The following is a 56,110-nucleotide window of genomic DNA, read 5'->3' on the forward strand; positions in this document are numbered from 1 at the left end:
AGCGAACTCGACCTCGTACGCCCCGACGGCACCCACAAGGCCGTCCTGACCGCCAAGGACGGGCTGGACAACCCGACCTCGGTGGCGGTGCGCGGCAAGACCGTCTACGTCAACAGCGCCGCCTACTTCACGACGCCCGACCCGGACCCGAACCTGCTCCTGGCCCGGATCTCCAAGGACAAGTAGCCGCTCAGGCCAGGACGCTCGCCCCGGCCGCCGGGGAGGTCGCCACCCGGGCCGTCCGACAGGTGCCGGAGGCGATCAGGGCCGCGGCGACCGACGCGGCGGCCTCCGCGTCCTTCACCAGGAACGCCGTCGTCGGCCCCGAGCCGGAGACCAGGCCGGCGAGCGCGCCCGCCTGCGTGCCCGCCGTCAGGGTCGCGGCGAGCGAGGGCCGCAGGGACAGCGCGGCGGGCTGGAGGTCGTTGGCGAGGGCGCCGGCCAGCGCGACCGCGTCCCCCGTCCGCAGGGCGTCGAGCAGCGCGGGCGCGGCGGCCGGCTCCGGCACGGCCACGCCCTCGGTCAGCCGGTCGAACTCGCCGTACACCGCCGGCGTCGACAGCCCGCCGTCGGCGACCGCGAACACCCAGTGGAAGGTCCCGCCGACCGGCAGCCCGGTCAGCTTCTCGCCGCGCCCGACACCGAGCGCCGCACCGCCGACCAGGCTGAACGGCACGTCGGAGCCCAGCTCGGCGCAGATGTCGAGGAGTTCGGCGCGCGGGGTGTCCAGGCCCCACAGCGCGTCGCAGGCCAGCAGCGCGCCCGCGCCGTCGGCGCTGCCGCCGGCCATGCCGCCGGCGACCGGGATGTCCTTGGCGATGTGCAGGTGCACGTCGGGCGAGATGCCGTGCCGGGCCGCGAGCAGCTCGGCGGCGCGCGCGGCCAGGTTGGTGCGGTCGAGCGGCACCTGGTCGGCGTCGGGGCCCTCGCAGGTGATCGTGAGCGTCTCGGCGGGGGTCGCCGTGACCTCGTCGTACAGCGACACGGCGAGGAAGACGTTGGCCAGGTCGTGGAAGCCGTCGGCCCGGGCGCCGCCGACCGCGAGCTGGACGTTGACCTTCGCCGGAACCCGTACGGTCACGCTCATCCCCTGGCCTCCGGCTTGTTCTCGGCGATCCGGGCGAACTCCTCCACCGTCAGCGCCTCGCCCCGCGCCTGCGGCGAGATGCCGGCCGCCACCAGCGCCTCCTCGGCCGCCGCCGGCGAGCCCGCCCAGGTCGCGAGCGCGGCCCGCAGGGTCTTGCGGCGCTGCGCGAAGGCCGCGTCGACGACCGCGAAGACGTCCTTCTTGGCCGCGGTCGTGGCGACCGGCTCGGTGCGCCGGACGAGCGAGACGAGACCGGAGTCGACGTTGGGCGCGGGCCAGAAGACGTTGCGGCCGATGGAACCGGCCCGCTTGACCTCCGCGTACCAGTTCGCCTTCACCGACGGCACGCCGTACACCTTGTTGCCCGGCCGGGCCGCGAGCCGGTCCGCGACCTCCGCCTGCACCATGACGAGGGTGCGCTCGATGGTCGGGAAGCGGTCCAGCATGTGCAGCAGGACCGGGACGGCGACGTTGTACGGCAGGTTCGCGACGAGGGCGGTGGGCGGCGGGCCCGGCAGCTCCTCGACGTGCATGGCGTCGGAGTGGACCAGCGCGAAGCGGTCCTTCTTCCGCGGCATGCGCGCGGCGATCGTCGACGGCAGCGCCGCGGCGAGGATGTCGTCGATCTCGACGGCCGTCACCCGGTCCGCGGCCTCCAGGAGCGCGAGAGTGAGGGAGCCGAGCCCGGGGCCCACCTCCACCACCACGTCGTCCGGGCGCACCTCGGCCGTGCGGACGATCCGCCGCACGGTGTTGGCGTCGATGACGAAGTTCTGGCCCTTCTGCTTCGTGGGGCGGACGCCGAGGGCGGCGGCCAGCTCACGGATGTCGGCGGGGCCGAGGAGGGCGTCGGGGCTGTCGGGGCCGGTGGTGGTGCTCACCGGTACAGCGTACGGGGCCCTACGGCCGCCGGGCCGCCGGCTCACTCGTACAGCCTGCGCCCGCAGTGCGGCCACGGGCTCGCGCCCCGCCGCACGTACAGCTTCTTCGCCCGGAACGTCTGCTCCGCCGCCGTCGCCTCCTGCGCCACGCCGCTGCCGCCGAGGGCGCGCCAGGTGCCGGGATCGAACTGGTAGAGCCCGCCGTACGTCCCCGAGGCGTCGACGGCGGTCGGCCGGCCGCCTGACTCGCAGGCGGCGAGCGCGCCCCAGTCCAGGCCGTCGGCGCCGGCCACCGAGCCCGGCAGCGGCCGGGTGCCGATCCGGATCCGCTGGGGGACGGGTTCGCGCACGGTCTCCTCGGCGATCCGGCGCGGCCGCTGCCGCACCCCGTTGACCGTCCGCAGCGCGTAGGTGACCCGGCGCACGCCCGGCACGCCCCGCTGCTCGACGAGCTCGGTGCCCGCGAACAGCTCCGGGTCGCGGGTCCGCTCGACGGCGTACGGGACGGGCTCCTCGCGGATCTCCTCGCCGCCGCTGATCCGCAGCACGGTGATGGTCTGGCCGTCGCGCGGGAAGGAGTCGGCCGGCACGGAGGTGGTGTCCTGGCCGGACAGGGTGAGGCCGGCGTCGTCGACGGCCTCGCGGACGGTGGCCGCGTTGGTGCGCACGGTCCGTTCGCGGCCGTCGGCGAGGAAGGTGACCGAGCGCTCGGTGCGCACGTCGAGGGCGAGGCCGTGGCGGGAGATCGGCGCGCCGCGGGAGACGGACAGGTACGCCCCTTCGGCCCGCACCCCGAGCTGGCGCAGGGCCCCGTCGACGGTCCGCGCGGTGGTCCACACCTGGCGGCGCTGCCCGTCGAGGGTGAGGGCGACGGGGCGGCCGTAGCGGACCACCACCTCGTCGCCGCTGACCAGTCCGGAGCCGGGGGCGGGGGCGACGATGTCGTGCTCGCCGACGGCCAGGCCCTCGTCGGCGAGGAGGTCGTCGATGCCGTCGGCGAAGGTGTGCAGGGTGCGCGGGACGCCGTCGACGGAGAGCCGGACGGCCTTGTCGCTGGCCACGAAGGCGCTGGTGCCGCCGGCGAGGAAGGCGACGACGAGCGCCTGCGGGACGATCCGGCGCAGGCCCTCGACGGCGGGCGGGGCGGACTTGCGCCGCCGGGCGCCGCCGCCGGACCGGTGGCCCTGGGGAGTGCTCACGAGGCCGGGACCCTAGCCCCGGCGCCGGTCACTCTCCACGACGACCCGACCACATGGTGTAACCGTTATGGATCAGTAATCGAAGGCGCGGGCCGTGTTCGCGGCGATCGCCCCCGCCAGCTCGTCCTCGCCGATCCCGCGGACCGCCGCCATGGCCCGGACGGTGACCGGGATCAGGTACGGGGCGTTGGGGCGGCCGCGGTAGGGCGCGGGGGTGAGGAAGGGCGCGTCGGTCTCGACGAGGACCAGGTCGAGCGGGGCGACGGCGAGGGCGTCGCGCAGCGGCTGGGCGTTCTTGAAGGTGACGTTGCCGGCGAAGGACATGTAGTAGCCCTTGGCGGCGCAGATCTCCGCCATCGCGACGTCGCCGGAGTAGCAGTGGAAGACCGTCCGCTCGGGCGCGCCCTCCTCGTCGAGGACCCGCAGGACGTCGGCGTGGGCCTCGCGGTCGTGGATGACCAGGGCCTTGCCGTGCCGCTTGGCGATCTCGATGTGGGCGCGGAAGGAACGCTCCTGCGCGGCCATGCCCTCGGGGCCGGTGCGGAAGTGGTCGAGGCCGGTCTCGCCGACGGCGCGGACGCAGGGCAGGGCGGCGAGCCGGTCGATCTCGGCGAGCGCGTCGTCGAGCGCCGCGTCCCCGCCTCCCTCGCGGGCGCCCTGGCGGGACCAGCCGTCGGGATCCCCGAGGACGATCCTCGGGGCCTCGTTGGGGTGCAGGGCGACGGCCGCGTGCACGTTCTCGTGCCGGGCGGCGGTCTCCGCGGCCCACTGCGAGCCCTTGATGTCACAGCCCACCTGGACGACGGTCGTGACGCCGACGGCGGCGGCCTTGACGAGGGCCTCCTCGACGGTGCCGGACTGCATGTCGAGATGGGTGTGCGAGTCCGCGACCGGGACCAGCAGGGGCTCGGGCAGCGGCGGCGGGGCGTCCTTGGAACTCATGGCCCCGATCGTACGAGGGCCATGAGATCACCCGCGAAGGATTACCGCTTGCGGAAAGGGTGGAGAAGGTCGGAAAGATGCCAGTGGTGCGGTACGGGGGGCCTTTCCTCGCCCGCCGCCTCCGGGACGTCCTCGGTCAGCTCCTGGCCGATCGGCCCGGCGATCGACACCGGTCGCGTCGCCCTGGCCCCGCGGCCGTGGTGCTCGGCCGCGGCCGCCGAGTCGAGCACGGACGAGACCTGGCCCGCGCGCATGATGCGGACGACGTGGCTGCCGCAGTTCATGCAGGTGGGGCGGGACAGCGGGGACGGGACCCGGGCGCCGTCGGCCTTGTAGACGACGTACCCGTGCCCGTGGGCGTCGACGTGGTGCTCGATGTCGTACGCCTGCTCCCAGCCGTAACCACATCTCATACAGGCGAAGGCATACGCCTCGTGCGCGACCTCATGGGCGACGGACGGCGTTCCGGTGCCGGTGATCTCAGTCATTCCAGCTCCTCTCCACTGAACCAGTGGACGCCTTTTCGGGCCGGAACGCATCAGCTCCGGAAGAACCATGGACGCGCTTTGGCGTTTCCTTGCCCAAAGGCCCTGGGAGCGGGCCCGCCGCCGGGTTCCGCTTTGCCTTTCAGATTAGTCCTTTACCGTTTCCGGGGCCCGGTGCCGCCGCGTTCTTTGCCGCGACGACCGCATCGAACACCTCGCGCTTGGGAATGCCGGCGTCCGCCGCCACCGCCGCGATCGCCTCCTTGCGCCGCTCGCCCGCCTCCTCGCGCACCCGCACCCGGCGCACCAGCTCCTCGGCGTCCAGCTCGGCCGGCCCGGTCTCCGGGGCGCCCTCGACGACGACGGTGATCTCGCCCCGCACGCCGTCCGCCGCCCACTGCGCGAGCTCGCCGAGCGGGCCGCGCTTGACCTCCTCGTAGGTCTTGGTCAGCTCGCGGCAGACGGCGGCCCGGCGGTCCGCGCCGAAGACCTCGGCCATCGCGGCGAGCGTGTCGTCGAGCCGGTGCGGGGCCTCGAAGTAGACGAGGGTGCGGCGCTCGTCGGCGACCTCGCGGAGCCGGCCGAGCCGCTCGCCCGCCTTGCGCGGCAGGAAGCCCTCGAAGCAGAAGCGGTCCACGGGCAGCCCGGACAGCGCGAGCGCGGTGAGCACGGCGGACGGGCCGGGCACGGCGGTGACCTTGACGTCCTGCTCGACGGCGGCGGCGACCAGGCGGTAGCCCGGGTCGGAGACGGAGGGCATGCCGGCGTCGGTGACGAGCAGCACCCGCGCCCCGCCCACCAGCGCCTCGACGAGCTCGGGCGTCCGGGCGGACTCGTTGCCCTCGAAGTACGACACCACCCTGCCCTTGGTGTGCACGCCGAGGGCGCGGGTGAGCCCGCGCAGCCTGCGGGTGTCCTCGGCGGCCACGATGTCCGCGTTCTCCAGCTCGGTGGCGAGCCGGGGCGGGGCGTCCGCGATGTCGCCGATGGGGGTACCTGCGAGTACGAGCGTTCCAGTCACGCCTCACATCCTCCCAGCCCGCTGTGACATCCACCCAGCCCGGGACTCCCCGCCCTTACGGGCGACGCGCACAGGCGCGTTCCCTACGATGGCGCGGTGACCAGTACCGCACCCGAGGCCCTGGAGGGTCCGCACCCCATGGCACCGACCGTGGCAGAACCCTCTTCCTGGCAGCAGCGGCTGCGGCGCTTCGGCTACCGGCCGCCCGTCGCGGGCGCCGCCGGCACGCTGTCGATCGGCCTGCGGGAGCGGCTCGTGCCGCCGTACACCCGGCCCTCGCCGCGGCTGTGGTCGCTGTTCGGCATCTCGCCGGCCGGCGCCGAGCGGGTGTGGCGGTTCGCCGCCTGGGGCGGTCCGCTGTTCGTGGCCCTGGTCGCGGGCCTGCTGCGGTTCTGGAACCTGGGCAAGCCGCACGCGGTGATATTCGACGAGACGTACTACGCCAAGGACTCCTGGGCCCTGATCAACCAGGGCTACGAGGGCGCCTGGCCCAAGGACATCGACAAGACGATCCTGGCCGACCCGGGCGCGGTGCTCGTGCCGACGGATCCGGGGTACGTGGTCCATCCGCCGGTCGGCAAATGGGTGATCGGCATCGGCGAGAAGCTGTTCGGCTTCGAGCCGCTGGGCTGGCGCTTCATGGTGGCGCTGCTCGGCACGCTGTCGGTGCTGATGCTGTGCCGGATCGGGCGGCGGCTGTTCCGCTCGACCTTCCTCGGGTGCGTCGCGGGCCTGCTGCTCACGGTGGACGGCCTGCACTTCGTGATGAGCCGTACGGCGCTGCTCGACCAGGTGCTGATGTTCTTCGTGCTCGCGGCCTTCGGCTGTCTGCTGATCGACCGGGACCGGGCGCGGGCCCGGCTCGCGGGCGCGCTGCCGACGGACGAGGAAGGGGTGCTGCGGCCGGACGCGTCGGTCGCGGAGACCCTGGGGCTCGGCTGGCGGCCCTGGCGGCTCATGGCGGGCGTGATGCTCGGCCTGGCCGCCGGCACCAAGTGGAACGGCCTCTACATCATGGCCGCGTTCGGCCTGATGACGGTCCTGTGGGACCTGGGCGCCCGCCGTACGGCCGGCGCGATCCGCCCGTACGCGGCGGTGGCCAGGCGCGACCTCGTCCCGGCCTTCCTCTCCGTCGTCCCGGTCGCGATCCTCACCTATGTCGCCTCCTGGACCGGCTGGATCGTCACCGACAAGGGCTACTTCCGGCACTGGGCCGCGGAGCAGGACCGGATGGGCGGGGGCGGGACCTGGGGCTGGCTGCCGGAGTGGCTGCGCAGCCTGTGGCACTACGAGACCGAGGTCTACAAGTTCCACGTGGGCCTGACCTCGCCGCACACCTACCAGTCCAACCCGTGGAGCTGGATCGTCCTCGGCCGCCCCGTCTCCTACTTCTACGAGTCCCCCGCGCCCGGCACCGCCGGCTGCCCGGCGAGCGCCACCGAGAAGTGCGCCCAGGAGGTCCTCGCCCTCGGCACGCCGCTGCTGTGGTGGGCGGCCTGTTTCGCGATCCTGTACATCCTGTGGCGCTGGGCCTTCCGCCGCGACTGGCGCGCGGGCGCGATCGCGTGCGGGATCGCGGCGGGCTGGGTGCCGTGGTTCCTCTATCAGGAACGCACCATTTTCTATTTCTACGCCGTGGTGTTCGTGCCGTTCCTGTGCCTCGCGGTGGCGATGATGATCGGGGCGATCGTGGGACCGCCGGGTTCCTCGGAAAGGCGGCGGACTTTCGGGGCGGTGGGCGCGGGTGTGCTCGTTCTCCTCATCGTCTGGAATTTCATTTACTTCTGGCCGCTGTATACCGGGACGGCGATTCCGATGGAGGCGTGGCGGAACAGGATGTGGCTGGACACCTGGGTGTAGTGGCGGCATCCGCGGGGCACCGGCCGGGCGGATGACGGGTGTTGCGGAAAACCGGCAGGACGGTCGCTTTCCGATAACGACCGGGGCGGCTGTCGGTCCTCCCTCGTAGGGTTCCTGTGGGGCCATACCTGGGGGAGGAGGCGCAGTCATGCGCAGTGGTGCCAAGGTCGCGATCGTCGGCGGAGTGTTCGCCGTGGTCGCGAGCGGGGTGGGTTACGGGGGGTACAACCTCTGGAACGGGATCACCGGCGGCTCGGGTTCGGGCACGAACTCGGCGTCCGGGTCCGAGGGGAGGAGGACGGGGCCGGTCACGCCCGAGGAGGTCACGGCGACCTCGAAGGACTTCCTGGCCGCCTGGGCGACGGGCGAGTCGCAGACGGCGGCCCGGCTGACGAACGACCCGGTCGCCGCCGGACCGGTCCTGCTCGGCTTCCGCGAGGACGCGAAGGTCTCCGCGGCGACGATCACGCCGGGCCCGGCGAGCGGGGCGACGGTGCCGTTCACGGTGAAGGCGACGGTGACCACCACCGGCATCTCCAGGTCCTGGACGTACACCTCGCGGTTGACGGTGGTGCGCGGGCAGACCACGGGCCGGCCGCTGGTCGACTGGAAGCCGGGCGTGCTGCACCCCAAGCTGACGACGCCGACGGCGAGGATCCGCACCGGCGGGGCGAAGACGGGCGAGATCAGGGCCGTCGACTACAAGGGGCGGGAGCTGACGGCGGAGAAGTACCCGTCGCTCGGCCCGGTCCTGGACCAGCTGCGCCAGCGGTACGGGTCCACGTTCGGCGGCAAGCCGGGCATCGAGGTGTACATCGACTCCGGCTCGCAGAGCGTGCCCGACACGACGCTGCTGACCCTCGCCAAGGGCGAACCGGGCCGGCTGGAGACGACGATCGACGCCGATGTGCAGGCGGCGGCCGAGAAGGCCGTGAAGCGGTACGGCACGGCGTCGGTGGTGGCGGTCAAGCCGTCGACGGGCGCGGTGCGGGCGATCGCGAACAACCCGGCGACGGGCTTCAACACGGCCTTCCAGGGCAAGACCATGCCCGGCTCGACGATGAAGATCGTGACGGCGGCGCTGCTCCTGGAGAAGGGCCTGGTGCAGGCGGACCGGGTGACGGAGTGTCCGCCCACGGCGATGTACAACGGGCGGACGATCAGGAACCTCGACGGCTTCTCCCTGGACGGCGCGACGTTCGGCAAGAGCTTCGCCAAGTCCTGCAACACCGCCTTCATCAAGAAGATCGACGACGTGGAGAAGACCGAGGGCGACGACTTCGGGCTGGCCCGGGAGGCGAAGGAGGTCTTCGGCATCGGCCTGGACTGGAAGACCGGCATCTCGTCGGAGGACGGCTCGGTCCCCGAGGCGAGCGGCGGCGCGGCCGCGGAGCAGTACATAGGCCAGGGCACCGTCACGATGAACCCGCTGAACATCGCCTCGATCACGGCGACGGCGAAGGACGGCACCTTCCGCCAGCCGTACCTGGTCGCCAGGAACGTGGACGACCGCGAGTTCGCCGTGGCCGAGCGGAGGCTGCCGTCCTCGGTGGCGCGCCAGCTGCGGGACATGATGCGGCTCACGGCGACCGCGCCGTACGGCACCGCGACCGGGGTGATGTCCTCGGTCTCCGGGGACAAGGGCGCGAAGACCGGCTCGGCGGAGGTCGACGGCCAGGGCGTCTCGGACTCCTGGTTCACGGGCTTCGCGGACGACCTCGCGGCGGCGGCCTTCGTGCAGGGCGGCGGGCACGGCGGCACGGCGGCCGGCCCGGTGGTGGCGCAGGTGCTGAACGCGCGCTGACGGCGCCGTAACCGGGTCGCCTGCCTCCTCGACGTACCGATAGCGTGCGGGCCCATGACGATGTCGCACGCAGATGCCCATCCGCAGTTCGCCGAGGCCCTGAGGGAGTTGGGCCTCGACGTCGAGGTGCGGCGCTTCCCGGACGAGACCCGCACCGCGCAGCAGGCCGCCGAGGCGATCGGCTGCGCGGTGTCGGAGATCGTGAAGTCGCTGGTGTTCGCGGCCGACGGGGAGCCGCTGCTGGTCCTGATGGACGGCTCGTCGCGGGTGGACGTGGAGGCGGTACGGGCGGAGCTGGGCGTGGCGGCGGTGACCCGCGCCGACGCCAAGGTGGTCCGGGAGACGACCGGGTACGCGATCGGCGGCGTCCCGCCGTTCGGGCACCGCACCCGCACCCGGGTGCTCGCCGACCGCGGGCTGCTCGACCACGAGGTGGTGTGGGCGGCGGCGGGCAATCCGCACAGCGTGTTCGCGCTCGACCCGCGGTCGCTGATCGCCCACGCGGGCGGCCGGCTCGTGGACGTCCGCGAGCGCACGGCGTGACGCCGCTGGTCGCCGTGGCGGTGCTGATCGCCGCGGTGACGCACGCCGCCTGGAACGCGATCGCCGCGCGCGTCACGGACCAGCTGCTGTCCTTCACGCTGATATCGGGCGGCGGCGCGCTGATCGGCGGCGTCGCGGCCTGCTTCACTCCCGTGCCGGCGGCGGGCGCCTGGCCGTATCTGCTCGCCTCGGCGGTGCTGCACATCGCCTACTACGTGCTGCTCATGAAGTCGTTCGCGCTCGGCGACTTCGGGCAGATGTACCCGATCGCGCGCGGCACGGCGCCGCTCGTCGTCACCCTGCTCGCCGCCGTCTTCGTCGGCGAGATCCCGGACGCCGCCCAGCTCGCCGGCGTCGCGGTCGCCTGCGCGGGCCTCACCGGCCTCGCCCTGTGGGGCATCCGCGGCAAGGGCACCCGCCCCCACTGGCCGGCCCTGCTCGCCGCCGGCGCCACCGGCCTGTCCATCGCCTCCTACACGGTCGTCGACGGCCTCGGCGTCCGCGCCTCCGGCACCCCGCTCGGCTACATCGCCTGGCTGATGCTCTGCGAGGGCCTCGCGATCCCCGCGTACGCCCTGTTCACCCGCGGCCGCACGGCCCTGCTGACGGACCTGCGCCCGCACGCCGCCGTCGGCCTCCTCGCCGCCGCCATGTCCGTCTCCGCCTACGCCCTCGTCCTGTGGGCCCAGACCAAGGCTCCGCTCGCCCCGATCGCCGCCCTGCGCGAGTCCTCGATCATCGTCGGCGCCGCCATCGGCGCGCTGCTGTTCAAGGAACGCTTCGGCGGCCCCAGGGTGGCGGCGGCGGGTCTGATGGTGCTGGGCATCGGGCTGATGCTGTACGCGAGTTGAGCCCGGCCAACCGGAGGGCGCCCTACCTATCGACAAATCGACCGTAACCGCGCACCTCACCCTCTATCGTCCTGCTCGAAAAGATCGATCGCGCACACCTACGAGGGAGATCACATGATCAGGTCGCGCACCATCGGCACCGCCCTGGCCACCGCCGTGCTCGCCGCCGGCACGCTCGTCGTCGGCGCCGGATCCGCGTCCGCGCACTACGTGGAGCCGGAGCCGGCGTTCCACCTCAAGAACGCGTACGGCGGCAAGTGCGTCGCCGTGCAGGGCTTCGAGAGCGGGACGAAGCCGTTCGGATGGGACTGTCTGGACTTCGCGGACCAGAACTGGATCTTCGACGAGACGGACGCGCCGACGCCCGGCGTGTACCGGCTGAAGAACGCGAACAGCGGCAAGTGCCTCGTGGTCCAGGGCTCCGACAACGGGGCCGTCCCGTTCCAGTACGACTGCTGGGGCTTCGCGGACCAGTACTGGCAGAAGGTCCTCACGCCCGACCCGGACCGCTTCAAGCTGAAGAACCTCAACAGCGGCAAGTGCCTGGCGATGCAGGGCACCGAGGCCGGGCGGATCCCGTTCCAGTACGACTGCGAGGACTACCTCGACCAGGAGTGGTACATCCGCTGACGCCCGGGCGGGAGCGTCACAGAGCCGCCCGGACCGCGCGCACCAGGGCCTGGGCGCGCGGGTCGGCGGTGACCGTCTTGCGCATGCCGTTGGTGACGTAGCCGAAGGCGACGCCGGTGTCCGGGTCGGCGAAGCCGAGGGAGCCGCCGCGGCCGGGGTGGCCGAAGGAGCTCGGGCCGAGGAGCGGCGAAGCCGGGCCGTGGAGCATGTGGCCGAGGCCGAAGCGGGTGCCCACGACGAGGACCCGGTCGGGGCCGGCGGACTCCTCGGTGCGGGCCAGGGTGAGCGTGGCCGGGGCGAACAGGCGCGGGCCGCCGTCGACCGGGCCGAGCGTGGAGGCGTAGAAGCGGGCCAGGGCGCGGGCGGTGGCGACACCGGCCGAGCCGGGGAGTTCGGCGGCCCGGTACACCGGGTCGTTCTCGTCGGGCCTCGGCTCGATGACCCCGAAGGCGCGCCGGGTCAGCGACGCCGGGTCCCGGTAGGCCGCCGTCACCGAGGGCTTCGGGCGCAGCTTCAGCATCGGGCTGTCGGCCGGCTCGATCTCGTCCACGGGGCCCAGGCGGCCGACCCGGTGGGCCTCCTCCTCGGGCAGCCCGATCCACAGGTCGAGGCCCAGCGGGCGGGCGATCTCCTCGGCGACCCAGCGGCCTATGGTGCGGCCGGTGACCCGGTGGACCAGGCCGGAGAGCAGCCAGCTGAAGGTGTGGGCGTGGTAGCCGTGCGCGGTGCCGGGCTCCCAGACGGGCGCCTGCGCGGCTATCGCGCGCATCGCGGTGTCCAGGTCGACGGCCTCGGCGAGGGTCAGCGGCCGGTCCAGGACCGGCACGCCCGCGCGGTGCGCGAGCAGCTGCCGTACGGTCACCCGGTCCTTGCCGGCCGCCTTGAACTCCGGCCAGTACGTGCCGACCGGCGCGTCCAGGTCGAGCTGGCCGCGCTGGTGGAGCAGCAGCGGCACGGCGGCGGAGACGCCCTTGGTGGCCGAGCGGACGACCTGCGCGGTGTCCAGCGCCCACGGCGCCTCGCCGTCGACGTCACGGGTGCCCGCCCACAGGTCGACGACCTTCGCGCCGTCCCGGTAGACCGCGACCGCCGCGCCCTTCTCGCCGCGCTGCTCGAAGTTGCGCAGGAACGCGTCCCTGACCGGTTCGAAACCCGCCGCCACCGTGCCCCGGACGTCCACCTGATCCACGCTTCCTCTCGTACGAACGACCCCCATGGTGCAACGCGGCCGCGCGCGAGGGGATTCCGGGGTCCGCCGGAGCCGTCCGGCCCGTCAGGCGACGGAGCTCGGCACGAAGCCGTAGGGCAGTTCGAGCCGGTGCCGCGCCATCAGTTCCTCGTCCGACAGGATCTCCGCGGTCCGCCCGTCGGCCGCGATCACGCCCTCGCTGAGGATCACCGCACGCGGGCACAGCTCCAGGGCGTACGGCAGGTCGTGGGTGACCATGAGGACGGTGACGTCCAGGGAGCGCAGGATGTCGGCGAGCTCGCGGCGCGAGGCCGGGTCCAGGTTGGAGGACGGCTCGTCGAGGACGAGGATCTCGGGCTCCATGGCCAGCACGGTCGCCACGGCCACCCGGCGCCGCTGCCCGAAGGACAGGTGGTGCGGGGGCCGGTCCGCGAAGTCCTCCATGCCGACCCGGGCCAGGGCCCGCCGTACGACCGCTTCGAGCTCCGCGCCGCGCACACCGGCCGCCGCCGGGCCGAAGGCCACGTCCTCGCGGACGGTCGGCATGAACAGCTGGTCGTCGGGGTCCTGGAAGACGATGCCGACCCGGCGCCGGATCTCGGCCAGGTGCTTCTTCTCCACCGGCAGCCCGGCGACCGTCACCCCGCCGGCGCCGCCGGTCAGGATGCCGTTGAGGTGCAGGACCAGGGTGGTCTTGCCGGCGCCGTTGGGGCCGAGCAGGGCGACCCGCTCGCCGCGCCCGACGGTCAGGTTCACGCCGAAGAGGGCCTGGTGGCCGTCCGGGTAGGCGTACGCGAGGCCGCGCACGTCGAGCGAGGGAGCCGGCGAGGGGGCAGTGGTCATAGCGTCCATCCGAGGAGGCAGATCAGGAGGGCGGTGAGCGGCAGCACGGCGGCCTGGCGCCACTGGGCGGTGGTGGCGGTGACCTCGTCGATGACCGGCATCGAGCCGGCGTAACCGCGGCTGACCATGGCCAGGTGGACGCGCTCCCCGCGCTCGTACGAGCGGATGAAGAGCGCGCCGGCGGACTTCGCGAGGACGCCCCAGTGCCGCACGCCCCGCGCCTCGAAGCCGCGCGAGCGGCGGGCGATGGACATCCGCCGCATCTCGTCGCTGATCACGTCGCCGTAGCGGATCATGAAGGAGGCGATCTGGACGAGCAGCGGGGGCAGCCTGAGCCGCTGGAGGCCGAGGAGCAGGGCGCGCAGCTCGGTGGTGGCGGCGAGCAGGACCGAGGCGGCGACGCCGAGGGTGCCCTTGGCGAGGACGTTCCACGCGCCCCACAGGCCGGGGACGCTCAGCGACACACCGAGGACGGTCGTCTGCTCGCCGGGCACCACGAAGGGCATGAGCGCGGCGAAGGCGACGAACGGGATCTCGATGAGCAGCCGCTTCAGCAGGAAGCCGGCCGGGACGCGGGCGCGCGCGGCGACGGCGCCGAGCAGCACCGCGTAGAGCGCGAAGGCCCAGATCGCCTCGCGGGGCGTGGCGACGACCACGACGACGAAGCCGAAGACGGCGGCGAGCTTGGTGTGCGGGGGCAGCGCGTGGACCGGCGACCGCCCCTGCCGGTAGAGCTTGTGCGCGTGGCCCGCACCCATGTCAGCCCGCTTCCGTGGCGGTGGGCGCGGGCGCGGCCGCACGGCGGCGGACGACCCAGAAGGCTCCGGTGCCGACGGCGAGCGTCGCGCCGACGCCGATCACGCCGGCCAGGCCGCCGGAGAGACGCGCGTCGGAGACGTCCTTGACGCCGTAGCCGGCGAGCGGGGAGTCGGCGGCGGCGTGCGGCTTGGCCTGGCCGGCGATGCCCTGGTCGACGGCGACCTTCTCCAGGCCGTCGGGGCTGGCGGAGGCGTAGAAGGAGACCAGGCCGGCGAGGACCAGCGCGGTGACGACGCCGCCGATCCACAGCTTCTTCGGAGAGCGGGCGGCGACCGGCCGGGCGGCCGGGGCCGCGTCGACGAGTTCGCCGTCGACGCGGAGCTTCAGCGGGGCGGTGAGGCCGCGGGCGCCGTGCACGAGGTCGGGGCGGACGGCGATGACCGCGCCGACGGTCAGCATGGTGATGACGGCCTCGCCGATGCCGATGAGGACGTGCACGCCGACCATCGCGGTGAGGACCTTGCCGAGCGGCACGTCGGTGGTGCCGCCGAGCGCGTAGATGGCGGTGAAGGCGACGGCCGCGGCCGGTACGGAGACGAGCGCGGCGACGAAGGAGGCGACGGTCACCGAGCGGCGGGTGCGCGGCAGCACGAGGACCAGGCCGCGGAAGAGCGCGTAGGCGACGACGACGGTGACGATGGCCATGTCGGTGACGTTCACGCCGAGCGCGGTGAGGCCGCCGTCCGCGAACAGCACGCCCTGCATGAGCAGGACGACGGCGACGCACAGGACGCCGGTGTACGGCCCGACGAGGATCGCCGCCAGCGCGCCGCCGAGCAGATGTCCGCTGGTGCCGGCCGCGACGGGGAAGTTGAGCATCTGCACGGCGAAGATGAAGGCGGCGACGAGGCCGGCCAGCGGGGCGGTGCGCTCGTCGAGTTCCCTGCGGGCTCCGCGCAGGCTGACGGCGACGGCGCCGGCGGCGACGACACCGGCGGCGGCCGATACGGGGGCGTTGATGAATCCGTCAGGTACATGCACGTCCCGAATGATAGAGCGCACCTGCGAATGGTTTGCAAGAGCGCCCAGCGGTCAGGAGTGCGGTACCCACCCCGGGCGCCCGCCCGGGATAAGTGGGACATTAGGGACTGATAAGGCGAATGAGTGTGAGGAGTCGTCCGATGCCCCACGCCGCTGGTGACCGAGAAGTCGAGGACCACGTCAAAGGCCGGATCATCAGCGACGCCCCGCTCTCGCGGCCCGTCCCGGTGGCCCTCCGCTACGACCCCGCCGCCGAACCACCCACCGTGCGCTTCGTCTTCCCCGGCAGCGTCGAGTGGTCCTTCCCGCGCGCCCTCCTGGAGACCGGGCTGCGCGCGCCCGCCCGGCGCGGTGACGTCGGGGTGTGGCCGTGCGGGCGGGTGCAGACGGTGGTCGAGTTCCACACGGACGACGGGGTCGCGGTGGTGCAGTTCGACACGGCCGTGCTGCTGCGCTTCCTGAGGCACACGTACGCCGCCCGCGCGCCTCTCAAGGCACGCTGACGGCGTACGCGTCGCGTCGGCTCCCCGTCCCCACAGGTTCCGGCGCGGTCCGGGGCGCACCGCCCGCTCAAGCGGCGGCCCCGGGGATTTCGGGAGGTCGGGGGCCCGGTGTGACGGGCCCCCGGCCCGGGCTCACGCCTTGACCAGCTCCTTCTCGGCCGGTCCCGCGGGGTCGGCCGGGCCGGCGGCCGCGGGCGCGTCGGCGGCCGCCAGGCCCTCGCCCTCCACGTCCACGTTGGGCAGCACGCGGCCGAGCCACTTCGGCAGCCACCAGGCCTTGTGGCCGAGGAGCGCGAGCACGGCCGGCACGATCGCCATGCGGACCACGAAGGCGTCGAAGAGGACGGCGACGGCGAGGCCGAAGCCGATCATCTTCACCATCTGCTCGCTGGAGCCGATGAAGCCGGAGAAGACCGCGATCATGATCACCGCGGCGGCGGTGACGACCCGGGCGCCGTGCTGGAAGCCGGTCACGATCGCCTGGCCCGGCCGGGCGCCGTGGACGTACGCCTCGCGCATCCGGGTGACCAGGAAGACCTCGTAGTCCATCGCCAGGCCGAAGACGACGCCCACCATGAAGATCGGCATCATCGACATGATCGGGCCGGTCTGCTCGACCCCGAACACGCTGCCCAGCCAGCCCCACTGGAAGACCGCGACGACCGCGCCGAGGGCGGCGACCACGGAGAGCAGGAAGCCGAGGGCCGCCTTCAGCGGGACCAGGACCGAGCGGAACACCACCATGAGGAGCAGGAAGGCGAGGCCGACGACGAGCGCCAGATAGGGCAGCAGGGCGTCGTTCATCTTCTGCGAGAAGTCGATGTTCATCGCGGTCTGGCCGGTGACCAGGACGTTGTCGCCGGTCGCGCCGCGGATGTCGTGGACCAGCTGCTCGGTGGCGGCGGACGACGGGCGGTCCTTCGGGATGACCGTGATCATCGCGGTGTCGCCGGCCTTGTTCGGGGTCGGCGGGGTGACGGCCGCGACGCCGTCCAGGTGTTTGATGGCCGACACCGCCTGGTCGGCGGCGCCCTTCGAGCCGTCGACGACCACGAGCAGCGGGCCGTTGAAGCCGGGGCCGAAGCCCTCGGAGAGCAGGTCGTAGGCGCGGCGCTCGCTGGTGGAGGTGGGCTTCACGCCGTCGTCCGGCAGACCCATCTCCAGGGACGCTGCCGGCACGGCGATGGCGCCGAGGCCGAGGACGCCGACGAGCATGACGATCAGCGGGCGGCGGATGACGAAGCGGGCCCAGCGGGTGCCGGCGTTCGCCTTGCCGTTCTTCTCGGCACCGGCCTGCCGCGGGGCGGCCTTCTCCGCGGCCGTCTTCTCCGCTGCGGCCGCGGCGGCCTTGCGCTGCTTGCGGCCGACGATCTTGTCACCGGCGAAGCCGAGCAGCGCCGGGATGAGGGTGAGCGCGATCAGGACGGCGATCACGACCGTGCCGGCCGCGGCGAAGCCCATCTTCGTGAGCATCGGGATGTTGACGACGGCCAGGCCCACCAGGGCGATGACCACGGTCAGACCGGCGAACACCACGGCGGAGCCCGCGGTACCGACCGCGCGCCCGGCGGCCTCCTCCTTCGCACGGCCCTCGGCAAGCTCCGCACGGTAGCGGGAGACGATGAAGAGGGCGTAGTCGATGCCGACCGCGAGGCCGATCATCATCGCGAGGGTCGAGGTGGTAGAGCCGAGGTCCAGCACGTTGGCGAGCGCGGTGATCGTGGAGACGCCGATGCCGACGCCGATGATCGCCGTGAGCAGCGGCAGTCCGGCCGCGACCAGCGAGCCGAAGGTGATGACGAGCACGATGCCGGCGATGACCACGCCGACGACCTCGCCCGCGCCGGTCTCCGGGATGCTCTGCAGCGCGTCGCCGCCGATCTCGACGGTGAGCCCGTGGTCCCGCGCCTGGGCGCCGGACTCCTTGAGCGCGTCACGGGTCGCGTCGCTCAGCTCCATCCCGCTGACCTTGTACGACACCGAGACATAGGCGACGCGGCCGTCACGGGAGATCGCCTGCGCCGCGTACGGGTCGGTGACCTGCGCGATCTGGTCCGAGCCGGCCTTGAGGTCGGCGACGGTCTTCTCGACCTCGGCCTTGTTGGCGGGGTCCTTCATCGTCTGGCCGGCCGGGGCCTGGAAGACCACGCGGGCGGTGGCGCCCTGGGCGTTGCCGCCCGGGAAGCGCTGCTCCAGCAGGTCGAAGGCGCGCTGGGCCTCGGTGCCGGGGATCGAGAAGGAGCTGGACGTCGCGGTGGACGCGGTGGCGGCGCCGACGCCGGCGAGGGCGAGGAGCGCCACCCAGATCAGGGCGACGAGCCGGCCGCGCCGGAAGGCGGCGCGGCCGAGCTTGTAGAGGAACGTGGCCACGGGGGCTACTCCCAAGAGTGGGTGGGACAGGGCATGGGGAGCCGGCCCGACGGCGTGAGCGGTGCGACGTCAGGTGGTGCGGGTGGTGCGGAAGGGGTCCTGCGCGGGGTGGTCTTGCGCGGGGGTCCCGCGGAGGGGTCAGGCGCCGAGTGAGGGGAGCACGACGGCGTCGACGTAGGCACGGAGGAACGCGGAGTCCACCGGCTGCTCATCGATCAGCGGGCGGGCGATGAACGCTCCGATCATCATGTGCGGCACGAGTTTCAGGGCCGGGTTGTCGGCACTGATCTCGCCCCGCCGGACGGCCCGGTCGAGCACCTCGTCGAGGCTGGCCATCTCGGGCTCGATGAGGTGCTCGCGCAGCGCCTCGAGCAGGTCGGGGTTGGTGTGAACGGCATGGGCCAGGCCCCGCATCAGCGCGGAGTCCCGCTCCATCTGGCAGTCGTCGGCCCGCTCCAGGTCCGCCAGCAGGTCGCCGCGCAGGCTGCCCGTGTCGATCCGCGTGAGCGTGACCGGCTTGTTGTGGCGCAGGGCCTTGGCGACGAGCTCGGGCTTGCTCCCCCACTGGCGGTAGAGGGTGGCCTTGCTGGACCGGGTGCGGGCGGCGACGGCGTCCATGGTGAGGGCGTCGTAGCCGACCTCGCGCAGCAGGTCGAGCACGGCTTCGTACAGCTCGGCCGCCCGTTCGGGGGTGAGCCTGCTGCGTGCCATGTCCGGCCTCCGATCCCTGCGCGCGAACGAAACGGTTTCGTACACCACGACGATACCCGGGGACCTAACGAAACGAAACCGTTTCGTACGTGTCCTCGCCCACACGGCGGGCCACTGCCGGGCGTCAGCCCTGGACACACGTACGAGTTGCCGCACCCCCTTTACGCGGAAAGCATGAGGAGGTGACGGACGACCTCGCGTATCTCCGCTTCCCGCACCTCCACGGCGAACTGCTGTGCTTCGCGGCCGAGGACGACCTCTGGGTCTCCCCCCTCGTCCCCGAGGGCCACCGGCCCGGCCGGGCCTGGCGGATCACCGCCGACCGGACCCGGGTCGGCCACCCGCGCTTCTCGCCGGACGGGCACCACATCGCCTACACGAGCTGGCGCAGCCTCGACCCGGAGATCCACCTCGCGCCGGTCGACGGCGGCCCCTCCCGGCGGCTCACCTACTGGGGCTCCACCGACACCCGGGTCTGCGGCTGGTCACCGCCCAACGAGGACGGCACCTCGGACATCCTCGCCGTCTCCTCCCACGGCCAGCCCTTCTCGTACTTCTCCTGGGCGTACACCGTCCCCACCGACGGCACCCCCGGCGGCCGGATGCCCTGGGGCCCGGTCACCGACATCGCCGTCGCCGACCTGGACGACCAGCGCCGCACCCTCCTCCTCACCGGCACCCCGCCGCACGAGCCGGCCTCCTGGAAGCGCTACCGGGGCGGCGCCATGGGCCGGCTGTGGCTGCACGGCGAGCAGCTGGTCCCCGACATCGGCGGCCACCTCTCCGCGCCCATGATCGTCACCGCCCCCGCCGCCGAGGGCGGCCACGCGGGCGCCACGCGCGTCGCCTTCCTCTCCGACCACGAGGGCGTCGGCAACCTCTACTCCTGCCTCCCGGACGGCACGGATCTGCGCCGCCACACCGACCACGACGACTTCTACGCCCGCAACGCCTCCAGCGACGGCCACCGCGTCGTCTACCAGTGCGCCGGCGAGCTGTGGATCGTCGACGACCTGACCGCCGGCTCCCGGCCCCGGCGCCTCGACGTCCGGCTCGGCGGCCCCCGCACCGGCCGCCGCCCGTACCAGGTGCCCGCCGCCCACCACGTCGACGCCCTCTCCGTCGACGAGACCGGCCGCGCCTCCGCCGTCACCGTGCGCGGCAGCCTCTACTGGCTGACCCACCGCGACGGCCCCGCCCGCACCATCGCCGACACCCCCGGCGTCCGGGTCAGGCTGCCCGAGATGCTGGGCAGCGGCGGCCAGGTCGCCTACGTCACCGACGCCGACGGCGAGGACGCCATCGAGGTCGCCTACCTGCCCCGGGCCAGCGGCGACCGCGCCCCCCGCCGCCTCGCCTCCGGCCGGCTCGGCCGGGTCGAGGAGCTGGTCTCCGACCCCGACGGCGAACGCCTCGCCATCGCCTCCAACGACGGCCGCCTGCTCCTCATCGACACCACGGAGGAGCCTGACGAGGCGGCGCTCGGCGAGGCACCGGGCGCGCCCGGGGAGCCCGGTGACTCCCTGGCCCCCGCCGCCGAAGACGCCGGCCCGGAGCACCCAGGCGGGACGGACGGCCCGACGGGAGCCGGCTCGACGGAAGCCGGCTCGACGGAGGCCGGCTCGGCAGGAAGCACCTCCGCGGCAGACGCTGCCGCAGAGGACACCCCCGCGACCGACGGCCCGGCAACCGACGCCTCCGTCACCTCCTCCGACGCCTCCTCCACCGCCGACTCCACCGACCCCTCCTCCACCGACCCCTCCTCCACCGACGCCTCCTCCACCGACCCCTCCTCCGCCGACTCCACCTCCACCGACCCCTCCTCCGCCGACTCCACCTCCGGCGTCGTCACCGAACTGATCCGCTCCGTCAACGGCCCCGTCCGTGACCTCGCGTTCTCCCCCGACGGCTGCTGGCTCACCTGGTCCCACCCCGGCATCGGCCGCTCGCTGCGCTCCATCAAGATGGCCCGCATCGCCGGCCCGGGCGCCGGCCTCATCGTGGACGTCACCAACGGGCGCTTCGAGGACGAGAACCCGGTCTTCACCCGCGACGGCCGCTATCTCGCCTTCCTCTCCTGGCGGGGCTTCGACCCGGTGTACGACGTGCACACCGGCGACCTGTCCTTCCCGCTGGGCTGCCGCCCCTATCTCGTGCCGCTCTCCTCGGCCACCCCCTCTCCCTTCGCGCTGCTGCCCGACGGACGGCCCGCCGCAGGCGGCATGGACCCCGCCGACGAGGAGGCGGGCGCCGGGGACGGCACGGTGACCGTCGAGATCGAGGGCCTGCCCGACCGGGTCACGCCCTTCCCCGTGACCGCCTCCAAGTACTCCGCGCTCCAGCCGGTCGCCGGCGGCGGACTGGTGTGGCTGCGCTGGCCGATCTCCGGCGCCCTCGGCGAGACCTTCGCCAACCCCTCCGATCCCTCCCCCCGTCCCACGCTGGAGCACTACAGCATCATCAAGGCCCGCAAGACCGAACTCGTCGATCACCTCGACTCGTTCGCGGTCAGCGGCGACGGCAGCCGGCTGGTCGTGAACGACGAGGGCGACCTGCGGGCGGTCCCGGCCAACGAACCCGGCGACGGCGACTCCACCGTCTACCTCGACCTGCGGCGGATCGTGCACGAGGTCGACCCGGCCGCCGAGTGGCGGCAGGCCTTCGACGAGGCCGGGCGGATCGTCCGCGCCTACTTCTGGGAGCCGGACATGGGCGGCGTCGACTGGCCGGCCGTGCTCGACCAGTACCGGCCGCTCGTCGAACGGGTCGCCTCCCCCGACGAGTTCGCCGACCTGCTGCGCGAGGTCATGGGCGAGCTGGGCACCTCCCACGCGTACGTCAGCCCGGCCCGGCGCAACGAGGGACCGCCGCACTACCAGCGCGCCCAGGGCCTGCTCGGCGCCAACCTCGTGCACCGCGAGGGCGGTTGGATGGTCAAGCGGATCCTGCCCGGCGACTCCTCCGACTCCAAGGCCCGCTCGCCGCTCGCGGGCACCGGCATCCGCGAGGGCGCCGTCCTCACCCATGTCGACGGCCGTCCCGTCGACCCCGTCACCGGCCCCTATCCCCTCCTCTCCGGCACCGGCGGCACCACCGTCGAACTCACCTTCACCCCGGCCGAGGGCGAGGGCCGCGCCCGCCGCGTCGCCGTCGTCCCCCTCGTCGACGAACGCCCGCTGCGCTACCAGGACTGGGTGGCCAAGCGGCGCGCGGTGGTCCGGGAGGTCAGCGGCGGGCGCTGCGGCTACCTCCACATCCCGGACATGGGCGGCTCCGGCTGGGCCCAGTTCAACCGCGACCTGCGGATGGAGGTCTCCCGGCCGGCCCTCATCGTGGACGTCCGCGGCAACGCCGGCGGCCACATCAGCGAGCTGGTGATAGAGAAACTGACCCGCAAGATCCTGGGCTGGGACCTCACCCGCAACGCCCAGCCCGTCTCGTACACCTCCAACGCCCCGCGCGGCCCGATCGTCGCCCTCGCCGACGAGGCCACCTCCTCCGACGGCGACATGATCACCGCCGCCTTCAAACTGCTGCGGCTCGGCCCGGTCGTCGGCCAGCGCACCTGGGGTGGAGTCGTCGGCATGACGGGCCGCCACCGGCTCGGCGACGGCACCCAGATCACGGTCCCGATGAACGCGGCCTGGTTCCCCGAGTACGGCTGGTCCATCGAGAACCACGGCGTGGCACCGGACCTCGCGATCCTGCGCACCCCGCTCGACTGGGCCGAGGGCCGGCACGCCCAGCTGGACGACGCCGTGCACATCGCCGTCGCCCTCCTGGACGAGAACCCGCCCGCGAGCCCGCCCGGCTACGAGGCCGTGCCGGACCGCTCCCGGCCCAAGCTCCCGCCCAGATCCAGCTCGTAGGCGGTGCCCGGCTCCCCGTCGCCGAGCACGACCCCGCCGACCGCGCCGAACCCGACCCGGGCGAGCACCGCCCGGGAGGCGGCGTTGTCGAGGGTGGTGGCGGCGGTGAGCCGGTGCAGCCCGTACTCCTCGCGGGCCCGGGCGCACAGCTCGCGTATCGCCCCGGTCGCCACCCCGCGTCCGGTCGCCTTCTCGGCGACCCGGTAGCCCAGTTCGGCGCTTCCGTCGGCCACGTCGACCAGGTTGAACCGCCCGACTATCTCCCCGTCGCCCGCGACCAGCACGTGGAAGAGGATGGCGCCGGTCTCCTGCTCCGCCAGCAGGGCCCGGTGCCGCGCGTCGAACTCGTCGAAATACGCGTCCCCGCGGTCGGGCACGGACGCGGCGAAGAAGGCCCGGTTCTCCCGCTCGAAGACGAGCAGGGCGGGCGCGTGGTCGGGTCGCAGTCGCTCAAGTACGAACTCAGTCACGGACATGGGGATCACGGTACGTAACTCCGCGATTCCGTGCAGGAAGTTATCCACAGGCAGGCCAAACGCGAAGGCGCACCCGGCGTCCCGGGTGCGCCTTCCTCACAGGACGGCGTCAGGCGTCGTAGTCCATGTCGAAGCGGTCCTGTGCCTCGTCACGGGCCTGCTGCTGCTTCTCCCGCGCCTGCTGGGCGCGCTCGGACGCCTCGTCCTTCGCGCTGCCCTTGGCCCGCTTGGCCTGGTCGGCGAGATGCTGCGCCTTGTCCTTGAACTGGTCCTGAACGCCCATGAAGGTTCACTCCTAGAAGGGTGTGAGGGGATCGGGGCGGAAATCCACCCCTTGGGCCTCGACCAGACTGACACGGCGCGGCAACCCGTGCATGTCGACCGGATACGGACAGTCAGGAGCCCTGCGTGCGCGCCTGCTCGTCCGCCGCTCCGCCCGCGCCCACGAGTCCCTTCCCGACCGAGGCGAGCCGCGGCTCGAAGCGCTTCATCTCGCGCTGCCCGACGCCGGCGATGATGCCCGGCAGATAGCCGCGGGTGGACTGCATCCCGCGCAGCCACCACTGTGCGTACACATGGGCCGAGCGCCGCTCGATGCCCGCGACGATCCGGTCGACGGCCGGGCCGAGCGGGTAGGTGCGGTTGGACGGCCAGGGCAGCCGGGCACGCAGCTCGCGCATGACGTCGTCCTGGTCGGCGCCGCGCACCATGTCGGTGTCGGTCCAGGAGAGGTAGCCGACGCCGACCTTGACGCCCTTGTAGGCGACCTCGGCGCGCAGGCTGTGCGCGAAGGCCTCGACGCCGGACTTGGAGGCGCAGTACGCCGTCATCATCGGCGCCGGCGTCATCGCGGCCAGCGAGGCGATCTGCAGGAAGTAGCCGCGGGACTCCATGAGGACGGGCAGGAAGGCCCGGGCGGTCACGGCGCCGCCGATCAGGTTGACCTCGATGACCCGGCGCCAGGCGACCGGGTCGGAGTCGACGAACGGTCCGCCCGCCGCGACACCGGCGTTGGCGACGACGATGTCGACCTTGCCGAAGCGCTCCTTGACCTCCTCGGCGACCCGCGCCATGGCCACGTGGTCGGTGACGTCGGCGTGCCACCAGTCGGCCTCGGTGTGCAGCCGCCCGGCGACCTCCTTCAGGAGGTCGGGCTCCAGGCCGACGAGCGCGACCTTCGCGCCGCGCGCGGAGAGTTTGCGGGCGAGGAGTTCGCCGACGCCGCGGGCTCCTCCGGTGACGACCGCCACCTGTCCTTCCAGGCTCACCCTGCTCATGCCTCTGCCTCCTCCTTCGCTCCGGTGCCCGTACCCGCGCCCGCGCCCGGATACGTCAGATACGTCATGGTCAGTTCGCGGATCTGCGCGGTGACGGCCTCGGGGGCCTCCACCGGCGTCATGTGGCCCATGCCGGCCAGTTCGGTCAGTCCCGTGCAGTGCGGCAGGTCGGCGACGATGCGGCGAGCGTGCACGGGCGGGGTGAGCCGGTCCTCGGTGCCCACGACGACGGCGACGGGCAGCCGCAGCTCCCGCACCTCCGCGGCCACGTCGAGTCCGGCGAGGACCTGCGACCAGCCGTGCCGGGCGCCGCGCGGGCAGGCGTGCACGATCCGGGCGCACGCGTCGACCCGTTCCGGCGCCGACCCCGGCCCCATCGTCGCGTACTTCAGCACCTTCTTCGACACCGCGGTGACCGGTCCGAGCGGCGCCTTCGAGCCGAGGACGGCGCGGGTGAGCCGGGTCCGCAGCCCGCCGGGCCCCAGCGGTACGACGCGCGCCTCCTCGGTCAGCCGGGCCGGGCCGGTCGAGCAGAGCAGCGCGGCGGCGGCGTGCTGCCGGAACAGCGGGCGGCGAGCGGCGGCCATCAGCGTCATGCCGCCCATCGAGTGGCCGGCCAGGACGGCCCGTTCGCCGGGGCCGAGGGTGGCCGCGAGCACGGCCTCCAGGTCGTCGGCGAGCGCCTCGGTGGAGTAGCCCTTGCCGGCGCCGAGCCCCAGGGTGTCGGCGGTCGGCGAGCCGCCGTGGCCGCGCTGGTCGTAGGCGATGACGCGGTGGTCGGCGGCCAGGTCCCGTATCTGCGCGTCCCAGAAGCGGGTGGAGCAGGTCCAGCCGTGGGCGAGGACGACGGCGGGGGCGCCGGCCCGGCCGTGCACCTCGACGTGGATGCGGGACCCGTCGGCCGAGGTCACCATCAGGTCGCGGACAGCGGAGACGCTCACTGGACGGCCTCCTTCCTGCGGGGCGTGCGGCGGGTCGTCGACGGCTTCGCGGGTGCGCGCAGCACCTCGTACTCGGACAGGTCGACGCTCCGCGTCTCGCGCCGGAACTCGGAGGTCGTGCCCGGCCACAGCGTGGTGTTGCGGCCGTTGGCGTCGAGGTACCAGCTCTCGCAGCCGCCCGCCTTCCAGACCGTCGTCTCCATCCGCTTCTGCACCCGGCGGTTCCAGACGCCGACGGCGGAGGGGCGCACGGCGAGCGCGGCGCGGCCGCCGAGGACGTTCAGCTGGCGCAGGTAGTCGGCCATGTAGTTCAGCTGGGACTCGATCATCAGGATCATCGAGGAGTTCCCGAGGCCGGTGTTGGGGCCGATGATCGTCATCCAGTTGGGGAAGCCGGCGGCGGTGGCGCCGCGCAGCGCCTCCATGCCGTTCTTCCAGTGGTCGGCGAGCGAGCGGCCGTCGGCGCCGATGACGCGCGAGGCGATCGGCAGGTCGGTGACGTGGAAGCCGGTGCCGAAGACGATCGCGTCGACCTCGGTCTCCGTGCCGTCGGCGGCGACCACGACGTTGCCGCGGATCTCCTTGAGGCCGGAGGCGACGACGTCGACGTTGGGCCGGGCGAGCGCCGGGTAGTACGCGTTGGAGAGCAGGATCCGCTTGCAGCCGAGACGGTACGAGGGGGTCAGCTTGGCCCGCAGCTCCGGGTCCTTGATGGAGCGGGCGATGTTGGCCTTGGCGAGCCGCTCGACCAGGCCCAGCTCGTTCGGCCGCTTGGTGAAGGCGCTGACCTGGAGCTCGCGGATGCCCCAGAGGAGGCCGCGGCGGGCGGTCGCGGTGAACGGCAGCTGCCGGTGCAGCCAGCGCTCGGGGCCGCTGATGGCCCGGTCCACGCGGGGCATGACCCACGGGGGCGTCCGCTGGAAGAGGGTGAGCCTGCCGACCTTCGGCTGGATGGCGGGGACGATCTGGATGGCGGAGGCGCCGGTTCCGACCATGGCCACGCGCTTGCCGGTGAGGTCGAAGTCGTGGTCCCACTGGGCGGAGTGGAAGACCTTGCCGGTGAAGTCGGCGAGCCCCGGGATGTCGGGGATCTTCGGGTCGGAGAGCGGGCCGGTGGCGGAGACGACGACGTCGGCGGAGAAGCTGCCGCGGCTGGTCTCGATGTCCCAGCGCAGCTCGTCCTCGTTCCAGGCCGCCTTCATGACCTCGTGGTTCAGCCGCAGGTGCGGCCGGATCCCGAAGGTGTCGGTGACGTGCTCCAGGTACGCCCGGATGTGGCGCTGGCCGGAGAAGGTGCGCGGCCAGTCGGGGTTGGGCGCGAAGGAGAAGGAGTAGAGGTGGGAGGGGACGTCGCAGGCGCAGCCGGGGTAGCTGTTGTCCCGCCAGGTGCCGCCCACGGAGTCGGCGCGCTCCAGGACGACGAAGTCGGTGATCCCCTCGCGGCGCAGCCGGACGGCGGCGCCGAGGCCGCCGAATCCCGATCCGATCACCGCCACCCGTACGTGCTCGTGCTTCGCCATGCCGCCTCCCGTGCGCCCGGCCAAGATTCCGCCAGCAATCACTGGCACAGTCGGGACTGTAGAGCAGCGGCATACCGAGCGGTAGGGGTACGACGAGGGAAAGTTACCGGCGGTACAACATAGGCTGGCGGACGTGGCGAAACGATCAGGAGAAGCAGGGGTACGGGACTCGGGGCCGGAGCAGGGCCGGGACGCGGTACGGGCCGACGCCCCCGGCACCCCGGGTGCCGCCGGTGCCTCCGACGCCCCCGGCGCCGCCGGCGACGCCGGGACGGACGCGCGGGCTCCGCGCGAGTACCGCATGGCCGACCTGGCCGAAGCGGCCGGCATCACCGTACGCACCCTCCGCTTCTACCGCGAGCGCGGACTGATCCCGCCGCCCCGCCGCGAGGGCCGGATCGCCTGGTACGACGACCGTCACCTGGCCCGCCTGCGCACCATCGCCGGCCTGCTCGAACGCGGCCACACCCTCAACGGCATCGCCGACCTCACCGCCGCCTTCGAGTCCGGCCGCAACGTCGGCGAGGTGCTCGAACTCGGCCCGCCGACCGAGGAGGAGCCCGTCCGCCTCACCCCGGAGGAGCTCGCCGACCACTTCGCCGGCGAGGTCACCCCGGAGAACCTGGCCGCCGCACTCGACCTCGGCTACCTCGCCACCGACGGCGAGGACATCGTCCACATCAGCCGCCGGCTCCTCGACGTCTCCGCCGCCCTGGTCCGCGAGGGCGTGCCACTGGCCGCCGTCCTGGAGGCGGGCGGCCGGGTGCGCGAGCACGCGGAGGCGCTGGCGGAGCTGTTCACCGAGATCCTCGGAAAGTACACCGCCGCCGCCGACGCGCAGCGGCTGCGCCCGCTCGCCAAGAGCGTGGTCGAGGCCGAGCTCTCGCTCGCCCTCGACCGGCGCCTGCGCCCGTAGGGCCGGCTCGGCCCCAGGGCCACCGAGAGCCCCACAGGCCCCACAGGCCCCAGGAGGGCCGTCAGAGCTCGTAGACGGCCGTCACGGGCGCGTGGTCGCTCCAGCGCTCCGCGTGGGTCGCGGCGCGCTCGACGTACGCCTTGACGGCCTTCGCGGCGAGTCCGGGCGTGGCGACCTGGTAGTCGATGCGCCAGCCGCTGTCGTTGTCGAAGGCCCGGCCGCGGTAGGACCACCAGGAGTACGGGCCGGTCTGCTCGGGGTGGAGGGCGCGGACGACGTCCACGTAACCGCCGTCGGCCTCGTCGAGGACCCGGCCCAGCCACTCCCGCTCCTCCGGCAGGAAGCCGGCGCTCTTCTGGTTGGCCTTCCAGTTCTTGAGGTCGGCCTCGCGGTGGGCGATGTTCCAGTCGCCGCAGACGACGACCTCGCGGCCGTCGGCGGCGGCGCGCTCCTTGAGCCCCTTCAGGTACGGAAGGAACTCGTCCATGAAGCGGATCTTCTCGTCCTGCCGCTCGGTGCCGACCTCGCCCGATGGCAGGTAGAGGCTGGCGACGGTGACACCGGGCAGGTCGGCCTCCAGGTAGCGGCCGCTGCCGTCGAACTCGGCCGAGCCGAAGCCGACGCGCACGGCGTCGGGCTCGCGCCGCGTGTACAGCGACACCCCGGCGCGACCCTTCGCGGCGGCGGGCGCGTGGGCGGTGAACCAGCCCTCGGGCGCCCGCACCTCGGCCGGCAGCTGCGCCTCCTCGGCCCGCACCTCCTGCAGGCAGACCACATCGGCGGAGGTCGCGGCCAGCCACTCGACGAAGCCCTTCTTGGCGGCGGCTCGGAGACCATTGACATTCGCGCTGGTGATGGTGAGCATCCCGGGAGAATACCGACACCCCGGCCGGCGCTCCGCCGCCGACCCGCATAGACGTACAGTGGAACGCATGAATATACGCCCGACGCCCTTCGACCACCCCGACGCCGTCAAGCTCAACGAGGCCGTCCAGCTGGAGTACGCCGAGCGCTACGCGGACGACGACGGTGAGGGCGAGGGCGACCTCACCCCGCTCTCCCCCGCGATGTTCACCCCGCCGCAGGGCCTCTACCTGCTCGCGTACGACCCCGAGGGCCGCCCCGTCGCCACCGGCGGCTGGCGCGCCCAGGAGGCCGGCGACGAGGGCTACGCGGACGGCGACGCCGAGCTGAAGCGCATGTACGTGGTCCCCGAGGCCCGCGGCCTGGGCCTGGCCCGCCGCATCCTCGCCGCCCTGGAGGCCGACGCCCGCGCCGCGGGCCGCACCCGCATGGTCCTGGAGACGGGCACGGCCCAGCCGGAGGCCATCGCCCTCTACACGTCGAGCGGCTACGAGCCGTGCGCCAAGTTCGGCTACTACCGCGACTACCCGAACAGCCGCTGCTTCGCGAAGGCGCTCTGAGAGAGCGAAGGCGGGAGGCGAAAAGCGGTAGGCGAAGGCGCCCCGGAAGGGGCGCCAAGCCCTGGGCACAAAGCAGAGGACCCCGTCCGATCTTGCGATCGGACGGGGTCCTCTGTGTCTGTGGACCTGAGGGGATTCGAACCCCTGACCCCCTCGATGCGAACGAGGTGCGCTACCGGACTGCGCCACAGGCCCTTGCGACGGATGAAACATTAGCATCCCGATCGGCTGAGTCGGAAATCCGCTCCCCCGCTGGTCAGCCGGGGGCCGTCGCGGACCCCGGCCGGCCGGTCATTCGTTGGCCGCGCGGGGGCGGTCGTCGTCCGCGTACTGGTCGAAGAGCGGGGTGCGGCCGTGGTCGCGGCGCGGGCGCTGCGGGGTGGTGCGCTGGCGGGGGGCCGGCGGCGGGGTGGGGTCGGCGGCCGTGGAGGAGCGGGCCGCGCTCCAGGTCTCCGGGTCCGTGATGTCGACGCCGCCCGAGGCGCGCGGGGCGACCGGCGCGGTGACGTACGTCGGCAGCGGGACCGGGACCGGATCCCAGCTGTCGCCGCGGGCCGGGCCGCGCTCGCGCTGCTGGTCCACCCACTCCGCGTGGTCCGTCTGCTCGACCAGCGCGCGGCGGTCCGCCTCCTGCGGGGAGACGGTCTGCTCGGGCGCGGGCGCGGCGGCCGGGGCGGGCGCCGGTTCGGGCGTCGGGGCGGGGCGGCGGCTCTCGCGCAGCCGGGCCGCGGCGGCCTCGGCGCTGCGCCGGTCCATCACGTAGACGAAGCGCCGCCGCTCCTGGGCGCGCAGATAGACGATGTACGCGCTCAGCAGCAGGGCCGGGATCGCCGGCACCCACAGGAAGGCGAGACCGCCGACGGCCGCGACGACCGCGCCGAGGGTGAAGGTGAGGAAGAGCATCACCGTGGTGCGCCGGCGCCGGGCGAGGACCTTGCTTCTCCGGGCGCGCTCGGCGGACGCGTTCGGGCGCCCGGCGGGCTTGGGGCCCTTGACCGGGGGCTGGGCCTGGCCCGAAGGGGCCTGCGCCTTGCCGGAAGGCACCGGGGCCTGGGCCTTGCCGGAAGGCGCCTTGGCCTGGGCCGAGGGGCTCGCGTCGGGGATCTCCAGGCGGGCTTCCGTCCTGGCCGCGGGCGCGCAGAAGCCCCGGACGTCGACCGAGCTCAGATGCTCCGTCTCCGCGTCCGGGTCCACGTCGGGCGCCACGCCGTCCGCCGCCCGTTCCCGGTCCCTCAGCTCCTTGGCGTAACGGCGCTCCATGCCCGCCCGTCCGGACAGCAGCCGGATGGCGGTGCTGAAGCGTTCCGTCGGACGGGCTTCGTTCAGCTCGTCCTGCCTGCGGAGCCACATCGGCACCAAGTAGGCGGCCCAGGCCCCGACGATGACTGCGTAGATGAGGCCGCTGCTGCTCACGCCTCACACGGTAGAGGGGTTCGGGTGAAGGCATCGGCCAATTGGCCCGGTGTGTCGCACGATCTGGCTGATATCACTGAAATTTTTTGTGATTCTTCAGATCGATTGACGCCGTTCGGCGGTCAACTGGCGATTAAATTCGAACACTTATTGGAATTAGTGGTGCTGCTGGCGACGGGCCGTCTGCGCCTGGTGCCAGCGGCGCAGCAGCCCCTCCGGCACCTCCTCCGCCGTGAGCGCGAAGACCAGATGGTCCCGCCACGCGCCGTCGATGTGCAGATAACGGGGCCTCAGCCCCTCCTCCCGGAATCCCAATTTCTCCACGACCCGCCGCGAGGGGCCGTTCTCCGGGCGAATGCAGACCTCCATGCGGTGCAGCCCCACCGTGCGGAAGCAGTGGTCGACGGCGAGCGCGACCGCCGTCGGCATGACGCCGCGCCCGGCCACCGCGCTGTCCACCCAATAGCCCACATGGCCCGAGCACATGGAGCCCCAGGTGATCCCGGCGACCGTCAACTGCCCGACCAGCTGCCCCTGGTACTCGATGACGAACGGCATCATCCGGCCGGCGTTCGCCTCCGCCCGCAGATGGCGCACCATCTGACGGTACGTGGGACGCTGCGTCACCGGGCCGCTGGGCCCGGCCGGCGGGACCGTCGCCTCCCAGGGGCGCAGCCAGTCGCGGTTGCGCCGGTTCACCTCGCGCCAGGCGGCGTGGTCGCGCATCCTTATCGGCCGGAGCAGCACATCGCCGTCCACGAGGACCACGGGCCAGGACGGGATCATGACTCCGGGCCCGTTTCCGTCGCCGGTCTCGGGTGGTCGCCGCCGCGGATCTGGTCCACCGCGTGGGCGAGCAGCGGCTCCAGGACGGCGAGCCCGTCCCGTACGCCACCGGTCGAACCGGGCAGGTTGACGATCAGCGTGCCGCCCGCGACCCCGGCCAGGCCGCGCGAGAGCGCCGCCGTGGGCACCTTCTCCCGGCCGTACGCGCGGATCGCCTCCGGGATGCCCGGGATCTCGCGGTCCAGGACGCGCCGGGTGGCCTCGGGCGTCTCGTCGGTGGGCGAGATGCCCGTGCCGCCGGTCGTGACGATCGCGTCGTAACCGGCCGCGACGCCGGCGCGCAGGGCCGCCTCGACGGGCGCGCCGTCGGGCACGACCTGCGGGCCCTCCACGGCGAAGCCCATCCGGCGCAGGCCGTCGGCGATCAGCGGGCCGCCCTTGTCCTCGTAGACACCGGCGGCGGCCCGGTTGGAGGCGGTGACGACCAACGCGGTGTACGAGCTCTTCGCCGCCCGGGGCTCCGCCGCCTCGGCAGCCGCCCCGTGGGTCTCGTGCTCGTGCGCTCCGGCCACCCGGCCCGCCCGGGTCACGACTCGCCCCTGGTCCAGTGGCCCGACTTGCCGCCGGTCTTCTCCTCCACCCGTACGTCGGAGATGACCGCGCCCTTGTCGACCGCCTTCACCATGTCGACGACGGTCAGCGCCGCCACCGACACCGCCGTCAGCGCCTCCATCTCCACGCCCGTGCGGTCCGTGGTCTTCACCGTCGCCAGGATCTCCACGGCGTCGTCCGCGACCGTCAGGTCCAGCTTCACGCCCGAGACGGCCAGCGGGTGGCACAGCGGGATGAGGTCCGGGGTCTTCTTCGCGCCCATGATCCCGGCGATCCGGGCGGTCGCGAGCGCGTCGCCCTTCGGGACGCCCTCGCCGCGCAGCAGCTCGATCACGCGCGGCGACACCAGGACACGGCCACTCGCGCGGGCGGTGCGGGCCGTCACGTCCTTGCCGGAGACGTCGACCATGCGGGCCGCCCCCGCCTCGTCGATGTGGGTGAGTCCTTGCTGCGTGCTCATTGGCGGTGACACTCCCGGTCGCTCTGTGGGACGACACCGTACCCCCACCATGCGCCGCTCAGCCGAGGAGGACCACTTCAAGCTCCGTGCCGGGCGCCACCTCGGTCACCTCCTCCGGTACGACGAGCAGCGCGTCCGCGTGCGCGAGCGCCGCGATCAGATGCGAGCCGGCCCCGCCCACCGGGCTGACGCTGCCGGACACCGGGTCGTACGTCCCGCGCAGGAACTGGCGGCGGCCGGCCGGCGACGACAGCGCCCGGTCCGCCTTGAGGACCGCGCGCACCCGGGGCCGCTGGGTGTCCGGCCGGTCGGCGAGGCCCATCAGGGCGCGGATCGCGGGCCGGACGAACAGCTCGAAGGAGACGTACGAGGAGACCGGGTTGCCCGGCAGGGCGAGCAGCGGGGTGTGCTCCGGGCCGATCATGCCGAAGCCCTGCGGCTTGCCCGGCTGCATGGCCAGCTTGCGGAAGTCGACCTCGCCGTCCGCCGTGAGCGCCTCCTTCACCACGTCGTACGCCCCCACGCTGACCCCGCCGGTGGTGACGATCAGGTCCGCGCGGATCAGCTGGTCCTCGATGGCGGCGCGCAGCGACTCGGCGTCGTCGGCGACCGCGCCGACCCGGTAGGCGATGGCTCCGGCGTCGCGCGCGGCCGCGGCGAGCGCGAAGCTGTTGGAGTCGTAGATCCGGCCCTCGGCCAAGGGCTCGCCGGGCTGGGTCAGTTCGCTGCCCGTGGAGATCACCACCACGCGCGCGCGGGGGCGCACCCGCACGGAGCCGCGGCCGATCGCCGCGAGCAGGCCGAGCTGCGGCGGCCCGAGGACCGTGCCCGCCGCGAGCGCCAGCTCCCCGGCCTTCACGTCGCTGCCGCGGGCCCGGACATGGGCGCGGGCCTCGGCGGGCCGGTGCACCCGGACCTCGCCCTCGGCGCCCTCGGGGGCGGCGCTGGCCGGGCGCATGGTGCCCGCCGCGCCCCCGCCCGTACCGCCGTCGGTCCACTCCACGGGGACGACTGCCTCGGCGCCGGGCGGCAGCGGGGCGCCGGTCATGATCCGGGCGGCCTGCCCGGGGCCGACCTCGGGCAGCCCGCCGGCGCCCGCGGCGACGTCGCCGATCACGGTCAGGACGGCGGGGAACTCCTCGCTCGCCCCGGCCACGTCGGCGACCCGCACCGCGTACCCGTCCATGGAGCTGTTGTCGAAGGGCGGCAGCGCGACCGGTACCGTCACGTCCTCGACGAGGACGCAGCCCTGGGCGTCGGGCAGCTGCAGCTCGATGGGTTCGAGCGGGGAGACCGCCGCGAGGATGTCGTCGAGGTGCTCGTCGACCGACCACAGGCCCCGGGCCGGGCCGGCGCACGGGTCGGCGGGCCCCTCGTCGGAGTGGCCGTGCGCCGACGGTGCCGTTCCGCTGCTGCTCAAGGTCCTACATCTCCTCGCTGACGTAACCGCGGAGCCAGGTCCGGAAGTCCGGCCCCAGGTCCTCACGTTCGCACGCCAGTCTGACAATGGCACGCAGATAGTCGCCGCGGTCGCCGGTGTCGTAGCGGCGGCCCTTGAAGACGACGCCGTGCACCGGGCCGCCGTGCCGCTCGTCCTGCACGAGGCGCTGCAGCGCGTCGGTCAGCTGGATCTCGCCACCGCGGCCCGGCTCGGTCTCCCGCAGTATCGCGAAGACGGCCGGATCCAGGACGTAACGGCCGATGATGGCCAGGTTGCTGGGCGCCTCGGCCGGCTCCGGCTTCTCCACCAGGTCCGTCACCTTCACCACGTCCGCCTCGCCGCTCGGCGCGACCGCCGCGCAGCCGTAGAGGTGGATCTGCGAGGGCTCGACCTCCATCAGCGCGATGACGCTGCCGCCGAACCGCTCGCGCACCTCGATCATGCGCGCGAGCAGCGGGTCGCGCGGGTCGATCAGGTCGTCGCCGAGGAGGACCGCGAACGGCTGGTCGCCGACGTGCGGGGCCGCGCAGAGCACGGCGTGGCCGAGGCCGCGCGGGGCTCCCTGGCGCACGTAGTGCATGGTCGCCAGGTCGCTGGACTCCTGGACCCGGGCGAGGCGTTCGTCGTCGCCCTTGCGGACCAGCGCCTCCTCCAGCTCGTAGTTCCGGTCGAAGTGGTCCTCAAGGGGACGCTTGTTGCGGCCGGTGATCATCAGCACGTCGGAGAGCCCGGCCGCGACGGCCTCCTCGACGACGTACTGGATGGCCGGCTTGTCGACGACCGGCAGCATCTCCTTCGGCGTCGCCTTGGTGGCCGGCAGGAACCGGGTGCCGAGGCCCGCTGCCGGGATGACAGCCTTGGTGAGGGGCGGCGTCTGCGTCATGCCGAGCACCCTAGCCGTTCGGTATGAGAGGAATATTGAGAGTCGTGGGAGTGGATCCGATCCAGGCGGAACCGACCGAGAAGGCGCTCTTGCGCCGCGCCCTGCTCGCGGCCCGCGCCGCGCAGGGCCCCGAGGACGTCGCGCACGCCGCCGAGGCGCTGGCCCGCCACGCCCTCGAACTGCCCGAGCTGGCCGACGCCGGCACGGTCGCCGCATACGTCTCCGTGGGGCGCGAACCGGGCACGCGCGCGCTGCTCGACGCGCTGCGCGCGCGGGGCGTACGGGTACTGCTGCCCGTGCTGCTGGCCGACAACGACCTCGACTGGGCCGTCTACGAGGGGGCCGAGCGCCTCGCCAAGGCGGGCCGCGGGCTCCTCGAACCGGTCGGCGAGCGGCTCGGGCCCGAGGCCGTCTGCGCCGCGGACGCGGTGCTGCTGCCGGGTCTCGCGGTCGACGCGCGCGGCATGCGGCTCGGCCGCGGCGGCGGCTCGTACGACCGGGTACTCGCCCGGCTGGTACGGGCGGCGGCGGATCCGGCGCTCGTCGTGCTCCTGTACGCGAACGAGGTGGTCGCGCGGGTCCCGGAGGAACCGCACGACCACCCCGTGCACGCGGTGGTGACCCCGGAGGAGGTCCGGCGCTTCGCGTCGTAGCTCCTCCGGCGGTCTTGTCGCCCTGCTGCCTTACGGCTCCAGCTTGAGGGTGTCCTGGGTGGCGGCCTCGACCGCCCCCTGCCCGTACACCCAGTCCAGCAGCTCGCCCTTGACCCACTTGTCCGTCTGGTCGGTGTAGTGGCTGTTGAAGGCGTGGCCGGAGGCGCCGCTGAGGTTGATCCAGCGGGACTTGTCCCAGTCGCCGACGTTGACGACCATCCGCATCGACGGCACCCAGGTGACGTCGTAGCCGCCGGCCGCGTTCCAGCCGGTCGCGTTGACCGCGGCCTCGCCGCCGCCGACGTTCCACGGGCCGCGGTTGAGCAGCGTCCTGACGATGTCGGGGCCGGCGGTGCCGAGGGTCTGGTTGTTGAGGTTCAGCTGGTGCAGGCGGCCCCAGCTCCAGGTGGAGACGTCCTTGCCGAGCTTGGCGGTCAGCTCCCAGCGGGCGTCCTTCATGGCCTGCGCGAGCAGCTGGTCACGGGTCTCGGTGGGGGCGTTGAGCCGGTCACCCGGCGTCTTCCACCAGTGGTTCTTCTCCTGCTCCAGGAGCGGTCGGACCACCTCGTACCAGCGGTCGCCGCCGTCGGGCTGCGCGCTGTCGGGGTCGCGCTGGCCGCACTCGGTCACCAGCTTGTTCTGCTCGTCGACCGGGCCGGTGGTGTCGGAGACGCGGACGTTGATGCACTCGCCCTTGACGCGCAGCTCCTTGGGCAGCTTGTTGCCGAAGGAGAGCTTGAGGACGTTGCGCCACACCGCGTTGAAGTACGCGGCCGCCGCCGAGTCCGGCTCCTGCTTGTAGTCCCAGCCCTCGAGCAGCTTCTGGGCCTCGCGGACCTGCGGGTCGGCGATGTCGACCTTCAGCAGCAGCGGGTTGAGCAGGGTCGCGATCTCGCTGCGGTTGTCCATCTGCAGCGTCTGCATGTCGTCCGGCGAGATCTTGCCGCCGTCCTTGATCTTCGACTCGACGAGGTCGTTGATCCGCTGGCTGCGCGAGCCGTAGCCCCAGTCACGGGTGAGCAGGTGCGGGTACTTCTTCTCGTCGATGACGGCCTGGTTGGCGGTCACGATGTAGCCGCGCGCGGGGTCGTACTCGTAGGGCAGCTCGGCGAAGGGGATGTAGCCCTTCCAGTCGTACTTCGAGTCCCAGCCGGGCACGGGCATGGTGCCGTCGTAGCCCTTGGCGTCGGAGCGGACCGGGATCTTGCCGGGCGCCTGGTAGCCGATGTGGCCCTCGGTGTCGGCGTAGATCAGGTTCTGCGAGGGGACCTCGAAGTCCTTGGCCGCGGCCCGGAACGTCTTGAAGTCCTTGGCGCGGTTGAGCTCGAAGACGGCGTCCATCGACTTGCCGGGCTGCAGCGCGGTCCAGCGCAGCGAGACGCCGTAGCCGGTGCCGCGGTCGGGGGCGGCGTTGCCGACGGGGGCGGAGCGGCCGACCTTCTCCAGCTCGGTGGAGCGGTCGGAGACCAGCGGGCCGTGCTCGGTGGAGCGGACGGTGATGGTGCGGTCGCCGCCGCCGGCGACCTTGATGGTCTCGTCGCGGACCGTGAACGGCTTGGTCTTGCCGTCGACGACGTAGCCGTCGGTGCCGACCTTCTCCAGGTAGAGGTCGGTGACGTCGGCGCCGAGGTTGGTGAAGCCCCAGGCGATGTCGTTGTTGTGGCCGATGATCACGCCGGGCATGCCGGAGAAGGTGTAGCCGGCGACGTCGTAGCCGCAGGTGGCGGAGACGGTGCGGCAGTGCAGGCCCATCTGGTACCAGAGGGACGGCAGCATCGGCGCGAGGTGCGGGTCGTTGGCGAGCAGCGGCTTGCCGGACGTCGTGTACTGGCCGGAGACGACCCAGGAGTTCGAGCCGATGCCGCTGCCGTTGGGGCCGAGCAGGGCCGGGATCTCGTCGAGGCTGTCGGAGAGCGCGGAGAGCTGCGACTGGATGCCCTGCGTGCCGGTGCCGTCGCCGGCGCCGGTCCCGGTGGTGTCCCGCGGCTCGGCCTTCGGGTCGAACTTCCCGGTGATCTTGTCGACGGCGCCCTTGGCGACGATCGGCTGGTGCAGCTCGTACGGGTAGCCCGGGTAGAGCTCGGCGATCTCGCTCGGCTTCAGCCGGCTCGCCATCAGGGAGCGGTCGATCTCGTCCTGCATGTTGCCGCGCAGGTCCCAGGCCATGGCCTTGAGCCAGGCGACCGAGTCGACCGGCGTCCACGGCTCGATCGTGTAGTCGTTGGCGAGGGCGAGGGCCGCGTACTCGGCGGAGACGCCGGCCGGGTCCTTGTCCTTGAGGTAGGCGTTGACGCCCTCGGCATACGCCTGGAGGTTCTTCTTGGTCTCCGGCGACAGCACCTTGTCGTACTCCTGCTGCGCGACCCGCCGCCAGCCGAGGGTGCGCAGGAAGGCGTCGGTGTCGACCTGGCTCTTGCCGAACATCTCGGAGAGGCGGCCGGCCGTCAGATGACGCCGGACGTCCATCTCGTAGAAGCGGTCCTGCGCCTGGACGTAGCCCTGGGCGCGGAACAGGTCGGCCTCGTTGTCGGCGTAGATCTGCGGGACGCCGTAGGCGTCGCGCTTGACCTCGACGGGGCCGGAGAGCTTGTCGAGCTTGAGCGTCCCCGTGGTCTGCGGGAACGAGCCCCGGACGGTGTCGACGCCCCAGTACGCGCCGTACCCGATGCCGCCGACCAGGGCGAGGACCAGGACGAGGACGATCAGGCGGGCGCGCCGCCCCTTCTTCTTGGCAGGGGGCGCGGTCGTGTTGGAGGGCATCGCTGTCCTTCGAGGGGCAGGGTGGTCCTGGAGTACGGGAGCAACCTTAGGCGCAGCCCCCGAACGGCCCGGACGCGGAGTCAGGAAGAAGACCGTACTTATCCGTACTGATGTACGTCCGATCGTCAAAGAGGCGTCAAGAAAGCGTTAAAGATTAGGTAAGGTAACGAAGTACCTGCCGTCGGAGGAACGATCCGGCGATGCGGTCCGTATTGCGCGTGCGGCGCGCGAGGGGAAGGAACGGCCACTGACTGTCCACCAGCTCAACGAACTCCTGCTCATCAGCTCGCTCGTGCTGCTCATCGCCGTCGCGGCGGTGCGGATCTCATCCCGCAGCGGGCTCCCCAGCCTCCTGCTCTACCTCGGGATCGGGGTCGCCATGGGGCAGGACGGCATCGGCAACGTCGCCTTCGACAACGCCGAACTGACCCAGGTGATCGGCTATGCCGCCCTGGTGGTGATCCTGGCCGAGGGTGGCCTGGGCACGAAGTGGAAGGAGATCAAACCCGCGCTGCCGTCAGCCGTCGTCCTCTCGACCGTCGGCGTCGCGGTGAGCGTGGGCATCACGGCCGCGGGCGCGCACTACCTCGTGGGTCTGGAATGGCAGCAGGCCCTCATCATCGGCGCCGTCGTCTCCTCGACCGACGCCGCCGCCGTCTTCTCCGTCCTGCGCAGGGTGCCGCTGCCGGCCCGCGTCACCGGCGTCCTGGAAGCCGAGTCCGGCTTCAACGACGCCCCCGTCGTGATCCTCGTCGTCGCCTTCTCCACCGTCGGCGAGATCGACGCCGCCTGGTACGTCATCGTCGGGCAGATCATCCTCGAGCTGGCCATAGGCGCCGCCGTCGGCCTCGCCGTCGGCTTCCTCGGCGCCCTCGCGCTGCGCCACATCGCCCTGCCCGCCTCCGGCCTCTACCCGATCGCCGTCATGGCCATCGCCGTCGTCGCCTACGCCGCAGGCGCCATCGGCCACGGCTCCGGCTTCCTCGCCGTCTACCTGGCCGCGATGGTGCTCGGCAACGCCAGGCTGCCGCACGCCCCCGCCAACCGTGGCTTCGCCGAGGGCCTCGGCTGGATCGCCCAGATCGGCATGTTCGTCCTGCTCGGCCTGCTCGTCACCCCGCACGAGCTCGGCAACGACTTCTGGCCCGCCATCGTCATCGGCCTCGTCCTCACCATGGTCGCGCGCCCCACCTCGGTCCTCGTCAGCCTCCTTCCCTTCCGCATCCCCTGGCAGGAGCAGGCCCTGATGTCCTGGGCCGGCCTGCGCGGAGCGGTGCCGATCATCCTCGCCACCATCCCGATGGTGTCCGGGATCAGCGGCAGCGAGCGGATCTTCAACATCGTCTTCGTGCTGGTCGTCGTCTACACCCTGGTCCAGGGCCCGACCCTGCCCTGGCTCGCCAAGGCCCTCCGCCTCGGCGACCAGGCCGAGGCCGCCGACCTGGGCGTCGAGTCCGCCCCGCTGGAGCGGCTGCGCGGCCACCTGCTCTCCGTGGCGATCCCGGACGAGTCCAGGATGCACGGCGTCGAGGTCTCCGAACTCCGGCTGCCCGCCGGTGCCGCCGTCACCCTGGTCGTCCGCGACGAGAAGAGCTTCGTCCCCGGCCCCGCCACCGTGCTGCGGCGGGGCGACGAGCTCCTGGTCGTCGCCACAGACCCGGTCCGGGACGCCGCCGAGCGCCGGCTGCGCGCCGTGGACCAGGGCGGCAAGCTCGCCGGCTGGCTCGGCACCGCGGGATCCACCGCCGTCGCCGCCCCGGAGCGCCACCGCGACCACCGCCGCGGGCCCCACCGGAACCCGTTCCGACGAACATCCGGTTAATCCCAGGCATTAATTCAGGTCTCAGGGCGTTTTCCCAGGCGGGAAGACGCCCTTCCCTGTACCATGAAGGCACACTTGATCGAACCAACTCTGCCTGACGCAGAGCTGGCGCGACCGTATGGCGGCCGAGGCACTTCCCGCAGTGGGTCCCGGTATCTACCGCAGTTCCGCGCAAGAGGACAGCTCTCGGCGAGCCCGCCACTACCGTGCCCGGGACCGCTACCAGGCGGCAGAAAGGCCAGGACCGTGGCGTCCACGGTCGTCACCGAGAAGCGTCCCGGTTACGGACAGCTGCTGCGCACTCCCGGCGCTCTCTCCTTCCTGCTCCCGGGCTTCGCCGCCCGACAGCCGTTCGCGATGCTGACCATCGGCATCGTCCTGCTCGTCCAGCACACCTCCGGCTCCTACGGCACCGCCGGCGCCGTCGCCGCCGCGACCGGTGTCTCCATGGCGCTCTTCGCCCCGCAGAGCGGCAAGCTCGCCGACCGCTTCGGCCAGCGGGCCGTCCTCATCCCCGGCGTGCTCGTCCACACCGCCTCCGTCTCCCTTCTCGTCGCGCTGGCCCTGGCCGGCGCCCCGCTGTGGGCCCTGTTCCTCGCGGCCATCCCCTCCGGCGCCTCCGTGCCGCAGGTGGGGCCGATGGTCCGCGCCCGGTGGGCGGCGAAGCTGGACGGCACGCCTCTGATGCCGACCGCCGCCGCCTTCGAGTCGGTGACGGACGAGTTCACCTTCGTCGTCGGCCCGGTCCTCGCCACCGCCCTGTGCACCGGCATCCACCCGGCCGCCGGCCTGATCGCCGAGGCCACGCTCACCCTGATCGGCGGCCTGTTCTTCGCCGCCCAGCACCGCACCCAGCCCGCCCACGGCCTGGCCGCCGCGGCCGGCCACTCCGACGAACCGCGCCGCTCGGCCCTGTCCGTGCCCGGCGTCCGCGTCCTCGTCATCGCCTTCCTCGGCATCGGCTCGGTCTTCGGCGGCATGCAGGTCTCCCTGACCGCCTTCTCCGAGGAGATCGGCAACCCGGGCGCCAACGGCCTGCTGTACGGCGTCTTCGCCGCCGGCAACATGCTCGCCGGCATCGCGATGGGTGCCATCGCCTGGAAGATCGGCCCCCGCCGCCGCCTGCTCCTCGGCTACACCGGTCTCACCATCGCCGCCTCCCTCCTCTGGTCCGCGCACTCCGTCCTGCTGCTCGGCGCGCTCGGTCTGGTCGTGGGTCTGTGCATCGCCCCGGCCCTGATCACCGGCTACACCATCGTCGAGACCCTGATCCCGGCCAACGCCCGCACCGAGGCCTTCACCTGGCTGACCGGCGCCGTGGCGCTGGGCCAGGCCGCCGCCGTCACGGTCGCCGGCCGGCTCGCCGACGCCCACGGCGCGAGCACCGGCTTCCTGGTGCCGATGGCGGGCACGCTGCTCGCCCTCGTCACCCTGCTCGCCCTCCGCTCGCGACTGCGCCCCCAGGCGACGAGCCGGGTCGCCGCGCGTGGTATCGGTCACCGAGTTCCGGTGTCGGTGGACTGAACCGACGGAATACGTCACTATGGATCGTCGTTAGCACTCGATGAGTGTGAGTGCCAGGAGGAAGACAAGTGCCGACCTACCAGTACCAGTGCACCGAGTGCGGCGAGGGCCTCGAGGCGGTGCAGAAGTTCACGGATGACGCCCTGACCGAGTGCCCGAACTGCAAGGGACGCCTGAAGAAGGTGTTCTCCGCGGTCGGCATCGTGTTCAAGGGTTCCGGCTTCTACCGGAACGACAGCCGCGGCTCGTCGTCCAGCAGCACGCCCGCGTCGTCGAAGTCCTCCACGACCTCGTCGTCCACCTCCACGCCGGCCACGCCGTCGACGTCTTCGTCGTCCTCCTCGGACTCGAAGCCGGCGGCCTCGTCGAACACCTCGGCGGCCTGACCTCCTCTCCACAGGTCCCGCAGGTCCATGGCTCCACCCGATGCCCTGTCGCTCACGCGGCGGGGCATTCGGCGTTTGTACGCGAGCCGCGCCCGGACGCACGGGCGCGCTTCACGATCGGACTGCCCTGATCCCGCGGGCCGGGGGTCGGCCACCCGCGGAAACCTGACTGACTCCAGCCTCCTCGGCCCACCCCGCCACGGCAATCGCTCGACGGAGTGAGGAAGTTGTCCACAACCGCCCGGTAGTCCACAGGCCCGAGCAGGATCGCGGCGGCCGCGGGACGGTGGGTGCGGTTCGCCGGACGGTCCGGCGAACGGCCCGTGTCACGACAGGCGGTCGCGCGATGAACACAGAATCCTGCTTCCCCCACACCCGCACCTCGGTGCCCGCGCCGTGCGGCGTGCCGCACTTCGATCCGCTGCGGGTCCGCGGCGCGCGGCTACGGCTGAGCCGGGCCCTGCGCCGCAAGCGACGGGCGCCGGCCGCGGTCCTCGCGATGACGGCCGCCGCGCTCGCGGCGACCGGGGCGGCCGGCGCCGAGGGCCTGGTCCCACATCCCCCGCCGCCTTCCTCGCACACCGCGCGCACGACGCACCGGCCGGCCGCCGTGCCACTGGTGTCCGCTCCGGTGCGGATCGCCGACGCGGCGACCGTCCGGCTGCTCAGGCCCGGCGACCGGGTGGACGTGATCGCGGCGCCCAACTCGCCGATGGGGGCGGGCGGCGAGGCCCGCGTGGTGGCCTCGGACGCCCGGGTGGCCGAGGTGCCGCCGCCGGGCGAGACCAGTCCGGACGGCGGGGCGCTGATCGTGCTGTCCGTGCCACGGCCGACGGCGACGGCGCTCGCCGGGGCCGGCATCACGTCCCAACTGGCGGTGACGCTGTGCTGATTCGCACTGACGGCCTGTCAAGTAACCGTCCCGTGTGTACGGATTGGACGCCTCTGCGCCGATCGCGGCCTAATGGCTCCGCACACAGCAGCACACGCGACGAAAGGCACCTTGGTGGCCGAGAAGAAGGAAAGCTTGCTGGGAGGCTTCAAAGCCTTTCTGATGCGCGGCAACGTGATCGATCTGGCGGTCGCCGTCGTCATCGGTGCCGCGTTCACCAACATCGTGAACTCGGTGGTCAAGGGCATCATCAACCCGATCGTCGGCGCCTTCGGCACGAAGGACCTGGAGGGCTACGCGTCCTGCCTCAAGGCCCCCTGCAAGGTGGTCGACGGCGAGATGCAGGGCATCCAGATCCAGTGGGGTCTGGTCCTCAGCGCCGTTCTCAGCTTCGTGATCACGGCGGCGGTCGTCTACTTCCTGATGGTCCTGCCCATGGCGAAGATCCTCGCCAAGCGGGCCGCGCACGACCGGGTGAAGGAGAGCGTCGAGGAGACGCTGGAGATCAGCGAGCTGGAGGTGCTCAAGGAGATCCGCGACCACCTGGTCGCCCAGCGTGGTCCGAGCGAGGGCACCGGGACGAGCGCCCGCGCCGGCGGCGGTTCGGGGACGCACCCCACCTCCTGACCGACGGCTCGCGTCGGCGTCAGAGGTGGTGCGGCGGCTTCTCGTCGAGGAAGCGCGCGAGGTCGGCGGCGCTGTCGCCGCCGGCGGGAGGCCGCTCGCCCCATCCTCGGTCCGTGTCGTCCGTGGACTGCCGGTCCAGCGGATCGTCGAAGATCAGTGCCGGCCTGGGTTGCGATTCGGGTACGGAGCCGGTCCGCTTCGCTGCTCGCGGTCCGGGGGCGGGGGCGGTGCTCATGTTCTCAGGGTACGCCGGGATCACCGCCCCGGACCCGGCCGATCCGCGGGACCGGGGTCGGCGGGCGGCCGGCGTGGCGGGACCATGGAGGGTTCGGGCGCGGTCCGGCGTAGCCGATGACCACGTCAGGGCGGGGGCCAGCCGGGCGGAGAGCTTCGCGGAGCGTTCGGGATCCCGCTCGATCCCGGCTCCCGGACCGGGGCCGGGGCGGGTGTGCCGGATCCGCGGGTCGCCCGTAGCCGCTGGTGGGGCGGGATCTGCGGCAGCGCTCGTGCGGAAGGGGGGTCGCTGACGGCACGGGTGCGGTGGTGGCGCGGCGCGCTGTGAGGGCCGGTGCGCGTCTGTGTTGTCCTTTGGGGCATGACGCAACCCTTCCTTCCCCTCACCGCCCGCGCGCGCGACGAGGCGCACCGTGCCGCCACGCCGCTGGAGCTGTTCTTCGACCTCTGTTTCGTCGTGGCCGTGGCGCAGGCCGGGGCCGAGCTCGTACACGCCGTCGCCGAGGGGCATGCCGGGTCCGGCATCGTGAACTACGCGATGGTTTTCTGGGCGATCTGGTGGGCCTGGATGAACTTCACCTGGTTCGCCTCGGCGTACGACAACGACGACGTGCTCTACCGCGTGGTCACGCTCGTCCAGATCGCGGGCGTGCTGATCCTGGCCGCCGGCGTCTCGCGGGCGTTCGAGGACCACGACTTCCTCGTCGTGTACATCGGCTACGTCGTCATGCGGCTGGCGCTCTCCTCCCAGTGGCTGCGCGCCGCGCACCACGCCACCGATCCCGCCGAGCGGACGATGTGCCGCCGTTACGCGGCCGGGGTCATCGGCTGCCAGATCGGCTGGACGGCGCTGCTCCTCGTTCCCGAGGACGTGCGCCCGTGGGTCTTCCTGGTGATGGCGCTCGCGGAGATGGCCGTGCCGATGTACGCGGAGAAGGACGTGACCACCGCCTGGCACCCGCACCACATCGCCGAGCGGTACGGCCTGTTCACGATCATCGTGCTCGGCGAGACGATCGCGGCGGCGACCGTCGCCGTGAAGTCGGGCGTCACGGAGAACGACGCCCTGGCCGAGGTGCTGCCGATCGCCGCCGGCGGGCTGCTGATCGTCTTCGCCGCCTGGTGGATCTACTTCGTCGTGCCCGCGCACGACCGGCTCGCCTCCAACCGGCAGGGCTTCCTGTGGGGTTACGGCCACTACCTGATCTTCACCTCGGCCGCCGCGATCGGCGCCGGCATCGAGATCGCGGTCGAACAGGCCGTCGGCAAGGCGCACATCTCCACCCTGGCCGCGTCCTCCGCCGTGACCATCCCGACGGCCGTCTTCCTGCTCTGCGTGTGGTTCCTGCACGCCCGCTACTTCAAGGTCGGCATCGCCCAGCAGCTCGTGAGTCCGGTCTCCGCCCTCGCGATCCTGATGTGCTCGTTCGCCGGGCGGTGGGCGGTTCCGGCCGCCGGTCTCGTCGCCGCCGCGACCGTGGCCGTGGGAGTGACCCTCACGGCTCTCAACCCGGCCACCAACCCGGACGCCCGGCGCACCCGGTCCGCCCGCTGACCGTCGGGGCCCTGCGCCACAATGCGTGACATGACCTTCCGGCTGCTCGGCCCGCTCACCGTCTCCGGCGCCCCCGCCCCCGGCGGCCCCCGCGCCCGGGCCCTGCTGGCGCTGCTGCTGCTCGACGCGGGCCGGACGGTCACGGCCGAACGCCTCGTCGACGGGCTGTACGGCGACGAGCCTCCGGCCGGTGCCGCCAACGCCCTGCAGTCGCAGGTCTCGCGCCTGCGCCGGGCGCTCCCGGACGGCGTCAAGGTCGAGCACTCCCCGGCGGGTTACCGCCTGACCGGCGCTGGCGCCGACGACGTGGACGCCCTCCGGTTCGAGCGGCTGGCCCGGGAGGGTGCCCGGGCCGGGGCGGCCGGGGATCCCGTACGGGCCGAGGGCCTCCTGCGCGAGGCGCTCGCGCTGTGGCGCGGGCCGGCCCTCGCGGACGTGCGGGAGGCTCCGTACGCCGCGGGGCAGGCGGCCCGGCTCGACGCGCTGCGGCTCGACACCCTGGAGGAGTGGGCGGCCGCGCTGCTCGCCGCGGGCGGCGACCCCGCCCCGCTCGTACCGGAGCTGGCGCGGGCCGCGGCCGCGCATCCGCTGCGCGAGCGGCTGCGCGCCCTCCAGATGCGGGCGCTCGCGGGCGCGGGCCGGCAGGCGGAGGCGCTCGCCGTGTACGAGGAGGTGCGCGGGGCGCTCGCCGAGGAGCTGGGCGCGGATCCGGCGGCGGAGCTGACGGCGGCGCATCTGGCCGTGCTGCGGGGCGAGGAGCCGGGGGCCGCCCGTGCGGCGGGAGCCTCCCGGCTGCCCGTCCCGCTCACCGACTTCGTGGGCCGGGAGCGCGAACGGGAGCAGTTGCGCGCCCTGCTGGCCTCGGCGCGCCTGTCGACGCTGGTCGGCCCGGGCGGCGCCGGAAAGACCCGCCTCGCCGTCGAAGCCGTCGGCGACGGCGGCACGGGCGCGGGCGTCGGCGGCGAGGCCGTGTTCGTGGATCTGGCGGCGGTGGGGCCCGGCGAGGTGGTGGCGGCGTTCGCCCGGGCCTTGGGGGTACGGGACGCAAGCCCGTACGGGCTCGTGCGCGCGCTCGCGGACCGGCCGCTGCTGCTCGTCGTCGACAACTGCGAGCACGTGGTGGCGGAGGCCGCCGGGCTGGTCCGGGAGTTGCTGGCCGGCTGTCCCGGGCTGCGGGTCCTCGCCACCAGCCGGGAGGCGCTCGGCATCACCGGCGAATCGCTGCTGCCGGTCGGCGCGCTCGCGCCGGGCGCGGCGGCGGAGCTGTTCGTACGGCGCGGGGCGGCGGCCCGGCCCGGTTTCGCCGGACACGCGCGCGTGCCGGAGATCTGCGCGGCCCTGGACGCGCTCCCGCTGGCCCTGGAGCTGGCGGCGGCCCGCCTGCGCACCCTTACCGTCGACCAGATAGCCGACCGGCTCGGCGAGCGACTCGGCGAGGGATTCGGCGAGGGATTCGGTGAACGGATCGGTGAACGCTCCCGCGAGAAGTCGCCCGCGGATTCCGGCACGAGCGCCCGCGACGAGCCCCGCGCGGATTCCGGCGCGGGCCCCGGCGAGAAGTCGCCCGCCGGTTCCGGTACGGGCCCCCGCGAGAAGCCCCGCGCAGGTGCCGGCGCGGGCCCCGGCGAGGAGTCCCGTACGCGTGCGGACGATGGTTCCGGCGAACGGCTCGCGGAACGCTTCCGGTTGCTCTCGCGGGGCGATCGCACCGCGCCCGAGCGGCACCGGACGCTGGCCGCCGTCGTCGAGTGGAGCTGGGAGCTCCTGGGCGCGGAGGAGCGGGAACTGGCCGCGCGCTTCTCGGTCTTCCGGGGCGGCGCGACGGCAGAGGCCGTGGCCCGGGTGTGCGGGGTGGAACAGGCGGACGCGGAGGACGTGCTGGCCTCGCTCGCCGAGAAGTCGCTGGTGGAGGCCGGTGCCTTCGACACCGGCACGGTCCGCTACCGGATGCTGGAGACCGTACGGGCCTTCGCCGCCGGCCGGCTCCCGGCCGGCGACCCGGCGCCCGCCGCGCACACCGCCCACCATCTGGCCCTCGCCCGCGCCGCCGACCCCCGGCTGCGCGGACCCGCCCAGCTCGACTGGCTGGCCCGCCTCGACGCCGAGGACGCGAACCTGCGCGCCGCGCTGCGCCGCGCGACGGCGCACGCCCCGGCGGACGCCCTCCGCCTGGTGGCCGCCCTCACCCCGTACTGGTGGCTGCGGGGACTGCGCGGCCAGGTCGCCGGCCTGGCGGCAGAACTCCTGGACGCGGTCGACGGCGCCGGCATCGACCCGGAGGCGGCCGGTCTGGGTGAGGAGTACGTGCTGTGCGTCCTCGCCGCGGGTGCCGGAGCCATGGGCCCGCACTCCGGGCGCCTCGACCGCGCCCGCACCCTGCTCACCTCCCGTACGGAACCGCTGCGTCAACCCTTCACCGCCTTCCTGTGGGCCACGGCGGCCGGGCCCGGGGAACGGCCGGAGGCACGCCTTCCGCTGCCGGACGACCCCTGGACGCGGGCGCTCGGACTCGCGGGCCAGGGACATCTGGCGCTCGGTCAGGGCGACGTGCCGGCGGCGCGGGCCGCCCTGACCGAGGCCCTGGCGGGCTTCCGGGCCCTCGGGGAGCGCTGGGGCACGGCCACCGCGCTGGAGGGCCTCGCCGGGCTCTCACCCGACCCGCTGCCGCTGTTCGCCGAGGCCCTGGAGCTCTTCGAGTCGCTGGGCGTCGCCGAGGACATCGTGGACCTGCTGGGCAGGCGGGCCGCCGTCCACGAGGCCGCCGGCGACACCGGACCGGCGGCGGCGGACCGGGCCCGGGCGGCGGCGGTGGCGCGGCGGGCGGGGCTGCCCGAGCCGGGCTGACCACATGCCGTACACCCCTGTCAGCGCGAGCCGACCGCACGCCGTACAACCCCTGTCAGCCCGAGCCGACCGCACACCGAACAACTGCTGACCGCACAACCCCTGTCAGCGGTCGTCAGCGTGCGGTGCGCGTCCCGTCAGCGGCCCCGGCGACTCTCCTCCTGTCGCGGCGAACGCCCGGCACCAAGGTCCGAAGGACCCGACAGGGAGAGTCACCACCATGCAGAACGACACCACCGCCCCCCGCACCGCTCTCGTCACCGGCTCCTCGCGCGGCATCGGGCGGGCCATCGCCCTGCGGCTCGCGCAGGACGGGATGCTCGTCGCCGTGCACTACGGGTCGGACGCGGCCGCCGGGCAGGAGACCGTGGATCTGATCGCCGCGCGGGGCGGGCGGGCGTTCACGGTGGCGGCCGACCTCGGGTCGTACGACGGGGTGCGCTCGCTCGCCGAGGGCGTGCGGGCGGGGCTCGCCGCCCACTCCCGGGACGCCGGGGACGCCGGTCTCGACGTACTGGTCAACAACGCGGCCGTCACGTCGTCCGGCGGACACCTCCAGGACGAGACGGTCGAGCAGTTCGACCGGCTGTTCGCGGTGAACGTCCGGGCCCCGTACTTCCTGGTGCAGCAGCTGCTGCCGGTGCTGCGGGACGGCGGCAGCATCGTCAACATCGGTTCCGGTGTCACTCGGATCGCGCTCGCCGACGAGCTGGCCTACGCCATGACCAAGGGCGCGATGGAGACGTTCACCCGCACGCTCGCGAACGTCGTCGGCGCCCGCCGGATCACCGTCAACACGGTCGCGCCCGGACCGACGCAGACCGCCGGGCTCACGGCCGCGCTCGCCGCGATGCCGCAGCTGGAGGAGATGCTGCTCGGGGGCCAGGCGCTGCCGTGGGTCGGCCAGCCGGAGGACATCGCGGACCCGGTGGCGTTCCTGGCCTCGCCGGAGGGCCGCTGGATCACCGGCACCGTGATCGACGCCTCGGGCGGCACCTACCTGGGCCCCAAGCGCTGACATTCGTGCTACGCAGGAGGCATGACGGAGGCCGGGTCGCGGATCGAGCACATGCATGACGCACTGACGGACGTGGCCGGCCTGCGGGTCGGCCACGCGCGCGTGCCGGGCGCCGGGGCGCTGTCCGGTACGACGGTGGTCCTCGCGCCGGAGGGCGGGATGGTGGCCGCCGTGGACGTACGGGGCGGGGGCCCGGGGACCCGGGAGACGGACGCGCTCGACCCGCGCAATCTGGTGGAGCGGATCGACGCGGTGGTCCTGACCGGCGGCAGCGCGTACGGGCTCGACGCGGCCGGCGGGGTGATGGCCTGGCTGGAGGAGCGGCGGCGCGGCGTAAGGGTCGGTCCGGACCCGGCGCACGTGGTGCCGGTGGTGCCGGCGGCCTGCGTCTTCGACCTGGGCCGGGGCGGCGACTTCGCGGCCCGGCCGGACGCCTCGACGGGCCGCGCGGCGGTGGAGGCGGCGGCGGCGACTGAGGCACGCGCGCGCGTGGTGACGGGTGCGGTGGGCGCGGGCACGGGGGCGGTGGTCGGCGGGCTCAAGGGCGGGGTGGGGACGGCGAGCACGGTCCTGGAGTCGGGGATCACGGTCGGCGCGCTGGTGGTCGTGAACGCGGTGGGCGCGGCGATCGATCCGGAGACGGGCGTTCCGTACGGCGCCCGCTTCGCGGGAGGCGGGCGCCCCGCCGACCCCGACCCGGCCGTGCACGAGGCCGCGCGGCGCCGGCTCGCGCGGGCCCGGGCCAGGCTCGCGCCGCCGCCGATGAACACGACGCTGGCGGTGGTGGCGACGGACGCGGTGCTGACCCGCGCGCAGGCGCAGAAGTTCGCGGGGACGGCGCACGACGGCATCGCGCGCGCCGTCCGTCCGGTGCATCTGCTCAACGACGGAGACACGGTCTTCGCGCTCGCGACGGGGGCGCGCGAATTGCCCTCCGCGCCGGGTCCGCTCGCGCTCAACGAGATCCTCGCGGCGGGCGCGGACGCCGTCACGCGGGCCATCGTCCGGGCCGTCCTCGCACCGCCCACCGGGATCTCGGGACCGGGCGGGGACTTCCCCGCCTACCGCGAGCTGTACGGGGACGCGCAGGCCGACGCGTACGGCGACTAGCCCGGCGCCCCGACTGCCGGTATACCAAAGGAAGTTGAAGAAAACTTTCGGGGGGCGCGGAAACTCATTGTGCGCCCCGTTCGTTTTCCCGAACGCCGGACACGATGTCAGACCCAGGGACTACGTTTAGCAAGCATCAAGTGACATGCGGCGACGGCCTGGAGACCCTCTTGAACGATCCGCAGGATCACCCTCACGATCCGTACGAGACGACCGAGACCCACCTTGAGCGACTCCTCGGCCGGGCGCTCAACTCCTTCGACCTGCCCGACTCCATGATCGAGCGTCTGGAGTCGGCCCTCGCGCACTCCAACGCGCTGTATTCCTCGCACCACAGCGCGTCGCTGCACCGTGCCACGTACCGCCACACGTATCTGCTCCCCGACGGCACGGCGCTCAGCCTGTGGGAGCTGGTGCACAACTCCGGCCGGGACGGCACCGAGCACCACGAGCTGTACGCGGCCGAGGCGGACGCCCGGCTCGCCGCGTCCCGGCTGCCGGCCGGACCCTCGCTGGGCTGGAGCGCGGAGCGCCCCGACGGCACGCCCGCCGACGAGGACGACGACCTGGAGCTGCTGAGCGCGCTCCTGGCCCGCCCCATACCGGCCCAGCCCCGGATGTACGTGCCGGACAACTCGGCGGACCACGCCCGCAGGGTGCTGCGCCGCGCGGAGAACGCGGACCGGCCGGGCGAGGCGACCGCGCGCCGGCTGCGGCTCGCGTTCGCGCACCACATCACTCAGGCCTTCGGGCGCCAGTGCCCCGTGGAGGGCGGCCGGGACGCCGGCTTCACCCTCTACGAGCACCAGTTCCTGCTGCTCGACGGCAGCGAGCTCAGCCTGTGGGAGGTCGAGCACACGGCGACGCCGGACGGCCGGCACATGTGCGAGGTGTACGAGGACGAGCGCGCCGCGCGCGAGGCGATGGAGTCCCGCTCCCGGGTCCGCTGACGCCGCACGCGGCGAGGGAGGGCCCGAGGGGCGACCCCTCGGACCCTCCCTCGTGAGAGACGGCCGGTCAGGAGACCAGCGCGGGCTCCTTCTCGACGGTCGGCGTGCCGTCCTGCGCCGGCTCCTCCTCGCCGCCGCCCTCCAGGTGCTGCTTCGGCTTCGCCGGGAGGGCGAACATCACCAGGAAGATGCCGGCCAGGACCGCCGCGGCCCAGCCCAGCGAGTTCTGGAAGGCGTGGGTGAAGGCGGCGCTCGTCTCCGCCGGGGCCATCGCGAGGCGCTTCTCGTCGATCGTGCCGAAGAAGACGACCGACACCAGGCCGAGGCCGAGCGCGTTGCCCATCTGGCCGGTCGTGTTGATCAGGCCCGAGGCCGAGCCGGCGTGCTCGCGCGGCACCTCGGAGAGCACGGCGTCCGTCAGCGGGGCCACGATCAGGCCCATGCCCAGGCCCATCACGACCAGCGGCGGGATCATCTGCCACGGATGGATGTCCGCGCCGTAGCGGCCGGCGACGAAGAAGTAGAGCAGGATGCCGGCCGCCATCGTGACGGCGCCCGTCTGGAGCACCTTGCGGCCGAAGCGCGGCACCAGCTGCTGGACGGACAGACCCGCCGCCATGGACACCGCGATCGAGAACGGCACGCCCGTCAGGCCGGCCTTCAGCGGGCTCCAGCCGAGCCCGATCTGCATGTAGAGCGTCCAGACCAGGAAGAAGATGCCCATCACGACGCCGAAGGTCAGCTGGACGGCGATGCCGGCCGCGAAGGACTTCACCTTGAACAGCGACAGCTCGATGAGCGGCGAACCGTCCTTGCGCGCCTTGTACTTCTCGTAGGCGACGAGCGCGGCGAACACGACGAGGCTGCCGGCCATCATCAGGTGGCCCCACAGCGGCCAGCCGAGCTCGCGGCCGCGGGTCAGCGGGTAGATCAGCATCAGCAGCGCGACGGTCACCAGGAGCACGCCGACCAGGTCGAGGCGGAGCGCCTTCGGGGCCTTGGACTCGGTGATGAAGCGGCGGCCGAGGATGATCGCGGCGACGCCGACCGGCAGGTTGATGAGGAAGATGGGGCGCCACTCCAGGCCCGCGATGTTCCACTGGGTGAGCAGCGCGCCGAGCAGCGGGCCGGAGACCGCGCCCAGGCCGATGATCGCGCCGAACATTCCGAAGACCTTGCCGCGCTCGTGCGCCGGGAAGGTGACGTGCACGATCGACAGGACCTGCGGCACCATCATCGCCGCCGCCGCGCCCTGGAGGAGGCGGGAGCCGACCAGCATCTCCTGGTTCGCGGCGACGCCGCAGAGCGCGGAGGCGAGGGTGAAGCCGGCCGTGCCGGTGAGGAAGAGGCGCTTGCGGCCGTAGATGTCACCGAGCCGCCCGCCGGTGATCAGACCGGCCGCGAACGCGAGCGCGTAGCCGGCGGTGATCCACTGGATCGCGCCGAAGGTGGCGCCGAGGTCCCGCTCGATGCTGGGGATCGCGATGTTGACGATCGTGGCGTCGACCAGGTCCATGAAGGCGGCGGTCATGACGATGGCGAGGGCTATCCACCGCCTTCTGTCGGCGGCGTCGGCCGCGTCCGCGGCTTGGGGGGCCGCGTCCGGAGCGGCGAGGGCGGCGTCGTGTGAACTCATACGGGAAAAGTAAAGGCCATATAGGTCAGCTCATGTCCTAGTTGGCCCCCATCCTGGTAAACATGACGGACACACCGGCACGACTCCTGACTCTGTTGTCGCTGCTCCAGACCCCGCGCGAATGGCCCGGGCGCGAACTCGCCGAACGGCTCTCGGTGTCGCCGCGCACCATCCGGCGGGACGTCGACCGGCTGCGCGAGCTGGGCTATCCGGTCGAGGCCAGCAAGGGCGCGGTGGGCGGCTACCGGCTCGTCGCGGGGACCGCCATGCCGCCGCTGCTCCTCGACGACGAGGAGGCCGTGGCCATCGCGGTCGGGCTGCGGGCCGGGGCCGGGCACGCCATCGAGGGCGTCGAGGAGGCGTCCGTACGGGCGCTGGCGAAGCTGGAGCAGGTGCTGCCGTCGCGGCTGCGGCACCGGGTCTCCACGCTGCAGAACGCGACGATCCCGCTCACCCGCGGCGACGGCGCCACGGTCGCGCCGGGCACCCTGACCTCGCTCGCGGGCGCGGTGACCGGGCAGGAGCGCCTGCGGTTCGGCTACCGGGCGGGCGACGGCACGGAGACGAAGCGGCTCGTGGAGCCGTACCGGCTGGTGTCGACGGGGCGGCGGTGGTACCTCGTCGCGTACGACCTGGGGCGCGAGGACTGGCGCACCTTCCGCGTCGACCGGGTCAGCGAACCCTTCCCGACGGGTGCGCGCTTCTCGCCCCGCGAGCTGCCGGCCGGGGACGCGGCCGCGTACATGACGCAGTCCATGTCACGCGCCCAGCCCGAGCTGGACCTCGACGTCAGCTTCGGCGCCCCGGCCGAGTTCGTGGCGGCGCGCCTGCCCGCGCACCTGACGCCGACGGCCACCGGCCCCGACGGCTGCCGGCTGCGGACCCGTACGACCGACTCGACCGAGTGGCTCGCGGTGCGCTTCGCGATGGTCGACGCGCCTTTCACCATCCACGGCCCGGAACCTCTGCGGGCCTACGCCGCGGAGCTGGGCGCGCGCCTGGGCGCGGCGTCGTCGCAGGGCTGACGGCACCCGGCGGGCCCTGCGGGCCCCGCCCTGTGGGCCCGCACGCCCTGGTCTCGCGCCGCCGCGCGGTCGCGGCGGCGGCCTCAGGCCACCGCGTCGAAGCCGGTGTCCCGTGCCATCTTCTTCAGTTCGAGCAGCGCGTGCTTCTCGATCTGGCGGATGCGCTCGCGCGTGAGGCCGTGCTCCTTGCCGACCTCGGTCAGCGTGCGCTCGCGGCCGTCCTCGATGCCGTAACGCATGCGGATGATCGAGGCGGTGCGGTGGTCCAGCTTGTCGATGAGGTCGTCGAGCTCCTCGCTGCGCAGCAGGGTGAGGACGGACTGCTCGGGCGAGATCGCGGAGGTGTCCTCCAGGAGGTCGCCGAACTGGGTCTCGCCCTCGTCGTCCACCGACATGTTGAGGGAGACCGGGTCGCGGGCCCAGTCCAGGACGTCCGTGACCCGCTCGGGGGTGGAGCCCAGCTCCTCCGCGATCTCCGCGGGCTCCGGGTCGCGGCCGTTCTCGCGGTTGAACTCGCGCTGGACGCGGCGGATCCGTCCGAGCTCCTCCACCAGGTGGACGGGGAGCCGGATGGTGCGGGACTGGTCGGCTATGGAGCGGGTGATGGCCTGGCGGATCCACCACGTGGCGTACGTGGAGAACTTGAAGCCCTTCGCGTAGTCGAACTTCTCGACCGCGCGGACCAGGCCCGCGTTCCCCTCCTGGATCAGGTCGAGCAGGGGCAGCCCGCTGCGCGGATAGCGCCGGGCCACGGCCACGACGAGCCGCAGGTTGGACTTGATGAAGAGGTCCTTGGCCCGCTCGCCCTCGGCGACCAGCGCCTCGAGCTCCTCGCGGGAGGCTCCGCCCGCCTCGCTCTCGGCCTCGCCGTCGAGGATCTGCTGGGCGTAGACACCCGCCTCGATCGTCTGGGAGAGCTCGACCTCCTTGGCGGCGTCGAGCAGGGGCGTACGCGCGATCTCGTCGAGGTACATGCCGACCAGGTCGCGGTCGGCGATCTCCCCGCCCACGACGCGAACGCTGCTGGCCCGGCTGCTTCCCCGCGCGGTGCTGCTCGCGGCGGACGACTGACGACGGGCGACGGCACGGGTTGCCATGCGTGCTCCCTTGCTGAGTAGGTCGCGACACCCTGTCGGGTGCCCTGCATCCGACGGAAACAACGACTGGAATCAGGACAGAATTCCCACCCGGCACATGGATTTTCGCGATCATGCAGTATCCTGCGCCGCCGCCGCGCTTCCGAGGGCGTGGAGCGCCGGGCCCGGGCCCTCGCGGACCCGCAGGTCAGGCCGGGCGCGGCGGGTGATCCGGAGCCGTCCGTACAGCCCCGCGCCCACCCTCCGCGACGATCCGCGTGAGACCGTCGTCACATACGGCCCCACTCCGCCCCGCACACCGGAGCGGCGGCTTCCTCGGCTCCGCTCCGGCCGTGAAGACGCACCGTGCCGCCGCCGGGTTGCCGGCCTAGCCGAACTGCACGGACCGCTTCGCCAGCCCCATCCAGAACCCGTCGATGACACTGCGCTCCGCGTCGAGGTCGCCGGCCGCGTCCGCCGCGCCCATCGTGACGAAGAGCGGGGCGAAGTGCTCGGTGCGCGGGTGGGCGAGACGGCCGGCCGGGGACTTGTGCTCGAAGTCCAGCAGGGCGTCGACGTCCTGCGCGGCGAGCGCCTCGTGCCCCCACGCGTCGAACTCGGCCGACCAGCCCGGCACGCCGCCGCCGGTGTGCCGCAGCGCGGCCAGGTTGTGGGTGAAGAAGCCGCTGCCGACGATCAGCACGCCCTCGTCGCGCAGCGGGGCGAGCCTGCGGCCGATGTCCATGAGGCGGCGCGGGTCGAGGGTGGGCATGGAGATCTGCAGGACGGGGATGTCGGCGCCGGGGTACATCTCGACGAGCGGTACGTACGCGCCGTGGTCGAGCCCGCGGTCGGGCATGTCCTGGACGGGGACGGCGGGCGAGCGGAGCAGCTTGCGGACGGACTCGGCGAGCCCGGGCGCGCCGGGGGCGGCGTACTGGACCCGGTAGTAGTGCTCGGGGAAGCCCCAGAAGTCGTAGACGAGCGGCACGGTCTCGGTGGCGCCGAGGGCCAGCGGGGCCTCCTCCCAGTGCGCGGAGACCATGAGGATCGCCTTGGGCCGGGGCAGGCCGGCGGACCAGGCGGCCAGCTCGCCGGGCCAGACCGGGTCGTCGGCGAGCGGCGGGGCGCCGTGCGAGAGATAGAGGGCCGGCATTCGTACAGGCGTGGCGTCGTCCATGGCGTCCGCCTCCTTCACCGCGAGATCCGAGGGGACCGGAGAAGATCCCGATTCTTGAAGTTTCAAGCTCACTGCTCGCGC

51 protein-coding genes and 1 tRNA gene (1 of these 52 cut by a window edge) are annotated in these 56,110 nt (G+C 73.1%); 22 read left to right on the forward strand and 30 right to left on the reverse strand.

Annotated elements, in window-relative coordinates; translation table 11 throughout:
• Positions 1–186: the end of a hypothetical protein gene (locus ACFYU9_RS34110; RefSeq protein WP_389347413.1), read on the forward strand. 843 nt of this gene lie to the left of the window's left edge; 186 of the gene's 1,029 nt are visible here — the last part of the coding sequence; its start codon lies beyond the left edge, outside the window; it ends in the stop codon at positions 184–186.
• Between the two features lie 4 nt (positions 187–190).
• Here the strand turns inward: ACFYU9_RS34110 and ACFYU9_RS34115 are convergent, their stop codons facing one another.
• The 6 genes from ACFYU9_RS34115 to rsmI all read right to left on the reverse strand — a co-directional run bounded on the left by ACFYU9_RS34115 (position 191) and on the right by rsmI (position 5,615).
• The gene (locus tag ACFYU9_RS34115; RefSeq protein WP_389347415.1) at positions 191–1,087 is read right to left on the reverse strand and encodes a 4-(cytidine 5'-diphospho)-2-C-methyl-D-erythritol kinase; all 897 of its coding nucleotides are present in this window, start codon (positions 1,085–1,087) and stop codon (positions 191–193) included.
• Entirely contained in the window at positions 1,084–1,968 is an 885-nt protein-coding gene (gene rsmA / locus ACFYU9_RS34120) for a 16S rRNA (adenine(1518)-N(6)/adenine(1519)-N(6))-dimethyltransferase RsmA (protein ID WP_389347417.1), read from the reverse strand. The genes ACFYU9_RS34115 and rsmA overlap by 4 nt, the downstream gene beginning before the upstream one ends.
• A gap of 41 nt (positions 1,969–2,009) precedes the next feature.
• Positions 2,010–3,167, reverse strand: coding sequence for a ubiquitin-like domain-containing protein (locus tag ACFYU9_RS34125; RefSeq protein WP_389347419.1), 1,158 nt, complete (start codon positions 3,165–3,167; stop codon positions 2,010–2,012).
• Positions 3,168–3,239: 72 nt separating this feature from the next.
• Positions 3,240–4,109, reverse strand: a complete 870-nt coding sequence (locus tag ACFYU9_RS34130; protein WP_389347421.1) for a TatD family hydrolase — start codon at positions 4,107–4,109, stop codon at positions 3,240–3,242.
• 41 nt (positions 4,110–4,150) lie between these two features.
• A complete protein-coding gene (locus ACFYU9_RS34135; RefSeq protein WP_389215604.1) occupies positions 4,151–4,597 on the reverse strand; it encodes a hypothetical protein in 447 nt (148 codons plus the stop codon).
• Positions 4,598–4,736: 139 nt separating this feature from the next.
• The gene (rsmI, locus tag ACFYU9_RS34140; RefSeq protein WP_389347423.1) at positions 4,737–5,615 is read right to left on the reverse strand and encodes a 16S rRNA (cytidine(1402)-2'-O)-methyltransferase; all 879 of its coding nucleotides are present in this window, start codon (positions 5,613–5,615) and stop codon (positions 4,737–4,739) included.
• Positions 5,616–5,711: 96 nt separating this feature from the next.
• Between rsmI and ACFYU9_RS34145 the strand changes: the two genes are divergently transcribed.
• The 5 genes from ACFYU9_RS34145 to ACFYU9_RS34165 all read left to right on the forward strand — a co-directional run bounded on the left by ACFYU9_RS34145 (position 5,712) and on the right by ACFYU9_RS34165 (position 11,303).
• Positions 5,712–7,475 carry a dolichyl-phosphate-mannose--protein mannosyltransferase gene (locus tag ACFYU9_RS34145; RefSeq protein ID WP_389215598.1) on the forward strand — a complete coding sequence of 588 codons (1,764 nt, stop codon included), beginning with the start codon at positions 5,712–5,714 and terminating at the stop codon, positions 7,473–7,475.
• 148 nt (positions 7,476–7,623) lie between these two features.
• Positions 7,624–9,279 (forward strand): penicillin-binding transpeptidase domain-containing protein, encoded by a 1,656-nt coding sequence (locus ACFYU9_RS34150; protein ID WP_389347425.1) that lies wholly within the window; start codon positions 7,624–7,626, stop codon positions 9,277–9,279.
• A gap of 54 nt (positions 9,280–9,333) precedes the next feature.
• Positions 9,334–9,822 (forward strand): YbaK/EbsC family protein, encoded by a 489-nt coding sequence (locus tag ACFYU9_RS34155; protein WP_389347427.1) that lies wholly within the window; start codon positions 9,334–9,336, stop codon positions 9,820–9,822.
• Positions 9,819–10,673 (forward strand): EamA family transporter, encoded by an 855-nt coding sequence (locus tag ACFYU9_RS34160; protein WP_389215589.1) that lies wholly within the window; start codon positions 9,819–9,821, stop codon positions 10,671–10,673. Before ACFYU9_RS34155 ends, ACFYU9_RS34160 begins: the two co-directional genes overlap by 4 nt.
• A 114-nt stretch (positions 10,674–10,787) precedes the next feature.
• The gene (locus tag ACFYU9_RS34165; RefSeq protein ID WP_389215586.1) at positions 10,788–11,303 is read left to right on the forward strand and encodes an RICIN domain-containing protein; all 516 of its coding nucleotides are present in this window, start codon (positions 10,788–10,790) and stop codon (positions 11,301–11,303) included.
• 16 nt (positions 11,304–11,319) lie between these two features.
• Here the strand turns inward: ACFYU9_RS34165 and ACFYU9_RS34170 are convergent, their stop codons facing one another.
• The 4 genes from ACFYU9_RS34170 to ACFYU9_RS34185 form a co-directional block, all read right to left on the reverse strand.
• Positions 11,320–12,483, reverse strand: a complete 1,164-nt coding sequence (locus ACFYU9_RS34170) for a serine hydrolase domain-containing protein (protein ID WP_389216055.1) — start codon at positions 12,481–12,483, stop codon at positions 11,320–11,322.
• Positions 12,484–12,576: 93 nt separating this feature from the next.
• Entirely contained in the window at positions 12,577–13,344 is a 768-nt protein-coding gene (locus ACFYU9_RS34175) for an energy-coupling factor ABC transporter ATP-binding protein (RefSeq protein WP_389215583.1), read from the reverse strand.
• The gene (gene cbiQ, locus ACFYU9_RS34180) at positions 13,332–14,093 is read right to left on the reverse strand and encodes a cobalt ECF transporter T component CbiQ (protein ID WP_389215580.1); all 762 of its coding nucleotides are present in this window, start codon (positions 14,091–14,093) and stop codon (positions 13,332–13,334) included. Before cbiQ ends, ACFYU9_RS34175 begins: the two co-directional genes overlap by 13 nt.
• 1 nt (position 14,094) lies before the next feature.
• A complete protein-coding gene (locus tag ACFYU9_RS34185) occupies positions 14,095–15,135 on the reverse strand; it encodes an energy-coupling factor ABC transporter permease (RefSeq protein WP_389347429.1) in 1,041 nt (346 codons plus the stop codon).
• A gap of 140 nt (positions 15,136–15,275) precedes the next feature.
• Here ACFYU9_RS34185 and ACFYU9_RS34190 point away from each other — a divergent pair, with 140 nt between their 5' ends.
• A complete protein-coding gene (locus tag ACFYU9_RS34190) occupies positions 15,276–15,638 on the forward strand; it encodes an SsgA family sporulation/cell division regulator (RefSeq protein WP_389215574.1) in 363 nt (120 codons plus the stop codon).
• A gap of 132 nt (positions 15,639–15,770) precedes the next feature.
• On the opposite strand, the gene ACFYU9_RS34195 is transcribed toward ACFYU9_RS34190, so the two are convergent.
• Together ACFYU9_RS34195 and ACFYU9_RS34200 are read right to left on the reverse strand one after the other, a co-directional pair.
• Positions 15,771–18,008: an MMPL family transporter gene (locus tag ACFYU9_RS34195; protein WP_389347431.1), complete on the reverse strand. Its 2,238-nt coding sequence runs from the start codon at positions 18,006–18,008 to the stop codon at positions 15,771–15,773.
• A gap of 138 nt (positions 18,009–18,146) precedes the next feature.
• A complete protein-coding gene (locus tag ACFYU9_RS34200) occupies positions 18,147–18,719 on the reverse strand; it encodes a TetR/AcrR family transcriptional regulator (RefSeq protein WP_389215568.1) in 573 nt (190 codons plus the stop codon).
• A 182-nt stretch (positions 18,720–18,901) separates the two neighbouring features.
• On the opposite strand from ACFYU9_RS34200, the gene ACFYU9_RS34205 reads away from it, so the two are divergent.
• A complete protein-coding gene (locus ACFYU9_RS34205) occupies positions 18,902–22,588 on the forward strand; it encodes a S41 family peptidase (RefSeq protein WP_389347434.1) in 3,687 nt (1,228 codons plus the stop codon).
• Here ACFYU9_RS34205 and ACFYU9_RS34210 read toward each other — a convergent pair.
• The 5 genes from ACFYU9_RS34210 to ACFYU9_RS34230 all read right to left on the reverse strand — a co-directional run bounded on the left by ACFYU9_RS34210 (position 22,531) and on the right by ACFYU9_RS34230 (position 26,802).
• Positions 22,531–23,064: a GNAT family N-acetyltransferase gene (locus ACFYU9_RS34210; RefSeq protein ID WP_389215562.1), complete on the reverse strand. Its 534-nt coding sequence runs from the start codon at positions 23,062–23,064 to the stop codon at positions 22,531–22,533. The genes ACFYU9_RS34205 and ACFYU9_RS34210 overlap by 58 nt on opposite strands.
• 109 nt (positions 23,065–23,173) lie before the next feature.
• Positions 23,174–23,347: a hypothetical protein gene (locus ACFYU9_RS34215; RefSeq protein WP_389215559.1), complete on the reverse strand. Its 174-nt coding sequence runs from the start codon at positions 23,345–23,347 to the stop codon at positions 23,174–23,176.
• A gap of 112 nt (positions 23,348–23,459) precedes the next feature.
• Positions 23,460–24,341 carry an SDR family oxidoreductase gene (locus ACFYU9_RS34220; protein WP_389215556.1) on the reverse strand — a complete coding sequence of 294 codons (882 nt, stop codon included), beginning with the start codon at positions 24,339–24,341 and terminating at the stop codon, positions 23,460–23,462.
• Positions 24,338–25,255 carry an alpha/beta fold hydrolase gene (locus tag ACFYU9_RS34225; protein ID WP_389216052.1) on the reverse strand — a complete coding sequence of 306 codons (918 nt, stop codon included), beginning with the start codon at positions 25,253–25,255 and terminating at the stop codon, positions 24,338–24,340. Before ACFYU9_RS34225 ends, ACFYU9_RS34220 begins: the two co-directional genes overlap by 4 nt.
• Positions 25,256–25,278: 23 nt before the next feature.
• The gene (locus ACFYU9_RS34230; RefSeq protein WP_389215553.1) at positions 25,279–26,802 is read right to left on the reverse strand and encodes a flavin-containing monooxygenase; all 1,524 of its coding nucleotides are present in this window, start codon (positions 26,800–26,802) and stop codon (positions 25,279–25,281) included.
• A gap of 301 nt (positions 26,803–27,103) precedes the next feature.
• On the opposite strand from ACFYU9_RS34230, the gene ACFYU9_RS34235 reads away from it, so the two are divergent.
• Complete coding sequence (locus tag ACFYU9_RS34235) at positions 27,104–27,718, forward strand: MerR family transcriptional regulator (RefSeq protein WP_389216049.1); 615 nt, start codon at positions 27,104–27,106, stop codon at positions 27,716–27,718.
• 61 nt (positions 27,719–27,779) lie between these two features.
• On the opposite strand, the gene ACFYU9_RS34240 is transcribed toward ACFYU9_RS34235, so the two are convergent.
• Positions 27,780–28,583 (reverse strand): exodeoxyribonuclease III, encoded by an 804-nt coding sequence (locus ACFYU9_RS34240; RefSeq protein WP_389215551.1) that lies wholly within the window; start codon positions 28,581–28,583, stop codon positions 27,780–27,782.
• Positions 28,584–28,650: 67 nt separating this feature from the next.
• Here ACFYU9_RS34240 and ACFYU9_RS34245 point away from each other — a divergent pair, with 67 nt between their 5' ends.
• On the forward strand, positions 28,651–29,142 hold the full coding sequence (locus ACFYU9_RS34245; RefSeq protein ID WP_389347436.1) for a GNAT family N-acetyltransferase: 492 nt from the start codon (positions 28,651–28,653) through the stop codon (positions 29,140–29,142).
• A 121-nt stretch (positions 29,143–29,263) separates the two neighbouring features.
• Here ACFYU9_RS34245 and ACFYU9_RS34250 read toward each other — a convergent pair.
• The 7 genes from ACFYU9_RS34250 to galU form a co-directional block, all read right to left on the reverse strand.
• A tRNA-Ala gene (locus ACFYU9_RS34250) sits at positions 29,264–29,337 on the reverse strand.
• Positions 29,338–29,433: 96 nt separating this feature from the next.
• Complete coding sequence (gene glpR / locus ACFYU9_RS34255; RefSeq protein WP_389347438.1) at positions 29,434–30,555, reverse strand: gephyrin-like molybdotransferase receptor GlpR; 1,122 nt, start codon at positions 30,553–30,555, stop codon at positions 29,434–29,436.
• Between the two features lie 156 nt (positions 30,556–30,711).
• Positions 30,712–31,341, reverse strand: a complete 630-nt coding sequence (locus tag ACFYU9_RS34260; RefSeq protein WP_389215542.1) for a GNAT family N-acetyltransferase — start codon at positions 31,339–31,341, stop codon at positions 30,712–30,714.
• A complete protein-coding gene (locus ACFYU9_RS34265; RefSeq protein WP_389347574.1) occupies positions 31,338–31,829 on the reverse strand; it encodes a molybdenum cofactor biosynthesis protein B in 492 nt (163 codons plus the stop codon). The genes ACFYU9_RS34260 and ACFYU9_RS34265 overlap by 4 nt, the downstream gene beginning before the upstream one ends.
• Positions 31,830–31,927: 98 nt before the next feature.
• Entirely contained in the window at positions 31,928–32,413 is a 486-nt protein-coding gene (gene moaC / locus ACFYU9_RS34270) for a cyclic pyranopterin monophosphate synthase MoaC (protein WP_389215536.1), read from the reverse strand.
• A 58-nt stretch (positions 32,414–32,471) separates the two neighbouring features.
• On the reverse strand, positions 32,472–33,833 hold the full coding sequence (gene glp, locus ACFYU9_RS34275) for a gephyrin-like molybdotransferase Glp (RefSeq protein WP_389347440.1): 1,362 nt from the start codon (positions 33,831–33,833) through the stop codon (positions 32,472–32,474).
• A gap of 4 nt (positions 33,834–33,837) precedes the next feature.
• On the reverse strand, positions 33,838–34,737 hold the full coding sequence (gene galU / locus ACFYU9_RS34280; RefSeq protein ID WP_389215530.1) for a UTP--glucose-1-phosphate uridylyltransferase GalU: 900 nt from the start codon (positions 34,735–34,737) through the stop codon (positions 33,838–33,840).
• A 50-nt stretch (positions 34,738–34,787) separates the two neighbouring features.
• On the opposite strand from galU, the gene ACFYU9_RS34285 reads away from it, so the two are divergent.
• Positions 34,788–35,390 (forward strand): 5-formyltetrahydrofolate cyclo-ligase, encoded by a 603-nt coding sequence (locus tag ACFYU9_RS34285; RefSeq protein WP_389347442.1) that lies wholly within the window; start codon positions 34,788–34,790, stop codon positions 35,388–35,390.
• A gap of 30 nt (positions 35,391–35,420) precedes the next feature.
• Here ACFYU9_RS34285 and ACFYU9_RS34290 read toward each other — a convergent pair whose 3' ends face one another.
• The gene (locus ACFYU9_RS34290; RefSeq protein ID WP_389215524.1) at positions 35,421–38,150 is read right to left on the reverse strand and encodes a penicillin acylase family protein; all 2,730 of its coding nucleotides are present in this window, start codon (positions 38,148–38,150) and stop codon (positions 35,421–35,423) included.
• A 247-nt stretch (positions 38,151–38,397) separates the two neighbouring features.
• Between ACFYU9_RS34290 and ACFYU9_RS34295 the strand changes: the two genes are divergently transcribed.
• The 5 genes from ACFYU9_RS34295 to mscL all read left to right on the forward strand — a co-directional run bounded on the left by ACFYU9_RS34295 (position 38,398) and on the right by mscL (position 43,401).
• The gene (locus tag ACFYU9_RS34295; RefSeq protein WP_389216046.1) at positions 38,398–39,972 is read left to right on the forward strand and encodes a potassium/proton antiporter; all 1,575 of its coding nucleotides are present in this window, start codon (positions 38,398–38,400) and stop codon (positions 39,970–39,972) included.
• Positions 39,973–40,218: 246 nt separating this feature from the next.
• Entirely contained in the window at positions 40,219–41,496 is a 1,278-nt protein-coding gene (locus tag ACFYU9_RS34300; RefSeq protein WP_389215521.1) for an MFS transporter, read from the forward strand.
• Positions 41,497–41,564: 68 nt separating this feature from the next.
• On the forward strand, positions 41,565–41,882 hold the full coding sequence (locus ACFYU9_RS34305; protein ID WP_389215518.1) for an FmdB family zinc ribbon protein: 318 nt from the start codon (positions 41,565–41,567) through the stop codon (positions 41,880–41,882).
• 346 nt (positions 41,883–42,228) lie between these two features.
• Positions 42,229–42,774, forward strand: coding sequence for a hypothetical protein (locus ACFYU9_RS34310; protein WP_389347444.1), 546 nt, complete (start codon positions 42,229–42,231; stop codon positions 42,772–42,774).
• 114 nt (positions 42,775–42,888) lie between these two features.
• On the forward strand, positions 42,889–43,401 hold the full coding sequence (mscL, locus tag ACFYU9_RS34315; RefSeq protein WP_389347447.1) for a large conductance mechanosensitive channel protein MscL: 513 nt from the start codon (positions 42,889–42,891) through the stop codon (positions 43,399–43,401).
• Positions 43,402–43,420: 19 nt separating this feature from the next.
• On the opposite strand, the gene ACFYU9_RS34320 is transcribed toward mscL, so the two are convergent.
• Complete coding sequence (locus ACFYU9_RS34320; RefSeq protein WP_389215510.1) at positions 43,421–43,636, reverse strand: hypothetical protein; 216 nt, start codon at positions 43,634–43,636, stop codon at positions 43,421–43,423.
• Positions 43,637–43,996: 360 nt separating this feature from the next.
• On the opposite strand from ACFYU9_RS34320, the gene ACFYU9_RS34325 reads away from it, so the two are divergent.
• The 5 genes from ACFYU9_RS34325 to ACFYU9_RS34345 all read left to right on the forward strand — a co-directional run bounded on the left by ACFYU9_RS34325 (position 43,997) and on the right by ACFYU9_RS34345 (position 51,112).
• Entirely contained in the window at positions 43,997–45,190 is a 1,194-nt protein-coding gene (locus ACFYU9_RS34325; protein ID WP_389215506.1) for a low temperature requirement protein A, read from the forward strand.
• Positions 45,191–45,220: 30 nt separating this feature from the next.
• The gene (locus ACFYU9_RS34330; protein WP_389347449.1) at positions 45,221–48,034 is read left to right on the forward strand and encodes a BTAD domain-containing putative transcriptional regulator; all 2,814 of its coding nucleotides are present in this window, start codon (positions 45,221–45,223) and stop codon (positions 48,032–48,034) included.
• A gap of 220 nt (positions 48,035–48,254) precedes the next feature.
• Complete coding sequence (locus ACFYU9_RS34335) at positions 48,255–49,052, forward strand: SDR family oxidoreductase (protein WP_389347451.1); 798 nt, start codon at positions 48,255–48,257, stop codon at positions 49,050–49,052.
• 21 nt (positions 49,053–49,073) lie between these two features.
• On the forward strand, positions 49,074–50,162 hold the full coding sequence (locus ACFYU9_RS34340) for a P1 family peptidase (protein WP_389347453.1): 1,089 nt from the start codon (positions 49,074–49,076) through the stop codon (positions 50,160–50,162).
• Between the two features lie 104 nt (positions 50,163–50,266).
• On the forward strand, positions 50,267–51,112 hold the full coding sequence (locus ACFYU9_RS34345) for a DUF6227 family protein (protein WP_389347455.1): 846 nt from the start codon (positions 50,267–50,269) through the stop codon (positions 51,110–51,112).
• Between the two features lie 67 nt (positions 51,113–51,179).
• On the opposite strand, the gene ACFYU9_RS34350 is transcribed toward ACFYU9_RS34345, so the two are convergent.
• Positions 51,180–52,748, reverse strand: a complete 1,569-nt coding sequence (locus tag ACFYU9_RS34350; RefSeq protein WP_389215491.1) for an MFS transporter — start codon at positions 52,746–52,748, stop codon at positions 51,180–51,182.
• A gap of 62 nt (positions 52,749–52,810) precedes the next feature.
• On the opposite strand from ACFYU9_RS34350, the gene ACFYU9_RS34355 reads away from it, so the two are divergent.
• Positions 52,811–53,773, forward strand: coding sequence for a helix-turn-helix transcriptional regulator (locus ACFYU9_RS34355; protein WP_389347457.1), 963 nt, complete (start codon positions 52,811–52,813; stop codon positions 53,771–53,773).
• A gap of 83 nt (positions 53,774–53,856) precedes the next feature.
• On the opposite strand, the gene ACFYU9_RS34360 is transcribed toward ACFYU9_RS34355, so the two are convergent.
• On the reverse strand, positions 53,857–54,870 hold the full coding sequence (locus ACFYU9_RS34360; RefSeq protein ID WP_389215485.1) for an RNA polymerase sigma factor RpoD/SigA: 1,014 nt from the start codon (positions 54,868–54,870) through the stop codon (positions 53,857–53,859).
• A gap of 367 nt (positions 54,871–55,237) precedes the next feature.
• Positions 55,238–56,029: a dioxygenase gene (locus ACFYU9_RS34365; protein ID WP_389215482.1), complete on the reverse strand. Its 792-nt coding sequence runs from the start codon at positions 56,027–56,029 to the stop codon at positions 55,238–55,240.
• Between the last annotated feature and the right edge of the window lie 81 nt (positions 56,030–56,110).

The sequence above is a fragment of the Streptomyces sp. NPDC004327 genome, assembly GCF_042873935.1.
In the GTDB taxonomy this organism is placed as follows: domain Bacteria; phylum Actinomycetota; class Actinomycetes; order Streptomycetales; family Streptomycetaceae; genus Streptomyces.

Bases quoted from the DNA above. Each gene is read 5' to 3' on its own strand.
- ACFYU9_RS34360 (WP_389215485.1), bottom strand. From the start codon at position 54,870: ATGGCAACCCGTGCCGTCGCCCGTCGTCAGTCGTCCGCCGCGAGCAGC.
- ACFYU9_RS34235 (WP_389216049.1), top strand. From the start codon at position 27,104: ATGGCCGACCTGGCCGAAGCGGCCGGCATCACCGTACGCACCCTCCGC.
- ACFYU9_RS34220 (WP_389215556.1), bottom strand. From the start codon at position 24,341: ATGAGCAGGGTGAGCCTGGAAGGACAGGTGGCGGTCGTCACCGGAGGA.
- ACFYU9_RS34330 (WP_389347449.1), top strand. From the start codon at position 45,221: ATGACCTTCCGGCTGCTCGGCCCGCTCACCGTCTCCGGCGCCCCCGCC.
- moaC (WP_389215536.1), bottom strand. From the start codon at position 32,413: ATGAGCACGCAGCAAGGACTCACCCACATCGACGAGGCGGGGGCGGCC.
- ACFYU9_RS34310 (WP_389347444.1), top strand. From the start codon at position 42,229: ATGAACACAGAATCCTGCTTCCCCCACACCCGCACCTCGGTGCCCGCG.
- ACFYU9_RS34215 (WP_389215559.1), bottom strand. From the start codon at position 23,347: ATGGGCGTTCAGGACCAGTTCAAGGACAAGGCGCAGCATCTCGCCGAC.
- ACFYU9_RS34320 (WP_389215510.1), bottom strand. From the start codon at position 43,636: ATGAGCACCGCCCCCGCCCCCGGACCGCGAGCAGCGAAGCGGACCGGC.
- ACFYU9_RS34115 (WP_389347415.1), bottom strand. From the start codon at position 1,087: ATGAGCGTGACCGTACGGGTTCCGGCGAAGGTCAACGTCCAGCTCGCG.
- ACFYU9_RS34240 (WP_389215551.1), bottom strand. From the start codon at position 28,583: ATGCTCACCATCACCAGCGCGAATGTCAATGGTCTCCGAGCCGCCGCC.
- ACFYU9_RS34350 (WP_389215491.1), bottom strand. From the start codon at position 52,748: ATGAGTTCACACGACGCCGCCCTCGCCGCTCCGGACGCGGCCCCCCAA.
- ACFYU9_RS34225 (WP_389216052.1), bottom strand. From the start codon at position 25,255: ATGGTGACCTCGGCCGACGGGTCCCGCATCCACGTCGAGGTGCACGGC.
- ACFYU9_RS34210 (WP_389215562.1), bottom strand. From the start codon at position 23,064: ATGTCCGTGACTGAGTTCGTACTTGAGCGACTGCGACCCGACCACGCG.
- ACFYU9_RS34365 (WP_389215482.1), bottom strand. From the start codon at position 56,029: ATGGACGACGCCACGCCTGTACGAATGCCGGCCCTCTATCTCTCGCAC.
- ACFYU9_RS34290 (WP_389215524.1), bottom strand. From the start codon at position 38,150: ATGCCCTCCAACACGACCGCGCCCCCTGCCAAGAAGAAGGGGCGGCGC.
- ACFYU9_RS34165 (WP_389215586.1), top strand. From the start codon at position 10,788: ATGATCAGGTCGCGCACCATCGGCACCGCCCTGGCCACCGCCGTGCTC.
- ACFYU9_RS34200 (WP_389215568.1), bottom strand. From the start codon at position 18,719: ATGGCACGCAGCAGGCTCACCCCCGAACGGGCGGCCGAGCTGTACGAA.
- ACFYU9_RS34325 (WP_389215506.1), top strand. From the start codon at position 43,997: ATGACGCAACCCTTCCTTCCCCTCACCGCCCGCGCGCGCGACGAGGCG.
- ACFYU9_RS34230 (WP_389215553.1), bottom strand. From the start codon at position 26,802: ATGGCGAAGCACGAGCACGTACGGGTGGCGGTGATCGGATCGGGATTC.
- ACFYU9_RS34190 (WP_389215574.1), top strand. From the start codon at position 15,276: ATGCCCCACGCCGCTGGTGACCGAGAAGTCGAGGACCACGTCAAAGGC.
- ACFYU9_RS34245 (WP_389347436.1), top strand. From the start codon at position 28,651: ATGAATATACGCCCGACGCCCTTCGACCACCCCGACGCCGTCAAGCTC.
- ACFYU9_RS34260 (WP_389215542.1), bottom strand. From the start codon at position 31,341: ATGATCCCGTCCTGGCCCGTGGTCCTCGTGGACGGCGATGTGCTGCTC.
- ACFYU9_RS34340 (WP_389347453.1), top strand. From the start codon at position 49,074: ATGACGGAGGCCGGGTCGCGGATCGAGCACATGCATGACGCACTGACG.
- ACFYU9_RS34335 (WP_389347451.1), top strand. From the start codon at position 48,255: ATGCAGAACGACACCACCGCCCCCCGCACCGCTCTCGTCACCGGCTCC.
- ACFYU9_RS34345 (WP_389347455.1), top strand. From the start codon at position 50,267: ATGTCAGACCCAGGGACTACGTTTAGCAAGCATCAAGTGACATGCGGC.
- galU (WP_389215530.1), bottom strand. From the start codon at position 34,737: ATGACGCAGACGCCGCCCCTCACCAAGGCTGTCATCCCGGCAGCGGGC.
- ACFYU9_RS34135 (WP_389215604.1), bottom strand. From the start codon at position 4,597: ATGACTGAGATCACCGGCACCGGAACGCCGTCCGTCGCCCATGAGGTC.
- ACFYU9_RS34150 (WP_389347425.1), top strand. From the start codon at position 7,624: ATGCGCAGTGGTGCCAAGGTCGCGATCGTCGGCGGAGTGTTCGCCGTG.
- ACFYU9_RS34155 (WP_389347427.1), top strand. From the start codon at position 9,334: ATGACGATGTCGCACGCAGATGCCCATCCGCAGTTCGCCGAGGCCCTG.
- ACFYU9_RS34355 (WP_389347457.1), top strand. From the start codon at position 52,811: ATGACGGACACACCGGCACGACTCCTGACTCTGTTGTCGCTGCTCCAG.
- ACFYU9_RS34175 (WP_389215583.1), bottom strand. From the start codon at position 13,344: ATGGACGCTATGACCACTGCCCCCTCGCCGGCTCCCTCGCTCGACGTG.
- ACFYU9_RS34130 (WP_389347421.1), bottom strand. From the start codon at position 4,109: ATGAGTTCCAAGGACGCCCCGCCGCCGCTGCCCGAGCCCCTGCTGGTC.
- cbiQ (WP_389215580.1), bottom strand. From the start codon at position 14,093: ATGGGTGCGGGCCACGCGCACAAGCTCTACCGGCAGGGGCGGTCGCCG.